Genomic DNA, 41,478 nt, shown 5'->3' with positions numbered 1-41,478 from the left:
TGCCTACACCGACGCCGACGCCCGCGCGAGATGATATTCGCACCTGCCATGACCCAGAGACATAATCAAGACCAGTACTCAGAGGCTCAAAGACAAGGGTCGCGGACAGCTTCATAAAACTTGGACATTCATGGACAGAACCCCCTTTGTACGGTCTACTAGTCTGATCATGGACCTGTGTCACACATCTTGACATAGACTTGCATGAGCTCCGTTCGCCTCTTCCTCCTTATCGATCCACGCACAGCAGTCGCCTCTCCTGTCTGTCTGCCGGCCCTGCCCTGTCTTGTCCATACCTGTGGACTTTTCACTCAGAGCTCCTGATCATTCGCTCATGTTCTCCGTCTCACAGGCCGCACGGCGTCTTGGCGTCTGTCCCAAGACCATCCGACGCTGGCACGCTACTGGGGCTCTCCTCTGCTATCGCACTCCTGGAGGCCATCGCCGTATTCCGCTCTCCGAACTGGAACGCCTCTCTGCACGCAGTGGGGCATGTGCGCCTATTCCGTCAGCAGCAGCAGCATCCGCAGCATCATCATCATCTGCATCAGCAGCAGTAGCAGCTCCTGCGCGTCAGCCTCCCACTGTGGCGGTCTATGCGCGGGTCTCTTCCCATAGACAGGCCCGCGACGGGGATCTTGCCCGCCAGCAGGCCCTGCTCCTCCAGACTGCTCGTGACCGTTACCGGGGAACGCCCCTTGTCGTCACAGATGTGGGGTCAGGACTGAATATGCGTCGGCGGCGAGGCCTTCTGCGGCTCCTCCGTGCTGCTCGTGACGGGCGCATTCATACAGTCCTTATCACTCATCGGGACCGACTTGCACGCTTTGCAGTCTCGCTCCTCGAACGGCTCCTCTCTGACTACGGTGTGCAGCTGGTAGTGCTCTATGAGGCACAGGCGCGGTCACCACAGGAGGAACTCGTAGCGGACCTCATGGCCCTGCTGGCCTCCTTCTCCGGCCGCGTCTATGGCCTTCGTGCAGCCTCTCTCAGACGAGACCTTGCCCACTCAGCCCCCTCTTCCGCCTCATCTTCCTAGGTATGGTAGGTGTGAGTAGGAGCTCAGTCACTGAATATGCGGACCCCTTGCGCTCTGAGAAACACCTCAAAGGAAGTCCTCACTGTGTCGTATAACTCATCATCCAGCTCGATTCCCTGCATGTGCAGGAGCATGGACAGGAGCTCGTCAAGAGACTCTAGATGGATGCCGCTACGGTGCAGGTCGCTCAGTGAGAGATGCAGCTGGACCTCACGGGCGTGGCCCTCGGACGTGTCCCATAACCGTAGGACCGGCCCGTCAGGCCTTCGCACCCATTCGATGACCTCATAGCGTGTCCTGTCGAGCTGCTCGCTTGGTCGTGACTCCTTCTCCCCCTCCTCCTCTTCTGCTGCTGCTGACGCTTCCGCAGCCATCAGTTCCTCATCTGGCACCCAGTCATAGTCTGGACCTCCGGCCTCATCTGGCACCCAGTCATAGTCTGGACCTCCGGCCACGCCGTCCCCGGGATCATCGTACACACCATGATACCCCGCCTCTTCGAGGGCCTCGGCAAAGGCGCGATACTCCCACACCCACGCGGGAAGACGGGTGCCGCCATCAAGCCCCTCGATCACTACCCGGACAGCGTACGACCGCCCGCGCACGGTGTCATAGACCCCCCCACTCTGAGCGAGGAACACCACCTGCCGGAGGCTCAGGGGCGCAGTGGAGAGTTCACGCAGGCCGCCCATGTCCATTCGTTCCGGAGGCGCGACGTGCACCCGCCAAGACCAGGGCACGCGGCCGTCACTTGGCTCTAGGGGGCTGCACCGCAGCGTCAGCGTGAGGCCGGTCATCGACGCCAGCAGGGTGTCCACGTTGGCCGGCAGCCCGAGCGGGGGATCAAAGGGCTCCCGATGCGAGAGCACCCACGGCTCCACGAGCGACAGGTCGAGATCACCTATGGCTGTCGTGACGACACCATACCGGATGTCCTTGTCCGGACGCCAACTCACCCGCTGTCGCCGCTGCGGGTGGTGCTCGCTGTCCGTCACGAGGAGCGCCTCACCGGTCTCCACGGGGTACCGGAGGAACTCACGCAGCGCCGCGGTACGATAGAACCGGTACACGCCATAGTCCGCGTTCAGTCGTCATGCTAAAAAGGAGCGACTAGAGTAGAATACGAGCCCAGTAACAATAGTAACGGTACAGTCGAGAGGTCACAGAGATGGTGAGTAATTTTGTCGAGCAGTGTGGACGAGCGTTGCACCTGCAGGAGAGGACAATCCCCAAGGCCTTAGCAGGTGGGAGCGAGACTGAGACGGACATCATTCAAGACAAAAGATTGATCGTTTTGACAGGTTGTGGTGACTCGTATGCAGTCGCGGAGTATGGAGCGTGGGCCCTGCTACAGGAGGGATTCAATGCGCTGGCAATGCCGGCACCGGATGTACGGCGCATTCATCTTGATGAGCGGTGCCTGGTGATCGGGATCACAGCATCCGGGAGGAGCCTTGCGACAATTGATGCAGTAAAGGTTGCAGCGCACCAGGGGGCACACATACTGGCACTCACGGACAACGGGCAAGGAGAGATCAACAACGTTGTAGAGGACCGCTGGCTGACAGAGACAGGCGTGGAGACCTACGACATCATCCCGACTGCACCGACCACCGCCGCGATGGCATTCCTTCTAGGAGTTGCGGGACAGCTCAAGAGCGAACGGTATGAGAGAGACTTGCAGAGTGTGAAGAGAGAAATGGGAGTCATCTTTCATGCCGCAGAGGGGGAGGGGCGAGTGATCTCCGAACTGATCAGTACGGAGCAGAAGGCATATTTCATCTCTGAGGGGCCGAACTTTGTGGCTGCGCAGCTGGGAATGATGAAGATGAACGAGACCTCCCTCACACAGGGGATCGCAGTCCAGAGAGAGGAGTTTCAGCATTATGGGAGCCTTCCGACACAGGAGGGGGATCTGGCAGTCCTGATAGCCGACACGCCGACCACTGAGAGGGACATTGCCTTTGTGCGAGTCCTGTGGGAGAGACTGGGACTCAGGTCGTATCACCTCCACGCGCCCAGTACACCAACAATAGAGACCCCTCTTGCGCAGGCGCTCGTGAACACTATCACGCTTCAGTTTGCAGTCTATCATGCGCTCAGAAGATATGCTCCCGAGAAGGAGTGGTTCCGTCTACCTCATGCGAGGGCGTTCAAGATTTACTAGGCAGATAGGAAAGGCTAAACCGTCAGATGTGAAGACGTATGTGTGACCGAGTTGATAGAGAGCCTTGTTGATGCTATAGAACGTGGCGATCATGCTGGTGCAGCTGAGTATATCAGTGAACATGAGGCACAGTTCGTAGAGGAACTTGGCCGCCTGTTTGGGGCTGGCGATACGTACACCAAGACCAAACAGTTTATTCTAGACATAGTGGATCACCTCCCTGATAGAGCTGCCATCGAGATCATTCGGTTGGCGATCAGAGACCGCAACCCACGATTGCACCTAAAGGGGTTACAGGCACTCTACAGAAGCAGGCTCGACATTCTCAATGCGGAGGTCGCAGAGATTCTGGATCTGCAAGATGCAGAGTTTGAGAGCAAAAAGTGGGTTCTCCACATCTTGGCCAGTACGGACCCACAGGGACATGGGCAACGGATTCGAAGGATCGTCCGTGACAGAGAGGAGGAGGTCGGTCTTCGGCGGGAGGCAATCTTTGCACTCACGAACGTGGCCGATGACGAGAGTATTGGAACCCTGTGTGCAGTACTGGGAGACCCTGATGAAGAGGTGCGGCAGGCTGCTGCATGGTCCTTGGCAAAGATCTCAATACCAGAGGCCACCTGCTGCCTTCTTGCAGCCTTAGAGGACAGGGCAAGTCAAGTCCGTGACTGGGCGATCAGAGGACTCAGGGACATGGATGACACACGGGCACTCCAGGGCCTGGCGAATGCGATCAGGACCTTCGAACCAGAGGAACAGGTGCGACTCATCAGGCTGGTCGCGGAGAAACGGTCAGAGATCATACTCCGGGCAATAACGGAGGCCCTTGAGTCACCAAATATTGATGTCAGGCGTGAGGCGGTCTGGGCGCTTGGTGTGACACCGTATCCGCCAGCTGCGGCAAATCTGGAGCGCCTGATAGAGGATGAGGATGTACAGATACGCACATACGCTCAGAGAGCGCTAGAGCGTATCGCCCAGAGGGACCTGTGGAATCTCGGGCATGATGAGGAATGATTCCAATCACGCCTTTTGGCCAACGGTCTAAGACGTAATCACTAACTACCGTGCGCTCTGAGTAGTTTCTCGCGATGAGAGAGGGAATGATGAGATCACATCATACCGTGATAGAGCCCGCCATCGATGAGGAGGACCGCCCCATGCACATAGCTAGCTGCCGGACTGAGGAGGAACGCACAAAACGCGCCAAACTCCTCGGGAGTACCCATTCGGCCAAGGGGGATATCGCGGACGATCTCAGCCTCGCGCGAGGGACTCTTGGACAGGAGTTCCTTCACACGGTCCGTACGGACATATCCCGGACAGACGGCATTGACCCGGATCGGATCGGGGGCAAGCTCCCGTGCAAGCGTACGCATCATTCCGATGACGGCTGGACGGACGGCATTGGACAACAACAGGTTATCGATCGGTTCCTTTACTGAGATCGAGGTACTGTACAGAATGGATGGTGCATCCGAGTCCCGAAGCAGGGGAAGCGATTCTCGTGTGAGCCGCACGGCACTCATGAGATTGAGGTCAAAGGCCGACTGCCAATCGTGATCCGAGAGGGACTCAAAGGGGCCCGGGGGAGGACCACCAGCATTGACAAAGAGGCCATCAAGCCGTCCGGCGGTCTCGCGCACATTTGCGATCAACGAGACTATATCATCAGGGCGGGTCAGGTCGGCGACCACATAGCTTGCCCGATCGCCAAGTGAGGCAACAGCAGTCTGGAGCGACTTCTCATTCCGGCTACAGATGGTCACGGAGGCGCCTTCAGCAACGAGCGCTTGGGCAACACCAAACCCGAGACCTCGAGACGCCGCAGTGACAAGAAAGTATCGACCATCCAAGTGCAGATCCACTCTATTCACCGAGTATGTGTCGGAACAGGAGTATATCACTCCTACGAAAGTGATACGTGGGAATGTATGCACTCGAGTCATTCAGCACTGGTCCGAATGGTACGTTCAGTCCGAGCCCCAAACCGTACTTCAAGATGGAGAAAGGCTGCACTGAGCCTCTGAAACTTGTCTTGTGCCTTGAACTCACCAACGCCAAGAGAGTTGAGCGCACGCTCCACACGTGAGGGCGTCAGTCGCTGATTCTCCTTGGAACTGAAGGCAATGACGACTCGTGGTTCATCAAGATCGGGCATCTGAAACACAGTGTGGCAATTGATGCCCTGTTCCTTGAGTCCCGCTTTGATCTTGGTCTCTAACGGTCTCATCTTCATCATCAGTAAGAGGTTCGAACAAGCCTACAAAACACGTTGTAATTACAGCGTATTACTGATAGAACGACCAAAAATGAGATGGTCGGGACGGGGAGACTTGAACTCCCAACCGACGGATCTACAGTCCGTTGCTCTGCCAGGTTGAGCTACGTCCCGCTCATTGGTGACGAATGTATAATGCAATACCCATCGTTATCGAGAGAGATGGTATGATATTGCGAGAGGTGCTGAATTACCTAGTCATAAAAGGTTTACTCAGTTGGCGAAAACAGAAGAACCCGAAGATCTTCAGTAGGAAGAACATCGACGACGCAAGAACGGAGGAGATAGTGATTGTATGAGATAGTACTTGCGATAGTCATTGGAGTCATTCTTGTTTTTGCAATCTATTCTACTGCATTCATGCTCTTGATGAAGCTGACCAACCGAATCAGATATTTGCAAGAGATGGAGACTCGACCTTGGCGCTCAAATATCATAATTGGACCGGTTGTACTGCTGGCCGCAATCGTAGTGATTGTGATCAGCAGTGGTGGTGATCTTGCGGAGTGGGGCTGCCGTTTTCCGAGCTGGGAACACATCATCACATCTCTGATCGTAGGTGTGATAGCAGGGAGCATCGTCACAGGAATACAGACGAGGCTGAGCAAGGTAGCGCCTGAAGACAGGCCTCGTCCGGACCTCAGGACCTTTATCATTCTCATAGTCGTTATTGCCAGTATCGCAGAGGAGTTTGTCTTTAGAGGAGCCCTCCAACAGTATATTGATCATTTTGCTCCATACGTGATGTGGTTGGGGACAGTTCCAGTATCGATTGGCTGCATTGTGGCGGCAATTGTCTTTGGACTGGTGCACATAACGCCAGCCAGACAGATGGGCGAGTCGGCAAGCTTGATGGCAGGAGGCGCCGGAGTCCTGGGGGCCATTGCGGGAATCATGTTCGTGATGACCGCAAGTATTGTGATTCCGATAGTGATCCATATGACATTCAATCTTGTGGGATGGGGGATGGAACAGGTGGCAATGAAGAGAACCGCATACAAGGGACAGGTGCAATGAGGTGTGACCAATCAGGCTTTATGTGCCGAGGTATGGGATGAGGTGATGATCATGACCAGTCGAGTATGCAACGTTGAGAGAAATTTGAGCCGCTGCACGTGTACATACCCGGGATGCTCGCGAAAAGGCTACTGCTGCGACTGCATAGCATATCATAGGCGACATAATGAACTTCCGGGATGCCTATTCCCTGAAGATGCAGAGAGGACCTACGACAGGTCGCGTGAGTACTTTATAGAGGTCTGGAGCAAGAAACTCGGCAAGAAATGAGAGGATGGCGGGCGCGCCAGGACTCTCGCACGACCCAGAAGATGGGTGGAGATTCGAACCTGGGACATCCAACTTCGAAGGCTGGCGCCCTATCCAGACTAGACTACGCGCCCTTGCAGTGAGGATGGAGGGCGAATTCCCTTTAAGGTCTTCTATTGGGAAGACGACCAGATCAAGATGCCTGAGACATTGTTGGCTGCAAAATTCACTGGCCGAACAACTCACGCATCTTTTCCTCGGTCGGGTGCATCACAACGCCACGGTCCGTGATGATCGCGGTGATCAGTTCAGGAGGGGTGATGTCGAAGGCGGGGTTATAGACCTTGGCCGTTGGGACTGTGATATATTCGCCATTGATGACTCGGATCTCATCGGCGGACCGCTCTTCAATGACAACACTCTCGACATCGGTCTCCATATCCACTGTAGAAGTGGGTGCCGCAACATAGAAGGGGATCCCGTGATATTTTGCGGTGATCGCCATTGTGTAGGTACCGATCTTGTTGGTGACGTGCCCTGTCCGAAGAATACGGTCAGCACCCACCACGCAACAGTCAACACGCCCCTCTCGAAAGACAGTACCGATCATCCCATCTGTAATGAGGGTGGTATCGATATTGTCCTCCATCATCTCGAACACCGTTAGTCGAGCGCCCTGTTGTCGCGGGCGGGTCTCCGCTGCATACACTCGAATGTTCCCATACTTCTCATGGGCGACACGGATCACTGCACCAACAGTACCAAGATGAACAGTGGCGAGAGAACCGGCATTACAGATGGTCTGAATAGTGGAGCCCGATTTGATCAACGAGAGCGCGTTCTCACCGATCTGACGGCACATCCTGATGTCTTCCTCGGCAATCTCCTTTGCCTCCTCAATGAGCCTCTGGGTGATGGTCGCCACATCACCATCAGTAGCCCTCGCGACCTGAAGCATCCTAGAAGTTGCCCATGTGAGGTTGACAGCAGTGGGCCGTGTATTCAGGGTCTGGGCAGCGGTCTCGAGAGCGGCAAGAAGTGCATCTTTGGAGGTGGCGTCGCTCTCAAGAGCTGCAAGCGCCATGCCCATTCCTGCTGCTGCTCCAATTGCCGGAGCCCCACGTATCTCCATGATCTTGATTGCCTGAGCGATCCGCTCATGACTTGAGGTCTCGATAAACTCGACCTTGAGTGGTAGCTTTGTCTGATCGACCAGCCGAACCGTATTAGAGTCGAGCCATTCAATTGTCCGAAACATTGTCAATTCCTCGAATATACTCTGCCAGTACACGGTCAAGAAGACTAATAATGTTACGAGCAACCCGATCCACTTCGGGGGTAAGGCCCTCACCAAAGTCAATGTTCTGAGGCTGGACGCCCAGCAGCACAGTCTTTGCGCCGGTCTCTTGCTCGAGGTACAGCATCAAGAAGGAGAGAGGCATGTGATGCGTGCTGATTGCAATTCCACCAATCCGATCTTTCGTGATCAACTCAGTATGACCAACGGGCTTTCGCATATCGGCCGCATCAACTAAGATGACACGGTCAGCACCAAATTCTGCAATTGGGCGGGCAAAGGCCTCGGGCACCGAACCAACATTCTCGATCATAAGTGAGGGATGGGAGAGATGGAGAGAGGTGACAACAAAGGGTCCAAGCCCATCATCATGACGGAGGTCATTCCCAATACCCAATATTGCAATTCGACGGCCGCCTGAGAGAAAGTCAAGGAGGGCTGCTGCAAGGGAATCGGTGTCGTTCACACCTTCTGAGGAGCAGGACTAGGTTTTAGGTCTTTTCGAGCCACCTTCGAAGAGTTATTAACTCCATGATTGACGAAATCACCGAGGCGAGTGATTCAGTTGGAACCGGATAACGAACCGCCAGCGGACCCCGATCACGTCAAGGAACCCGAGACCCCAGTGGACTCTGAGAAGCCCATACCAGAGGAGGAGGTCGAAGAGGAACCCGCAGAGGCCATGTTTCGTGATGGCAAGGCATACATATCCGGTCCGGATGCGGATAGAATATCACAGCAGGGCATATATGGCACGCGCCTCAAGGAAGGCGAACTTGAGCTCCTTCCTGTTGAGATTCTGCATCTCTTAGAGAGAAAGCGAATCGTGGTCAGAACCCCGGATGGAGTGAAGCTGAGCGCTCGCGAGATTGTCAACAGTCTGTTCCCAACAAACCCAGACCTCTGGACGCAATATCTTGTCTTTCGAGACCTTAGAAGTAGAGGATATGCTGTGCGTCAAGGTTTTGGGGGTGGAATTGGCTATCGAGTATATGCGCGAGGCGACAGACCGGGAACTGCCTCGGCAAATCAATTGATCTACATGCTGAAGGACGGGGAACCGATATCACTCCATGACCTCGACATGGTCACACAGACGGCTGCGTCAGCCCGAAAAAAACTGGCCTTCGCACTAGTTGACCAGAATGGAGAGGTGAACTTTTACCGGGTGGCTCAAGTCATTTTGGATAATAGGAGTACGAATGAGAATGAGTGACTGGTACGATGATGAGGGGGACATCTCTGTCTTAGAGTCCTACTTCGACCAACATACAATGAGCGTTCATCTTATTGAGAACAATCCTCCACGGGCTAAGCGAGGTGCTCCCGGAGACTGGTCACTCGTTGACCTGTCAGATGAGATATTGACACATGAGGAACTAGACCTCCTTGCAAATGCGATCATGGAGAGCGCCAGAAATGACAGAAACTCGTTTATTGAGATCGAGGAGGAGGGCGCAGCGGTCGTCCAACTGCGCAACCTGCGAATTGCCATAGCCATGCCGCCGTTTGCAGACAAATATGAGATATCTGCGATCCGGCCGATCATCAAGCTCTCGATCGAAGACTATCATTTGAGTCCCAAGTTGATGAAACGGCTTGAGACCCGAGCCGAGGGGATTCTCGTTTCAGGGTCGCCGGGCTCCGGAAAGAGCACATTTGCTGCCGCACTGGCGGAGTTTTACAGTTCACAGGGGAATGTGGTCAAGACACTGGAGCAACCGCGTGACCTTCAGGTCAGTGAGGCGATTGTGCAATATTCACCACTGGATGGTAGTATGGAGAAGGCCGCAGATATCTTGCTTCTTGTCAGACCAGACTATGTAGTCTACGACGAACTACGCAAGAACTCCGACTTTCAAGCGTATTCGGACCTTCGTTCGGCAGGAGTGGGCATGGTCGGAGTTGTTCATGCAGGATCCGCAATCGATGCGATCCAGAGATTGACACATGGGGGGCGGGTCGAACTGGGACAGGTCCCAAGCACGGTAGACACGGTCATTCACATCGAGGCGGGGCGTGTCGCCAAGGTCTCATCCTTATCGCTCAAGGTCAAGCTCCCCACAGGAATGAGCAGTTCCCAACGAGACCTTGCAAGACCAGTTGTAGAGGTCCGTGACTTTGAAGAGGGAGTTCTCGAATACGAGATGTTCACCTTTGGTGGAGAGAGAGTGGTGACTCCTGTCAGAGGGGAGAGAGGAGTCAGAAGACCAGCCGCACAGCGAGAATATAGAAGAGGACAGACAGGAGAGACCGTCCCGGTTTCGGTGAGTTATACAAAGAAGAAGATCACGCTCAGTGCAGGCAAAAAATATGCCAAGCAACGTGTGGAGGTCTATGCAGACAACGAGTACCTCTTTACTACAGTGATAGGGCGAAATGGTGAGAGTTCCATAAGAATCCGCACCAAACAGGGAAAGGCATTGATTGATGCGGTTGAGGCGGATGCGGTGATCACGGCAAAGGTTGCGTGAATACCTTCTGGGGCCGGACGGTCTTGAGACTATCCATCCAACGATCAATCAATCAATCAATCAATCAATCCGCCCATGTGTCAAAAACTTTAACAATCCACTCAATGGGAAGATTGCTTGAGGGCCCGTGGCCTAGCATGGATAGGGCACCAGCCTCCTATTGACTGCTGAGTGCAGTCAGGTGATAGTTGGTAATCGCCGGTTCGAATCCGGCCGGGCCCGCCATATCTTGTTCATGACTGACGTGTGAGCACGTATACATCATCATCAGTACCGACATGTACCTCATGTGCCATGTGTGGAAAGATTCCGGTCTCAACGACACCAGGGATCATTTTCAGGTCAATTGCAATCTTGAGAGGGTCCTCAATCGGAGAGGGAAACTTGAGGTCAAGTATGAAGTTTCCATTGTCGGTCACAACAGGGCCCATTTTTCGTTGTGCCTCTCGAAGTATTGGAGAGATGCCCATGTCACGAATCTTACGCATAACGACTCCAAGAGAGAACGGAAGCACTTCGACAGGTATCAAAAAACGTGATGCCAGACGGTCTACAAGCTTGGACTCATCAATGATTATTACGAGCTGCTTAGAAGCAGAGGCCACTATCTTCTCTTGAAATAGCGCACCGCCACCACCCTTTGTGAGATTGAGATCCCGATCCACCTCATCCGCACCGTCTACGGTCAGGTCAAGTTCTGGAGAGAGATCAAGGTTGGTCAAGGGAATATTATGGGTTATCGCTAACTGATACGCCTGAAATGAACTGGGCACAACAGCAACATGGGAGCGACCTTCAGAGATATGTTGCCCCAAAAGTTCTGCAAATACTGCAACCGTTGAACCACTACCCAGTCCGATGACCCCCTCAGAAGGCACTAATTTGAGGGCGCTCTCGGCAGCATGTTTCTTTGCATGAGACACGTATTGAAACTCCTGAATCATTAGTAAGAGATTCGGCACGAATTCACAAATCCGTACCGTTCCATAATTTACTGTAAACTGGCGACAATCATTCGCCACTCATTAAGGCCTTGAGACGTTCCATCTCTGCAAGCATCTCAGACTGCAAGGAACTCTTTGGCCCACCGCCAGATGATCGCGCAGGAGCACCACCGCCTGGAGACCCACCACCCGGTGTTTTAGCCCCTGGTAATCCGCTACTCGGGGCACCGCCACCCGGAGGTCCACCACCTGGAGGCCCACCACTGGGAACACCACCACCCGGAGGTCCACCACCTGGAGGCCCACCACCTGGAGGTCCACCACTTGGGGGTCCACCGCCCGGAGGCCCACCACCTGGAGGTCCACCGCCCGGAGGCCCACCACCTGGAGGTCCACCACTGGGAGCACCACTACTAGAAGAAGCAGGTCCAGAGGAGGCCGTAGCAACAGAGCCAGGGGGCCCAACGCTTGGGGGTCCAGCTGATTCTCCCTCGGTTTCGACAGCCGTGCCCGACATTGCTGCGAGTTTTCGCAGATAATCAGAACGAGCCCGATCAACAGCGGTCGATGTGTCAAGAATCTCTTTCAATTCCTCATTCTTAGCAATAGCAGAGCGTACTGCTTCAAGACGCGATTTGTATGTAGCGGCAAGTTTGTCATGCATCGATTCATCGATTTCGCCCTTGGATGCATAGAAGTCTATAGCAGAGAGAGCCTGCTGTATAGCATTTTCTTCGACTTTTAAGAAGACCAGAGCATCACCTGGGGTGTGTACAAAAGTGATTTTTTTCGCACCAGAGATCCCGGCTGATACATCGCCAGTTGAGGCGATGATCTGTCTGACCCCACGGGGGATCACACTACCACTAGAGCTTCGTCGCACCAGTGCAACTATAATCACTATGAATACGGCGGTATAGATAAGAAAGAACCAATCGCCAGGTCCAAAGGGAATACCTAATGGTTGAAGGGCATCAGAGAGGGCATTAAAGAATCCGTACACGTATTGGAAATACGTATCTAGCTGCAAATGATATCACCTACTACTGGTACGACTTACATTTTTGAGTACCATGTGCAGTATTTTAGCTTTCTTGTGAGTCTTGTTACTTTGTAATACTGCCACATTACTCGTACGAGTCGACTAAGAATACGGTGCACAAATACCACATAAAGAATTGCATGATGAGGTCAAGATTCAGCTGTGGTCTTGCAGGCAGGCTTTTTATAGCTCTACTTGAACGCCTCGTCAGTACCTAGGGACATGCCCAGAGTACTACCTTGAAAGAACATCACAGTATTGCCTTTGAACAGACCGATGGTGAAAGAGCGATGAACCTGCCGTTCAAGACATTAGACGACGTTGAGCTTGAGGGAAAGAGGATTCTCATTCGTGTTGACATGAACTGTTCCCTTGACCCAGAGACCAAGAAAATAATTAACGACTCACGTATACGAGCCATGACTCCTACACTCCACGAGCTGGAGCGATCCAGAGTGGTCCTGATGGCACATCAGGGGAGGCCGGGGAGTGATGATTTTATCTCATTGGAACAACACACTGAGATCCTACGTCAACTGGGATTTAATGCTCATTTCGTCGATGACATCTTTGGAGAGAAGGCCAAAAAGGCCATTGAAACAGTCAAGGTTGGAGAGATACTTGTTCTTCAAAATGTGAGAATGTTCGATGGCGAGATGAGAAAAGGGCCGATCGAAGAAGTAGCAAGGGAGCCAATTGTCCAAGAGCTTTATCCCTTCTTTGATCTGTTCGTCAATGACGCATTTGGTGCCGCCCATCGGTCTCAACCATCAATTGTGGGATTCACCACAGTTCTTCCATCCGTGGCCGGGCGAGTCATGGAGAAGGAAGTGCGCACCCTGACCGAGATACTCTCAACAGACAAACACCCATGGATTCTTGTCTTGGGAGGCAGTAAGGTACCGGATAAGGTCATGATGATCAAGAAGCTACTTGAGATTGGCCGAGCCGACAATGTGCTTCTGGGAGGGCTGATTGGTACACTGTTTTTGATTGCAAGTGAGAAGATCTCAGAAAAATACGGATCTGCAATCAAGGGATTCGAGGAGATCCTGCCTGTTGCAAAAGAGCTCGTAGACAAATACCCTGATGTCATTATACTTCCAACTGATGCCGCTGTCGAGCGTGATGGCGCCCGAGTCGAGTGTTCATTCGAAGAGATGAACGGGGATCCATTTTACGACATAGGCTCGCGCACCGCGGAGATTTTTGGGTCGGCCATCAGAGGGGCGAAAGTTGCCTTTGCCAATGGTCCAATGGGATTCTTTGAGAAGGATCAGTTCAAGTTTGGGACTATCAAGGTGCTGGAGGCCATCGCCGAGTGTGACTGTATCACTGTTGTCGGTGGGGGGCATGTCAGTGCAATGGCTGAACGGATGGATCTCGTCGATAGAATCACGCATATCAGTACTGGTGGCGGGGCAACGATGTCCTTCCTCACAGGCAAGAAACTGCCATTGATTGAGGCATTGGAGAATGCGGCCCGGAGAATGGATCAGACCGCCTGAATCATCGGTCCGCTCATGTATTACATGTAATAACACGACTGACCAACGCCCGGGACGGACCGGATGCAGCGGGAATCTTTAGAACACGTGTTCCAAATAAATAACGGAATGCGAATAGCGCCAAAATAGAAAGATGGAGCCCCAGGCGAGATTTGAACTCGCGATCTCCTGATTACAAGTCAGGCGCAGTAGACCGCTTTGCTACTGGGGCATTATTGCCAGTGGCACAAGCCACGAGGCTTCTCAGATTGAGAGAGATGGTGCCGCAGGAGGGATTCGAGCCCTCGACTTCGAGATATCTCATCTCGGGCCTTGAGACTATATTGACCCCATAGTTCCACCGAGTGATTCTCGGTACGATTATGAGTCTCGCGCCCTAACCAGGCTAGGCCACTGCGGCTGCGAGGGGCCACGTAGTACGCGGCTGAAACGCGAGTCACGAGTATGCCTATTAAGCTTACTGTCACATGCAGTTAGAGGCAAGCAAGGGGCACTACAAGAGACCTACTTACACAGGGGAGATTATTAGGACTCGAGTATTCGTTGTACCTCTTCAGTAACAATCTGCTTGACGAGTTGGCCATCTGCCTTACCACGGAGATCTTTCATGGCAATACCCATAATGCCTCCGACAGCGCGTTCCCCCTGCTGGCGAATGAAATCAGCACGTGCCTCAACGATCTTGCGAATAAGATCTCTGACGGTGTCAGAGTCAAGAACACCAAGGCCAAGAGAGCCAAGGGCGGACTCTACAGACACATCGGGATGCTGAGCAAGATAGGATAGGACATCAGGAATGGCCTGAGCGGTAGCAACTCCCTCAGCAATGCTCTGAAAGAGAGAGAGTAAATGATCTTCAGTAATATTCTCGACAGGGACTCCATCACGATGAAGGCTGGTGATCGTGTTCGCAAGGGTGACAGCTACAAGAGTAGGGGACACATCAATCTGGCGAACAATGGTCTCGAAGAGGTCAAGATGCAATGACCGGACAATCTGAACGGACAGATCTTGGCTCAGACCCAATTCGCGGACAAAGCGAGCCTCTTTCTCCTCAAGGGTTTCAGGCATATTTCGTGCAATTCGTGCCAGATGAGCTGGAGTTATTTTAACTGGGCGAACATCGGTCTCAGGATACATTCGTTCTGCTCCGGGACGAGGGCGAGCATATTTTGACGCACCAGTTGGAAGAGGTATTCGTGTTTCTGAAGGAACACCATCAAGAGCCTCCTGCGCACGGCGGATCACGGCGTTCAAGGCATTTCGTCCCTTCGTAATAGGTGCAGCCACAAGTACCACTGCATCGAGATCTTCAGCGCCAGTGACCTGGCGAACCTGTTGGACATCATCAGCGGTAATGCCATACTTTGGCAGCTCATCCGAATGGAAAATGCCACCCACACCGCCCCAGAACTTTGCGTGGTCCGAGAGTTCTGTACCGAACCGCCTCTCAGGTTGTAGTTCGCGCCCAACTAGACCGTGAAAACCGATGAGCCGAATCGCAAGAACTGAACCACCAGACTTTAGCGCTTTTTGAATGACCTTCGATGAGGTTGTTCGGAACACCTCGGTCACATCAACAATATCAGGTTGGAGGAAATCTTTAGTGACACCTCGAGACACCAGAACGTCACGAATCTCAAGAAGACGTTCCTGTCTCAAAGCTTCAAGTTCTACCACACGCGCCAGCATATCGAGTTGTTGAAGGCCCTTGATCTCAATGATACCGCCACCTCGAATTGAGACATTGACATCTTGCCGGATAGTGCCCAGTCCACGTCGCACACGACCCGTTGAGCGGAGCAGAAGCCCCAGACTGAGAGCGACCTCTTGGGCCTGTTGAGGGGTTCGGATGTCAGGAGCAGTGGCAATCTCGATGAGAGGGATTCCCAAGCGGTCAAGACGATAGACACGCACATTATTCTTCTCATCATCACGAATCTTACGTGCTGCATCCTCTTCCAAGCAGATTGTCTGAATATGAATCGTCTCACCATCTATCTCGATTGCGCCACCCAGTGCAATGATTGCAGTACGTTGAAATCCAGTAGTGTTACTTCCATCAATGACGATCTTACGCATGGGATGAATCTCATCAACGGGTGTAGCATTAAGGAACCTGGCCATTATGAGACAGATATCTATGGAGCTTGGATCAATCTCATGGGGCGGCTCTTCATCCGCTTCGACAAGACAGGTGGTATCTGTATAGTACTCGTAATAGAATCGTTTTTGCTTCTTGAACTCAAAGAGGGCGGCCGGATCTATCTCGCCCATCTCGCTCTGAGTAGGGCGAAGCCTGCGGATGAACCCACCATCTGGATCATCGTCTCTGATCAGAGGGGGGCAATGACAAAAGAGCTTGCGAGGGGTATCTAACTGTTGATGGAGCTCTAGACCGACCATCAGACCAATATCATGATAATGAGTTGTATCAGTCATGTTCAAAGCCTCCGGATAGACTGTAGAGAGAGCTCTGTGCGCGACGTGATCTCTCCAGAGAGGGGATGCAGTAGTTCCGTTCGGATACGATCAGATGCTTTGACGTTTGCAAGGACCCACATCAATTTGACAAGGGCGGTCTCAGGAAGCATATTACCACACGGAATCACACCAATATCTAGGAGCTCAACACCAGTACGATAGACATTCATGTCAATACGGCCCCAGATACACTGAGAGGTCATAGCAACTACTACACCCTCATCAATTGCACCTTTGAGTGAAGAGAGGAGGGTCTCAGGCGCATGACCAAGACCAGTTCCCTCAAGGACGATCCCGCGATACCCATCTGAGACAAGATGGTCTATTAGACGAGAGGAAATACCCGGATGGACTCTGATGAGGGCAACCTTCTCTTCGAACCGGGCCCGGACTTTGAGGCGCCGGCCGGGGTCCCGTCGTTGAAGCGGAGGGGAGAGCTCTTTGATGCTATCCCCCTCAACTGAGAAGATAGGTGAAGCATCAATGGACTGAAAGGCATCGCGTCTGCTTGTATGGCATTTTCGTACGCGGGTTCCTCTATGTGCAAGAACAACCGTGTCGTCGGGGGTGCCATGCATGGCAAGCAATACTTCAGCAGCATCAGCGGCTGATGCAATTCGTGTAGCTGCAATCAGATTGAGCGCCGCATCAGAAGATGGTCGGTCTGATGATCGTTGAGACCCGACCATGACCACGGGGATGGGAAGATCTTGGAGCGCAAAAGACAGAGCAGCCGAAGTGAAGCCAAGAGTATCGGTTCCATGAGCAATGACGACCCCGTCAACACCCCGTCGGATCACAGAGGCCGCTTTCTTAGCGATAAGAACCCAATCAGAGGGAGTGACATCCTCTGAGAATTTGCTCATGATCACACTGGCCTGAATATTTGCAAAATCTCTCAGTTCCGGAACTGCATCATAGAGATCTTTAGCGGTCAATGCCGGATTGACAGCACCAGTACGATAGTCAACCTTGCTAGCGATAGTCCCTCCAGTGCTGAGAACAGCAACAGTAGGCAGATCATCAGATGGAGTAAATTCGTCACTACTTCGTGAGATACGACGCCTTCGTGCCTTGGATACGAGCGAGATTGTAGTCGCATCACTGACACGGACTCCCACGTTGTAACCATTGTCCATCTTAATCACAAGATGACCCGGGTCAGTCCCAATCTGGGCCCGAGGCATGAGAGTACCTTGGTACTCACTATCTTGATTAGTAATCAATATACGATCACCAATCTGAGCTCCAATCTTGGTAAGTGCATCCAATACAATACCACTATAGCCGGACTCTTCATAGACCACCGGTCACACCTCGCGGTATGAGTCACATCTTTGTCGCAGTCATAAACTTTCGCTAGTAATTGTTCATGTTGTGTCAGGGGAATTCATATGACTCCAAGCAGTGTGACAATACCAAAGAAGATGAAGACAAGACCTGTCACAATTTGCACACGACGCACGGGAAGCCGTTCTGCAAGCTGAAGCCCAATGATGGCCCCAATTGTATTGACTATCAGAAATCCGACAAGTGCACCAAGCACTACTAGCAGGGGGAACATGGTAGTTGATGAGAGAGCAAAAATGACAATCTGACTCTTATCTCCAAGCTCTGAAAAGAGAACAAGAGAGAACATATTGACAAAACGACTTGGTGAATTGTTCTCACAGACCAGACTGGACTCGTCAGCGCGAAGAGTGATGATGCCCATGATGATAAATAATGAGGCCGAGAGAGGGATGATAATTGAGAGGGGGAGGGAGGCTGCAAGGAGTACGCCCACAATTACAGCAAGGACCGTGGCCACGGTCAATGCCAACATCGATGCCAAGAGAACAGTCATGGGGCGGCGCTGCTGCGCACTAAGGCACAATGTTGTGAACATGGTCTTGTCACCGAGCTCTGAGAGAAGGATAAGACCCATTGCAGAGAGGAATGTATGAATTGGCATCATGCACACGCAATGTGCCCTCATTATCAGGCTTGCGATACGGTGATATCGCTACTGGTCAGGAGCCAGATATTGCATCTGAAGTTCAGAGGACACACCGTTATCTTGGATGATTTTTTGGAACATATATGCACTCTCTCGTGGTCGGCGCTCAAGAGTCTTGTAATCAACTTCGACAAGACCAAAATGACTACTATATCCGTGAGCCCATTCAAAGTTGTCAGTGAGCGACCACACCAGATAGCCACGCACATCTATTCCTTCATTGATCGCACGATGCACTTGCTGCAAGTGTCGTAGAATATATCGGCATCGTAACGAGTCATCGGAGGTGCCAATCCCGTTCTCTGTGAGAAAGATAGGAGTCTTGTATCGAGTCCACATGTCTTTCATCACATGATAATATCCCTCCGGATAGACCTCCCAATCGAGACCCTCACACCGTTCTAGATGAGGATCTTTGGGGGGTTCTTCACCAGCCAGAAAATCGATCTTGGAAGACACGAGAACTCTACTGTAATAGTTGAGACCGATAAAGTCTGTTGATCGTTCAAGTGGTGCGTATCGTGAACCGTCACCTAATGGCTCAGGCAAGACGCCCCTCACTGCACCATTGATCCACACATGATTATACAGTTCATTGTAATACTGGGCAAGTTCAACATCCTCCTCATTAGAGGAATCAGCTGGCATGAAATAAGAGGCACTGATCACAGGGGCAATCTGAGGCTGTTCAAGCCCTCGCTCCTCATACACCTCACGGATCTGAGTGGCAGCCTGCCCATGGGCCATAAGCAGGTGTTTTGCAACGGTGAGAGTCTTACCATAATCTTGGAGGCCGGGGGGAAATTCCCCAAAGAGATATCCAACAACGGACACGACCATCGGCTCATTGATAGTGTTCCAGATGATGTCATAATCACAGAGAGCCTCGGCGACCTTCCGGCAATAGGGGGCGAAGAGTTCTGGGCTCTCCGGATTGAGCCATGCATCGAGGTCTCGAAACCAGAGAGGATTGGTGAAATGATGGAGCGTGACCATTGGCTGAATACCACGCGCAATAAGCGCCTCTACGACTTTTCTATAGTGGTCAAGTTGATGGTCTTCCCAGTGCCCTCTAGCTGGTTCAATACGACTCCATTCCACGGAGAACCTGTGAACCTGATGACCAAGGGATTGAGCAAGGTCAAAGTCCTCTTCATAGCGGTTGTAGTGATCACAGGCAATAGAGGAAGTAGTTCCATCTTTGATCTTTCCAGGGATACGCTCCCATTCGGACCAGTCGTTATGATTACCTCCCTCGGTCTGATGCGCGGACGCTGCACTGCCCCACAGGAAACCAGGAGGAAAAGGTAGATTCGGAAATGCCATTGTGATCACTCTCACGATATGAGTAAGATGGTGCGGGAGGCGGGAATTCCACGCCCTCTAAATCCGAGAGGCGTCTTGAACCCGCGAACCCCTACGGGAGCAGATCTTAAGTCTGCCGCCTTTGACCTGGCTCGGCAACTCCCGCAGAGTTGTTGTGCAAGACAGGCCATTGTGACCCCTAGGTTTTTCCCGTAGAGCTCTCCGCTTTTTAGTAGGTAATGGGGAGGACGGATCTGGTGGGGCGGACGAGATTTGAACTCGTGATCTACTCGGTGTAAGCGAGTCGTCATAGGCCGGGCTAGACTACCGCCCCTAAGATAGGGAATGATGTGACCAATAAAAGAATTGCTCAGTGGTCTCAAGATGATGTTCCAACAATATGAACTTCTTGACGTTCTGATGACAACACAATTAGCCTTGCCGAAGGAGCAAGAGACCTGACCTCTTGAACAATCATAGGTACTACAGGATCGTTGGGGCGAATCTTAATCGCAAGGACGAACCGACCACCAAGTCTGAGAAGAGGGAAAAACCGTTGCAATAGATGAAGTGAGCCGGTCCAATCAGTCAAAACATCAATGAGGAGAGTGTCAAGAGTCCCAAGTTTTGCAAGACTTGTTGGATCTATTGTAAAAGCATTTGCCATGATAATAGATGCGTTTGGCAAAGTTCTGACAAGAAACCGCAGTTTTTCCACAAACTCAAACGAGATCTCTATACCTATGACAGTCGCACCTTGATCATGAGCATACCACAGAAAACCGCCAGCCGAGCTACCGATGTCGAGAACATGTGAACCTCGTGGAATAAGGTCGTATGCGACACGAGAGTCAATATCCCTCAGCTTGTAGTATCCAAATGGCCGTGTAAGATAGTGTTCTGATACGTGGACCTCATCACCGGATCGAACCTTTGTCGCAGGCTTGGGGATCATACCATTGAGCAATACATTCCCCGAATCTATGGCGCGCTTAGCAGACTGTCGTGAGGGGAAGTATCCATGATCGACCAGCCAACGGTCAAGTCGAGGCATCTCGCATCGCCTTAATCTCACGCGGAATGAAGAGATGCATTGGAACTCCACGAAGTCTCGGCCCGATCGCAGCGATAATTCCAGAGGCACGTGTGCTGCGCTTACAGACGAGAATGTGCTCATGAAGCCCCAATGACTCGACTTCGTAGATATCTTCTAGATGATGAGTCTTCCTCAATGTGGATTCGATCATTGAATAATTGGCGCCAAATACAAAAAGACGCTCATGTTCGTCATTTATCCAGAACGTAAGCCGGTCTAGAAAAGTTTCAGACAGTGATCCTTCAACAGTCGAGTTATATCGATCCACATTGGAAATTGCAATCTCGACTGGGAGATTATCTACAAGTGCAAATGTCTTTGCAATAAGTCTGAGGGACTTTCGTGGCATGTCTAGTTGTTCCCGTAATCGATGAAGGGGGACAAGTACATCAACAACAGCATGATCAGTATTACCTGTAATACCGATATCGACGTAGAGGCCGTACCCGACTGTGCCGACATCAACGAGCCAACCAGTTGTGACGAGTGAAGAAGTCACATCATCAAGGGAGAGAGGTGTACCATACTCCTTGCGAAGAAGATTGGCGGCAAAGACTTCATCATCACCAGTGAGAGAGATCATGATGTATCCGCGTTTATTTGTTCGAATCTTCGATAATGAGACATCAAGTTCTGTAAACTTGTTCTGTATCGACTGTTCAATACCCCGCAGAAGGCGATTTGTATACGGGCCGTACGCTCTAACCTTCAAAATAATCTTCTGCATAGAGATTCCTCAAAAGTGAAGAGTTCGTCTAGAGTGAACATGATAAAGGCTCACATGGAGGATGTGGCTTCTAGATCCGCACGAAGCTCTTCAACTTGCTTTCTCAGAAAAGAGATCGTGCGTTCATTATCCACATACTGAAGTAACCCGTTACACACGGGGCAACGGAAAGACAGATTCATGGCCTCCTCGAAGGGGACAGGGGGAGAGTCGCGATTCACACACGCATAGAGCTCATTATTAGCCTCGTGTTCCAATCGCTGTTCGAGAAGACTGAGAACCATTCGTTTCTTTCGGTTCACGAGGGCTTGCGCCTTACGCGGATCGATCTTCCAATAGTAGAGAAACCAGCCGGTGTCAGTATCGCGAATCCGTCGATAAGAGGCAAGATGATTATCATGCAATTTGTAAAGGATGCGTCTGACTATATTGAGTTTGAGATCGGTCTTGGTGGCAATCTCCTCATCTGTGGTCTCTTCAACATTGACGAGAACTGTAGCCACGTCAACTCCTTCTTTACCTGCGATCTCTTCAACCACGAGGCGGAACAGGTCTGTATTGAAGCTAGAATGTGCCATTTATGGTATCACCCGAAAGATGGAATGCTGGCTGGTCGCTGGATAACGTGTCTCCCAGAAATGCAATGTCGGGGAAGTATCCAAATCCACACTATATTATATGGGTATAGATACTATATAAGAGCTGTTCTCGGTTCGTGTTGCACAATACGCAAATAGTCTTCAAGACTTGTGTTTTTTGCGCTTGACCTTGACAACATCCCCAAGAGTTGGCCCATGTGCTCCAATGTCAGCAGAGGTCTTAATTGGGACAGGACCCACTGGCTCAAGCAATGAGATCTTGAGCTCGCGTTCGAGACCTCGTATGGTCTTTTTGGTCGGTTTTAAGCGACCAGTCTCTATCCCCTGCAGAGTCGAGAATTTCTCACCAATCCGTTGAGCGAGCTGTTCTTGAGTCAGCCCCGCTTTTTGACGGGCTCGTCGAATGACTACCGCATAGTCTTCGATGAGAATAAGTTCGTCTAGTGTAGCAGGACCGGATCTCCGTGGCGAGGAACGGGGACGTGATCGAGAGGAGATCGGACGCGCGAGGGGCTTTCGAGGAGGGGGACTTGGAGTAGAAACGGGTCTAGTCCATGAGGTTCGTGGCGCCTTAGGTCTCGAAGATTTTGTATGCGTAGAAACATCAGCACCTAGACGTGCAGCACAGGTCGAACAGACTTGCAGGGTGGCACCTTCAATGACCATGGTCCGGCCACGCCCTTTCATAGGTCGTCCACATAGCTCGCAGGTAGGCATAGAGATTTCCCTCAGTATCGCATTGTCAATGTCTTGATGACTCATAAAAGTTGGTGTTTGTAGGAGGAGACATTCATGAAACGGCTGCTATGATCTGTTCGCACCAACAAAGATATCCTTAAAACAGTACTAAACTAAGGGGATATGAGGTATGACGGATGCCTGGGACTGCCGATGCTAAAGATAGCGGTAATCTTGATGACGCAGCATATAGCACACAGAGCTATACACGACATCTTGAACGTCGTCTAAGAGCCCTTGAAACAGAACGCCAGATACTTCAAGCCGAACGTAGCAGACTTGAGAAGGAGACTCAGACTCTACGGACAGAACTTGAAAAGTTGAGACAGTCCCCATTAATCACTGCAACCGTCATAGAGATGTTAGAAGATGGCAGAGCAATAGTGAAGAGCTCAACGGGTCCTAATTTTGTCGTCCATGTTGCCTCATCAATTCCAAGAGACCGGCTGCAACCAGGAATGCGTGTAGCTCTCAATCAAAGATCGTTTGCGGTGACACAAGAGCTGCCTCCCTCGCGAGATCCTATGATCAGAGCCATGGAAATTGAGGAGGCACCTGATGTGACTTATACCGACATTGGAGGTCTCAGAGAACAGCTTCAAGAGATCCGTGAGACAGTCGAGCTGCCTCTTCTGAAGCCTGAAGTATTCGAAACTATTGGGATTGAGCCACCACGAGGAGTTCTACTGACGGGACCACCGGGAACCGGGAAGACCCTTAGTGCAAGAGCAGTAGCTCATGAGACCAATGCCACATTCATTCGGGTGATCGGTTCCGAGCTTGTACAGAAATTCATAGGGGAAGGTGCAAGACTCGTTAGAGAGATCTTCATGCTTGCTAAAGAAAAGGCGCCAGCAATTGTATTCATTGATGAACTAGATGCAGTTGGAGCTCAGAGATTAGATATAGCGACATCAGGAGACCGTGAGGTTCAACGCACATTAATGCAATTATTGAGCGAGCTCGATGGATTCGAGAGCCGTGGCCAAGTCGCAGTTCTTGGGGCCACAAACAGACCGGACATTCTTGACCCCGCACTCCTGAGGCCGGGACGGTTTGACAGGATCATCGAATTTCCGTTCCCCGACGAAGAGAGCAGAAAAGAGATCTTCAAGATACATCTTCGCGGAATGAATGTTGAAAAGAATCTTGTCCTCGAAGATGTTGTGACAGCGACTAAGGGCCGCACAGGCGCGGATATCAAGGCGATCTGCACAGAGGCGGGGATGTTCGCAATCCGAGATGGAAGAGAGATAATCAATCAGGATGATTTTCGAAGGGCCATTCGTAAAGTTACTGAACGACAGAAAGGTGAGAGTGCCCCTCTAGGTCTCTATAGCTAAATCACATACTGTCAGAGTATCAACCAATAGTTGATTGTGGTATATCTTGAGATATCGTGATTATCTTCGAAAAGAACTAGGACATGAAGACCGAGAGAGAATACATCTACCAAGCGGATATCACGTCATAGGTCATGTCATCCTATTACATCTAGATTCATCGGCGACACCATATGCAAAAGAAATTGCTGAGGCCACCTTAAGATATGAAAAGAGAGCAAGGACGGTACTCATCAGGAGTGGGCCCACACAGGGACAACAACGAGAGCCGAATTATCGATACATTGCTGGAGACCCCGTTACTGAAACGATTCATGTAGAAGCGGGAGTGAGATACCTCATTGATCCCATGCACCTCACTTTTTCTGGGGGGAACCGAGCAGAACGAATTAGATTACCAAGACTTGTCAACAAGAGCGAAACCGTTGTGGATATGTTTGCATGTGTTGGCCAGTTTTCGATTCCTGTTGCCAAACGTTCAGGAGCCAATGTGATTGCCATTGAAATCAATCCACGTGCTCACAAGTATCTTGTAGAAAATATACGAATTAATCAAGTGACTGACAGAGTCAAGCCACTCCTAGCTGATTGCCAGCTGGTTGAAATAAATAATATTGCGGATAGAGTAATCATGGGCTATCTGCATCACACTGATGAGTACCTTCCCTTTGCACTCAAGTTTCTCAAACAAAGAGGCGGAATAATTCATCTACATCAAGGTTGGCCAGATTCCCGGGACATCAAGGATCTTTTTGCGAGAGTCACAGAAGCTTGCAGAGAATTTGATTTTGAGTGTGACTGCACAACTCGACAGATAAAACGCTATGCACCGGGCGTCCATCACATAGTTGTAGATATTCATGTGAGATCGTGATGAGGACGGTTCTCTTTTTGGCTCAACACAACTTTTTTGACGACTACATCAGATAGAAAATTGCTCAATAATTCAAGGTGACTATTATGGGATTCCGAGGAGGTTCTCCAAAACAATTAGCACGAATGATGAAAAAGATGGGTATTGAACAAAAAGAGGTCCCGAATGTCAAAGAGGTCATCATTCGTTTTGCAGATAAAGAATGGGTCATCTCAAACCCACAGGTCTTGATGATTAAACAAGCGGGAAATGAATCGTTTCAAATTACAGGCAATCGGAGTGAACGTGCATTATCCGGACAAACCACAGCTGCAGAAGCCGAGCCTGAGCCTGTTTCTAAAATAGAGATCCCTGTTGAAGATGCGGCACTTGTTGCGGGTCAGGCAGGAGTGAGCATTGAGAAGGCAACTGAAGCCTTACAGGAAACCAGCGGAGACCTGGCAGCAGCGATCTTACGATTGAAACAGAGGTAAGGCGTGACTGCCTACGTTCCACCGTATCACAGCATCATATAGATTGTCAACGAGCGTATATTCTTGCACTGTACAATGTAATACTCGTATTACAAGTCCCCAGTCTGCTTGCTGATTTGCGCTTTGACAAGTTTAATCCGGTAAAAGTCTTCACGCTCACGTTCTTCCAGAGCAAGTTTAACAAAACGCAGCGTGGCATCAAGACGGGGAATTACAATGGTCTCAAGAGCGGACACTCGTCGTTTGGTTCGTTCAATCTCAATTGCCAGTCTATTCACAGTGGACTCGACCTCAGCAAGACGGACAATGGCCTGAAGTGCTTCAACAAATTTGGAACTCATTGTGTCGAGTTTCACACTTGAATCAGAGAGCGAGTATGGAAAATCTGGAACGTGTTGTTCGATCGATAACGCGGGTATTCTCACGCCCATCATCGATCGCGTTGCCATCTGAAGGCATGTTTCAACCTTACTGGCATAGGCAAACTCCACAACACGGGAAGGCCCCATAATCATTTTTGCCTGAGTCAGAGATGAAAAGGCCTCTTTAAGGGCAGCCTCAACTTGAGCACGGGCCTCCTTGATCTCAGCGATAGCATTGAAGAATTCCATAATAAGCGAGTCTGATTTTTCTTTGAGAAGATCATGCCCACGTTCGGCCAACTTTCTTCGGGCTTTTAATCTAAGTAGCTCCATGCGAGTTGCTTTAGTGCCGGGAAGTATCATGCTCATGGGACAAGCCTCTCGGTCTGATTGGACACATGTATCGATAAAGATCATGCAATGGTAAAGGTAAATGCTAAGGCGGCCAGCAGAACACCAAAGATGCAGAGGAATAGCCAAGACCTGAGATGGGATGCGACTTGTGACGGCTGGTCCTCAATACGCCCGGTGATGATGAGTGTGACGGCGGATATGAATAGAAAAGCAAAGGGCAAGGCAACAGTACGAGTAGTAAGTCCCACATCCGTGAGAATAATGATACCTGATAGTCCTATGAATATCAGAAATGAAATGATCATTAGCGACTTCAAGACATTCTGAACATGTTCGGTCTCCATTATGAGGAACTCCATCTGAGAATCGTGAATGAGTCAACCAAATGATTCACTCAAAAAGATTGTGACTCAGCTCAATTTGTACCATGCCACATGTCGTGCCATCTGTTTGCGACCACTTTTACCGTACAACTTATAACTTGAAACCGGTCTGAGAATTGTAATACAAAAACTACTCGTGATACAATACGATTGTAAAACTTGAGGCCTAACGATGACCATTGCAATTCACGAGAGTGCGTTAATTCGGCACTTCAATACACGTAAGGAAACTCTTCGCGCATGGGAGGAAAAAGTAGGATGCAAATTTTCACCCTTTAGGGGTTTCAAGATGCCTGACAGCAGATTATATGTAGAGCATCCCGAGTTCCTAGACAGCATTGTTGACCTGGTTCTCACAAATGAGCGCCATATTTTCATTAGAGGTCCAGTTGGCTCAGGAAAGAGTACATTGATGCTTCTGGCACTTCGCGACCTGCCGACCTTGGCTGACCGGAGAGGAAACAAATTCATCACAGGATATGTCGGCATGACAGGCCTCTACGAGAAGCAAATGGCTGCGGCAATAGCGGATTCTCTCAGAATTAAATATAGAAGATCGTGGGAGTCCAGTCAGATTATTGAGGCTGTCGCTCAGGAATGTCTGCGACGCTATATTGAAGAGAAGAGTAGAACCGCTCTGTTCATTGAAGATGTCGCCGACAACCAAGAGGCAGCTTTTCACAAATTACGATACCTTGCAGATTTGCCAAGTGAGGAGATGATAGACTCATATGAGGGCACATTGGATGAACCAATCATTACCCTAATTATGAGTGGTACAGCAGAGTATTGGAATGCAATGCTTAATTTTCTGCCGCAGATTGCAGACCGCACCGAGCCTCTTGATGTACCCCCACTTGATGATCACAAAGCACTGGAGTTTATCGGGAGACGACTGGCATATGCACGAGGGGAGATTGACAAGTTCGACCCTGACAACTTTGACATCTATCCCTTCACCCAAGATGCGATAATTATTCTAAATCAAGCAGCCCGTGGAAACCCAAGAGACATCCGTATGCTTGCAAGAGGATGTCAACAGGTAGCCGCTGAGAACTTCAAACGTTTTAGTGAACCAGTGATCAGTCCAGAGATTGCCCAACTTGTTGCGGAGGCATATGTCACAATACTCAAGGAGGTACGTTAAATGAGTCTACTAGGAAAGTACAGAAAAGAGGCTGAGAAAGAATCAGAAACCAAGGTCACAACCCGATCAAAAACCAGAAAAGCTTCAGCAACAAAAGAGACCACAAAAGTAACTAAAGTGGCACATACTGAGGCAATCCCAAATAAAGAGCGCCGCAGTCCCATTGTGTCTTTCTCCATTACCTCTGAACTTCGTGCGTGTCTGCAAGCAATACGACAGGCAAATGCAATCAATCTAAGTATGTGGGTCGAGAAGCGATTGAGAGAGGCCGTGATGACCGAGTTCCCAACGATCGCAAAGGAATATTTTGAGGAGTAGCGTCAGCCAGTCAACTATACTGTAATACAGGTATTATAGCTAATACTCTTAATGCATCAGGAACCGGGTCATCTGCGATGCCTGTGACGTTCGGCATACTCAGACATGCGGGCCATACATAATGCTGCAACATATGGATCATCATAGCAGGGAATTCGATTCATCTCCAACAAGTCCTTTCCAGGTTTACCAACATCGCCTGCCAACCAGACACCGACAACAGGCTTCTCGGTCTCAGTTGCTCGTACCGCTTCAAGAGTTCCTGCTGCATGTTCAGTCTGTGTCATTCCCGCAAATGTGGGTACCGCACATATGACCAAGAGCATATCGATGTTTGGATCTCTCAACAGGAGCTCTGAGGCCACACGATATTCACGACGGCCTCCACTTGCAACCACATCAATGGGATTTTCTACAGAGGCTAAAGGAGAGAGCACTTGCCTGAGTTCATTCTGTGTCTTCTCTTCAAGGCGAGGGATAGAGAGGCCCAACTCGGATGCAGCGTCAGCGGCAAGAACTCCTGCCCCACCTGTATTACTGATAATACCAATATTACGGCCCTTAGGAAGAGGTTGATAGTCAAAGAGTTTTGCAATTTCAAAAAGGGTATCAAAAGTCGGAGCGGTCACACACCCAGCCTGACGAACCATCCCCTCAAAGATCTTGATGGATCCAGCAAGTGACCCAGTATGCGACTGTGTAGCACGACCACCAGCTTCACTACGCCCTCCTTTTAGGACCACAACGGGTTTTTTCTCAGCAGCCTTCTGGAGACTATCAAAGAGCTGACGCCCTTTTTCAAGGCCTTCGATATAGGTGGTGATGACCGACGTTTTGGGATCTTCACGAAAATAATCCAAGACCTCTACGATGCCAACATCGGCCGAATTTCCGACACTGGCAAATTTACTCATTCCAATTCGCTTAGATTTCGTCGTGTAGATCAACATTCCCCCAAGAGCACCACTCTGGGAAACGAGCGCAATATTTCCTCGTTCAGGCATCATCGTAAAGGTCCCATTAAACAAACGGCTGTTAGACACGCCAACACAATTTGGTCCAATCAGCCTCACCCCAGCCTCCCGCGCGGCCTGAACAAGTTCTTCTTCCAGACGTTTTCCATCTTCCCCGGTTTCGCTAAAGCCTCCCGAGATTATAACGGCATGCTTTGCACCCGCATTCCGAATTGATGACATAAGGCTAGGGCAGTGCCTTGCCGCAATGACCACAATCACAAGGTCAACGGGTTCAGGTAATGCCTCAAGGCTAGGATAGGCTTTAACACCAAGTACCCGATCCCGACTACGAGTAATAGGATAGACTTCAATTTCAGAGGCAAGGAGATTCATCAAGATCGAGTTTCCAAGCTTACGATAATCTGCTGAAGCCCCTACCAATGCAATTTTAGTGGGGTTGAAGAACGGTGCAATGTCAGAATTTTGAGGGTCGTTAACAGGAGCCATAGGCCAGCCCGTAATTACTTGAGTTATATCTTTGTCGCGCAGCGCAGTGGCGTATTATCTGTATTTAGTGTAATACACCGACATCCAACATCTATTCGTGATAAAAAGAAACGGCACGAGCAGGTCGTGCCATAGAATCGCGTCCGGATGCTGATGGTCGTCTTGGAGGTTCTGTTTGAGGAGATAGAGACTCCAAAAGTCATCCTTAATGCGATAGGGCCTAAGCCCGATGTCGATCATCCTTTATGACACGACATGCTCAAAATATACTGTGCTCAAGAAATACATAGTTCTAATCTTAGAACGGGGTTGCATGGGCGGATTTGATCACCAATTTTGTACAATCCGGTACTGTGATTATTCGTCCCAAAGGGAATAGCCATGTATTTTCTCTCTCTAGTTAGTGGGAAGTCAAAATAAGCTATTATGTATGAGACCAATTGACCACGCAGATGATCAAGACATGAGTACGCACTCTTTGTTAGCCTAGTGGGACCAACTCCAAAATTTGTATTACTAGTAATAGTTGTACTATCAGTCATTAGTTGTGCCTTGCTTCCGTTTAGAAGAGGAAGACTTGAGCATCAGAGGACTTGCAAGTTCATCAAGAGCATCTAGTACAACACGTTCGGCCGTTCGATAGCTCTCAACATCTTCCGCGCTAAGTTTTGTCTTGCCGGCTAAGACCTCTCGCACTCTACGGTAGTCCGCAATCTTTGCAGAAATTTCTTCAAATGGCCTAAATATGCTGTAATCAAAGAGTCCAAGATATGCAAGTAAAACCATAGTATAGATGCTGCGCATTACGTTTCGTCTAGCCTGTTGTAAAGTACGATTAAACGCACCACGACTTACACCTTTTCTTTTTGCAGTCTTTCTACGAAGACCAGCTTTTTGCTCATACGGCAAATGTGTACCAGCTGCATCTTCTACGACCAGATCTATCAGAAGTGTTTCAAGCTGCGGTCGGGTGATATTCGAGCGATCCAAGAGCGTTGTTAAAATAGGCTCTTTCATAACCTCCTGGACAGACTTAGCCAACAGAGATACTGGACGTGTGTTTTTTGATTCTTCTGGACTCATTAGAGATCATCTCGTAAACAAATATACTCGAAAATCGTGGTATATAAAGAAGTATTAATAGCCACGATTTTTGATTCAACGAGGCTATATGCTCCGATTATAGGCAGCATCAACGGTCACTCTTGGTGGATACAAGTATGTATACGCCATCATAGGATCCAAAGAAAAACTTTCGGTATAGTTCATATAGACGGGGCAGATTGCATCGCTCGTAATAAGTGTAATACTATTAACACGCATATCACAAGTATGATTCTCTCAATTTCTTCTTCAGAAAAGGACTGTCAGAGGCAATACTAACAAAACCCAGAATGAGGTTACCACGTATTCGATCAAATTTGTAAACGCCCCAATAATGAAATTGGCGGCCATCACTCCATATAAATTGGCCCCGAGCAAGATAGTACTCAAAGAGAGTTCTACAATGCTGTCGCACCGACGAAAATAGATTCTTGTAACGTTTTCGTTGTGATGGACGAATACCCCAGCGTTCAAGAATAAACCGATTAGCAAGAGCATTACTAGAGAGTAATAATGACTGTTTTTCACTGCCTTTGCTTTTTTTCTGCGCAGTTGTTAATATCGTATGCAATACATCGGGAATCATTGCGAGAACAGAGGGTGTGGCTGCGGGTTCTTGCATTAAACAGTACCCCCTACCACGTTTTGAAGATCATTAAAGAGAACAATCTCACACAGCGACATCATAGACACACCACTTATCATGAACGATGATCGAAGACTATACACATTGCAAACACATAGTAAGTTAGACTGCCAATTTTGAGAGAGAGACACAAGTCACCACCAATTATTGCAAGTATGTACAGGTCGTTCTATCAGCCTCAGACTATAGTAATGCGAGATTGTATTTAATCTCCTATAGAAGATTGCATAGAAACTTCACAACTGCTGTACTGTTTACAGGAGAACTATGTTTATCATAGATTACAAAGTACTGTCACACAAGATGCAAGTGTTTAGACTCAACTATACAATGCTTTGGCAAAAAGGCAATGTGGATCCAAGACCTCTGGAGCATTGTTTCCAACGCAATATAATAATAGTATGATTTGTAATACCATTATTAGTATTCATACATGGTGCTACAGCAGTGAATTAATAGCCCTTTGAAGAATGATACAACAGAGGACAGGTAACTTGCTTATACAAGCGAACATTCATATCACAGGCATTGTTCAAGGAGTGGGATTTAGACCATTTGTATTTAGGATGGCTACTGATTTAGGCCTGATGGGGTATGTATTGAATCTAGGTGATGCAGGCGTCGAGATCATTGTAGAAGGGGAAGAGGAGAATATTAAAAAATTCATCCGCATCGTGGAGACCAAACCACCGTCTATTTCGAAAATAGAAAGAATCAAGGTGATATGGAAACCGTTCACAGGAACATTCACTACATTTTCAATAAAACGATCAGACACACACAGAGAGCCATCAGCAGCACCTGAGATCCCTCCGGACATCTCAATATGTGATGATTGTATAAGAGACATATATTCGCCAGAGTCGCGATGGTATAGATACCCGTTTACATCCTGCGCAGCCTGTGGACCTAGATACACAACAATTACAGACCTCCCATATGACAGACCCAATACCACAATGGTAGATTTTCCCCTATGTGATAGTTGTAATACAGGTTATACAAACCCGTTAGACAGACGATATCATGCTCAAACAACAGCATGCCCATTATGTGGACCGACATATAGAATACTCAACAACAAAGGAGAAGCAATCCACACTTATGATGCAATATACGAAGCAGCACAGATCATTAGAAACGGGTATATTTTAGCGATTCATGGAATTGGTGGGACCCACCTTGTCACAAAGACCAGTGATCTGGGGCCAATACAGAAACTTAGGCAACGCAAAAAAAGATCAACAAGACCTTTCGCGATTATGGTCAAAACACTTGATGATGCTCGTAAACTAGCAATAATCAATGAGAGTGAGGCCAAACTACTCAGTTCATGGAGAAGACCGATAGTACTTGTGAAAAAGCGTCATATATTACCAGTAATACAAGCAATACAATCTGAGGCCCTATACGAGCTCGCCCCAAATATCGATACAGTTGGAATCATGTTACCGTATTCTGCAATTCATTATCTCCTGCTCGAGTATACAAAAGAGATCGCTCTTGTAATGACTAGCGGAAATCCATCAGGTATACCCATGTACACAGAAATAGACACGATCACAAACAGGCTAGGGAATATCGCAGACTATCTTCTTGTACACAATCGACGCATTGCACAGCGCGTTGACGATTCAGTGATCAAACCACTGGGCAACGAAATGGTGTTCATTAGAAGAAGTCGAGGATATGTCCCCGATCCTATTAAGATACAAGGAGCAATAGCAGATGTTGGGTTGATAGCGGTCGGCCCTGAAGAAAAAACAACAGGTGCAATATACAAATCTGGAACTGTCTACCTAACACAACACATAGGGGACACGAATAACATAGAGAGCCTAGATTTTCTAAAGAGCGCCATCAATCACATGGTCCGGCTCGTTGGGCTTCAAAAGATAGATGCTATTGGCTGCGATCTTCATCCCGAATTTTTGAGCACCGAGTTTGCAAAAACATTGGCCAGTCAGAACAACATTCCAGTTATCAAAACACAACATCATCACGCCCACCTCCTTTCGCTGATGGCTGATAACAACATTAGTTACAATACGAATATTGTGTGTATTACAGCAGATGGATACGGTTATGGTGAAGATGGAACAGCATGGGGTGGAGAGATCCTCATAGGAAACGGACAAAATTATGAAAATTATGGCGGACTGACCAAACGAGATATGCCAGGAGGCGATTTGGCAGCACAATATCCGGTCAGGGCATTCCTTGGAATTATCGGCGATCAAGACATAACCTCTCGGATGGTGGATCTGTGCATAGATGCGCCTCTTGGTCCACGAACATTCATGGATAGAGAAAATTTTGATGTGATATTATCTGCAATGAGTAAAAGAGTAAATTCGGTCGCATCTTCAAGTGCAGGACGTTTCCTTGATGCGGTAGCCTTTGCCCTGGGTATATCCAAGGTCAATAGTTACAACGGCGAAAGCCCGATGAAACTAGAGTCAATAGCCAAAGAGTCGATAGTACCATTAGCAGTAGAATATATTGAAAAAGAAAAAAGAATACAATTAGACACAACTGCACTATTAGAAAGTATCCTAGTTCATAAAAGAAATGGAGTACCCGTTCCAACCCTGGCGTATTCTGCTCAGTGGTACCTCGGTGAAGGACTTGCTGAAATTGCTATCAGAGCAGCAAAAGATAAACAAATCGAAATGATCGGTTTCAGTGGCGGGGTGGCTCTTAATAGAATTATTACAAAGGCCATAAAAAAGAGAGTAAAGGAGTCGGGTCTAACACTCCTTCTTCATAGACAGGTCCCACCAGGGGATGGTGGAATTTCTCTTGGGCAGATCATCCATGCAGTGTCAATGATGGAAGTTATTAGTAGTAATACAACCAATACATAGAGATTTACCACTTGAGAACGGATGTGGCGGCATAGCCAGATTCGAATGCCCGAGTATTGATTTCTTCGAAACGACCCGGAAATGAAGCAGCCACCGTTGCAAGAGCAGTCTCTTTCGAAATAGAAACTAGACCCGATCCGATTATCGCCCCAAACATCACCATATTCATCGACTGAGGATTCCCAGCGGATTCTGCTAAAGACATGGCATTGAAATCGAAAATATGGTTTGCAAATTTTCGAAGAGAGGAGATGATCTCATCAATAGGAGGATAATCAGCTTTACCCATTGATACAGCCACAGGATGTTGAATATGTTGGTTCATGATGATATAGCCATCAGGGCGTACTAATTCTACTTCCCGAAGCGTTTCAACAGGTTCGAATCCCACAATCAGATGTGCGGTTCCGGCATCAACTATTGGACCATATGCATCAGGTCCCATCCGAACAGTACATACAACATGACCGCCCCGTTGTGCCATTCCGTGGATCTCGCCTACCCGTACGTTATGGTTCTCAGACAGAGCAGCCCTAGAGAGAACCTCTGCAAGAGTGAGCACACCTTGCCCACCTACTCCAGAAATCACCAGATTAAATACGTCTGTATCATGTGTATTACAATCCATATCTATTCCTCCTTCTGCAAAATTGCTTTGTGTGGACAGACATAAACACAAGTTCCGCATGAAGTGCATAATGTTTCATCGATCACAGCCTTGCCGGTTTCAGAATCGAGATACATAGCCGGACAGGCTAAGCGATCAAGACAGCGCCTACAAGCAGTACAGAGATCGGGATCAACATAATATGGAGGAACAGTGATTCCCGAACGACGTCGTTCAGCCACTGTCAAGAGTGCACAAGGTGCTTTTGAGATCAACACACCGGGACGTTTGTTCTCTCGAACCCACTTGACCAACTCACGGACCTCAGCCACAAGTGAAGTCAAAGAGTCTAGGGGATCTATAGTCTTAACATATTCGACACCAAGCCCTCGACAGACTTTTTCTATATCAAGTGGTTCCACATGTTTCTGCATCCCTGTAATACCAGTTCCGGGATGTGGCTGATGACCGGTCATTGCAGTGGTCCGATTATCAAGAATAACTAAAGCAATAGGATGTTGATTATAGACAGCACTGGCAAGACCCGGAAGTCCTGATGCAAAGAACGTACTATCCCCAATAGTAGCAACCACATCCTGATTCGTAACGCGAGCTATACCACACGCGGTACTGATTGATGATCCCATGTCAAACAAGATATCAGCAGTCTCCAAGGGAGGAGCAATACTAAGAGTATAACAACCGATATCAGAGGGATAGATTGCTTTCCCCCTTGTTACAGCCCTAATTCCATAGTAACTTGCTCTGTGAGGACATCCAGGACATAATAATGGTGGACGAGGGGGAAGGTCAGGCAACGACTGTGCACGTTCATCGATATCGTCCCAGTTAATAGGTGTATTACAACCAATAATCTTCGAGATCGCAGTTGTAACAATTCGGGGGGAATATTCATAGACACGTGGAAAGAAGCCCTGTTGTTTTCCATAAATTTCAACATCGATAGAATGATGCTGAGCAAAGCTACGGATCTGAGTTTCCAAGAATGGCTCCAATTCTTCAACAATGATTGTCTTCTTATGACGACGGAGAAAATCACAGATCATCCGTTCGGGCAAAGGATTGGTCACTCCAATCTTGAAGACTTCTGCATCAACACCAAGAATCTTGAGCGATTCTAATACATAGTTGTAAGAAACACCACTGGTAATTATCCCAAGTTCACCAGAACCAATAGTAAAGTTAAGCTCGGTCGATTCAGAAATGCTTCGTGCTTTTTCCATCTGTTCAAGTAACCAAGGATGACGTTTTCGAGCAACAGAAGGAACAGGAACAAAGCGAAGAGGATCTTTCTCAAACTGAACATACTCCGGGCGATCACGGATTGGTCCATATTCAACACCAGACCGGGAATGATTGACACGTGTCGTTGTGCGAAAGAGAATAGGTAGTTCTAGCTGTTCAGAGAGATCATATGCAACCAAGAGCATAGATTTTGCCTCTGAAGGATCTGAAGGTTCCATCAAAGGTAAGTTCCCCATTAGCGCATAGTAACGAGAATCGTTTTCGTTTTGTGAGCTCCACATACTAGGATCGTCGGCAACAACGATGACCAAACCAGCACGAATACCAACATATGCCAGAGTTAAGAGAGGATCAGCAGCCACATTTAGTCCGGGTCCCTTACAGACCATCATTGAACGAGCTCCTGAAATTGCAGAAGCCCCGGCCACCTCAAGAGCCACTTTCTCATTTGCACTAAATTCAAAGTAAAAATTAGGTATATGCGGGGACATCTGATAGAGACTATTACCAATTTCGCTACTCGGGGTTCCAGGATAAAGTGCAACAAGTCGAACACCCGCTTCCAAAACACCCCGTGCTATCGCTTCATTGGCCAACAACAGAACCTTCTTGCCAACAGAGTCTTCCAGTAATACCTTGGCCTTTACCAACAGACAACCTCCAGTAGTATAGTGCTGAGTCGTTTGCCAGACCTTTGTATATTCAACCTTCCGGTCGCATCATTTGAACACGTGTTCCAAAACCTGTGACACCCCTTAATTTCCAGTAGAGAAAAGACGATTGCGAACTGTTCAATTATGAAAAAGTATAAATAGCTGTTTTGACAGCTTGCATTTATCTACATTTTCATTATATCTATGATCAACGCTTGCTATACTACACTTTCATTTATATTCCAGTGGAAATAAGGGGGTGTTATGTTTTATAGAACACGTGTTCTAACATGTCGGCGTCAGAGCTCTTCGACGCGAAATACATGTAATACAAGAATGTCACTATACTTTTCGAAGAGATCGTCGAATTCGGAACGATTTCTTTCTTGTACCAAAATCACAGATTCAGATACCGGTAAAGATCCTTCGCAACGGTCTATCAGCCCTGGCTTTTTTTTTTGCTTTATGCCTGACTTGGTCTTCCACTTGTAGACAAAACCATAAAGCTCCTTAGTGAATGCAATTCGACGAGCATTTCTATATCGTGATCTTTTGCAATCATAGACATAGAGTAATTGTGTCATGGCCTTCACCAATTGTGAACACGTGTTCTCAAATTTGAGTGCCTGTATTATCTCAATATTTTCTATACCTATGGAAAAGTTAAAGCGTAACGCTGGCCGGCACACCACAGCAACGGATTACATGATGTGGTGATCCGGAGGTCTAAGGTTGAATCGGCTTGGAATACGAAAAGAAGAGAAACCCTTTGAAACACGTGTACCACTTGTCCCGAACGATATAAAGCGTCTAGTTGGTGAGCATGGCATTGAAATAATCGTGGAGCCGAGTGCACAGAGGGCATTCGATGAAGACGAGTTTGTCACAGCTGGTGCAAAAGTCGGTCTGATCACAGGTGATACTACTGAGGTCATTCTTGGCGTAAAAGAGATGCCGCTGGACTTTTTTGAACCTGAAAAGGCATACTTGTTTTTCAGTCATACAATAAAAGGTCAACCAGCTAATATGCCCATGCTTCAAAAAATCCTTGATGTTGGTGCCACCCTCATCGACTATGAAAAGATCACCGATGAGAATGGACGACGCTTGGTCTTTTTTGGGAATTGGGCCGGTCTCGCAGGGATGTCTGATACGTTACGTATTCTGGGCGAGCGTCTAGACTACGAGGGGATTACTCCTAATCCGTTCAAAGGTATGAAACCCACATTGGAATGTAAGGATCTACATGAACTTCGTGAAGTCATTCATGATCTTGCCAAACGGATCGAGTCTGAAGGACTCCCTCCCGAACTGGATCCACTTGTCTTTGGTTTTGCAGGATATGGTCATGTGTCTCAGGGGGCTCAGGACATCTTTGATATTCTCCCTCATATTGAGGTCACACCTGATGAACTCTCCACTCTTACACCTACAGGAAATAAATTATATAAATGTGTCTTTAAAGAGGAAGATATGGTCGAGCCCAAAGATGAAGGCAAGTTATTTGATTTGCAGGATTATTATACTTATGGTGCCGAAAAATATCGTGGAATATTCCACAAACATGTACCATTTCTTACAGTCTTAGTAAACTGTATCTACTGGACAAATAAATATCCACGACTTATTACAAAGAGTTTTCTTCATGAACATTGGAACAGCAAGGATTGGCGATTAAAACTCATTGGAGATATCTCCTGTGATGTAAATGGGGCCATTGAATTTACAGAAATGTCTACAAAGCCTGATAATCCAGCTTTTACATACATTGTGGCTAATGGATCGGCTCGGCTTGGTGTGGCGGGTGATGGACCTGTCGTGATTGCTGTTGACAATCTTCCCTGTGAATTGCCCCGTGAATCTTCCACTTCATTTAGCAACTCTTTGACCCCCTATATCCCCTCTCTTGCTGTTGCTAATTTTGGAGCCAGTTTTGATGATCTCAATCTCCCTCGGGAGATAAAAGATGCAGTGGTCGTCTATCGTGGCGAACTGACTGCGCGCTACAGTTATTTAGATAAATATTTACACTAAGGAGTTGTCATAATGAAACGCGTACTCTGTCTTGGAGCGGGGCTCGTTGCAAGGCCCTATGTGCAATATCTTTCGGATCATGGTTACAAAGTTGTTGTGGCCAGTAGAACTAAAGAAAAAGCCGAGCATCTTATTGAAGGATGTGAGAATGCCGAGGCTGTCAAGTTTGACATCCAGAAGGACGATGCACTTTTAGAAGAGCTTGTAAAAGATGCGGATCTGGTCTGTTCCCTCTTACCATATACCTTCCACGTGACCGCCGCCAAGGTCGCCATCCGTGAGGGGAAACACTTCTGTACCACCTCTTATATCTCGAAAGAGATGGAATCACTTGATTCTGATGCGCGGGATGCAGGTGTACTTCTTCTAAATGAATGTGGTGTTGATCCCGGTATTGATCACATGAGTGCGATGAAAATTATCCATGATATCCATAATCATGGTGGCAAGGTTGTCAGTTTCACGTCATTTACCGGAGGGCTTCCAGCTCCAGAGGCAAACAATAACCCCTTCGGGTATAAACTATCTTGGAGTCCCCGTGGTGTGCTTCTTGCTGGACGAAATGATGCTCATTTTCTCAAAGATGGAACTGAGGTCAAAATCCCTGGGAATGTGCTATTTGACAATTATGAGATAATGGATGTTCCCGGTGTAGGAAAATTTGAAGGATATCCTAACCGTGATAGTATGTCCTACATCGATATCTATGGCATTCCTGAAACTCGGACCATGCTTCGAGGTACATTTCGCAATCTTGGTTGGTGTTCTACGCTAAAGAAGATCGCGGATATTGGGTTGCTTGACTTAGAAGAGCGTGACTTGGAAGGTATGACCTATCGATCGCTCATGATGGAACTTTCTGGTCATGACTCCGGTGATGTACGAGAGATGGTTGGGACTCGCCTTGGTCTTTCTGTTGATGATCCTATACTAGATCGGTTTGAGTGGCTGGGTCTTTTCGAAGACCAACCTATACCTTCTGGGACCAAGACCTGTCTTGATGCCCTTTGCCATCTGTTTGAAGAGCGGATGCAATACGCCCCTGGTGAACGTGACATGATAGTAATGCATCATGAGTTCATTGCCGACTTTGGTTCTCGCAAGGAGAAGATCACATCCACTCTTGTGGATTATGGCATTCCTAATGGTGATAGTTCTATGTCACGTACAGTTGCTCTTCCGGTGGCCATTGCCAGTAGAATGATTCTCGAGGGCACCATTAACCTGACTGGTGTACATAGACCAATAATTCCAGAGATCTATGAGCCTGTTCTTCAGGAACTTACAGCCTTAGGAATCTCGTTTAAAGATACTCGAACTACACTTTGAACTTTTTTGGGGGGCAACTGCTCCCCACTTTTCTAAGGCTGTCATCTGTTGTTTAACAATTATCTGAGTCTTATCTGAACGGCGGCCAAAAATTGCTCAGCTCGTTCAATTGCCTTCTGTACATTTGGGAGTTCTGTTCTTAATCTATACATATATCCCGAACGATTCCCGTATCGTTCTAGGTGGCCTTGTCCTTTGTCCCACATTCTTGCCAAGTACGTGGATGTGGTACTCTTCGCAAGTTCTTCACCAAATGTAGACTCGTAAATCTCCATTACATCAAGAGATGAAAATTTGCCATGTTTGAACGATGCATAAATGACCATCTGCATTTTCTCATAGTTGCTCATGGCATCAATGTTAATGTCCTCAATTGACTGATCAACAGACTCTTCAGTTGAGGCGAGGATAGCTTCTCCTGTCGTTGTTTCAAGGAACACTCTAAACTTTTCTAGCATCTCATCCACATCGCCCATCACTTCATAACTAGATTCTTCCTTAGTGGACTCGTTCCTTATGACGATCTTGAAGTCAAAAGGAGATTTGGTGAGCGCGAGAATTGTTCGGAATCGCTTTAGTGCCTCATCTGGACTGACATATTTGCATCTAAAGACCTCTTGACGACCTGGACCTGAACTGTATTCGAATTCGTATACATAATTGGTCTTTTCAGAGGTCACTACAAGCACCTTGTCAAATTCTCATGTACATTCACATTCACAAGTATCTTTGCACATAAGTGTGAGTATGTGAATTACTGATATCAAGATAATCCCCCGATAATGTCTAGAGCCTATTTTACTGCTTGTTGGTGGTATTCTTGACGTGAATAGGCTACCAGGTATATGTATGTGGTAAAATCAATGCTATTATCATCACAAATGCTAAAAATAGCAATATCTCCACATTTTATTGTCTTCACAAACATTAAATCTCTGTGAATGAGATTCGCAAGTATAATATCCCTAATTGCTTAGTTCCACCGGAAACAAAGGGGTGTGCTTATTCACATGGGCAACTCGAATATGGGGCTTGACAACGTATAGTCGGGTATTATGAAGTCAGATTTGTAATTTGTATTCACAATATTGGCGCCATTCACTTGTGCTGACTGCGAATGATGTGTATTCAGTGAATCATACAAGGTGGAATTCAATCAATGCGGTATAATTTTATTTTCCGCCTCGTAATGAATTTGGTTTGCCTGCATTTCAGAAAGCATTGAAACTGTTTTTAGACAAGAATTTTAATGGCAGCAAGAGATCCCGAGAGTCCTCCCCCATGATTAT

41 protein-coding genes and 7 tRNA genes (1 of these 48 running past the window's edge) are annotated in these 41,478 nt (G+C 48.4%); 17 read left to right on the top strand and 31 right to left on the bottom strand.

Annotation, left to right across the window (positions count from 1 at the left end; genetic code table 11):
• A partial coding sequence (locus tag K9W43_08845; protein MCF2137326.1) for a hypothetical protein occupies window positions 1-196 on the bottom strand: 196 nt, incomplete at its 3' end.
• Window positions 197-298: 102 nt separating this feature from the next.
• Between K9W43_08845 and K9W43_08840 the strand changes: the two genes are divergently transcribed.
• Complete coding sequence (locus K9W43_08840) at window positions 299-1,039, top strand: IS607 family transposase (protein MCF2137325.1); 741 nt, start codon at window positions 299-301, stop codon at window positions 1,037-1,039.
• Window positions 1,040-1,062: 23 nt separating this feature from the next.
• Here K9W43_08840 and K9W43_08835 read toward each other — a convergent pair whose 3' ends face one another.
• A complete protein-coding gene (locus tag K9W43_08835; GenBank protein ID MCF2137324.1) occupies window positions 1,063-1,779 on the bottom strand; it encodes a hypothetical protein in 717 nt (238 codons plus the stop codon).
• A 428-nt stretch (window positions 1,780-2,207) separates the two neighbouring features.
• Between K9W43_08835 and K9W43_08830 the strand changes: the two genes are divergently transcribed.
• Both K9W43_08830 and K9W43_08825 read left to right on the top strand, forming a co-directional pair.
• Complete coding sequence (locus K9W43_08830) at window positions 2,208-3,206, top strand: SIS domain-containing protein (protein MCF2137323.1); 999 nt, start codon at window positions 2,208-2,210, stop codon at window positions 3,204-3,206.
• A gap of 42 nt (window positions 3,207-3,248) precedes the next feature.
• Window positions 3,249-4,223, top strand: a complete 975-nt coding sequence (locus tag K9W43_08825) for a HEAT repeat domain-containing protein (protein MCF2137322.1) — start codon at window positions 3,249-3,251, stop codon at window positions 4,221-4,223.
• Between the two features lie 95 nt (window positions 4,224-4,318).
• Here K9W43_08825 and K9W43_08820 read toward each other — a convergent pair whose 3' ends face one another.
• The 3 genes from K9W43_08820 to K9W43_08810 all read right to left on the bottom strand — a co-directional run bounded on the left by K9W43_08820 (window position 4,319) and on the right by K9W43_08810 (window position 5,601).
• Window positions 4,319-5,074, bottom strand: coding sequence for an SDR family oxidoreductase (locus tag K9W43_08820; GenBank protein MCF2137321.1), 756 nt, complete (start codon window positions 5,072-5,074; stop codon window positions 4,319-4,321).
• Between the two features lie 77 nt (window positions 5,075-5,151).
• Window positions 5,152-5,439: a hypothetical protein gene (locus tag K9W43_08815; GenBank protein MCF2137320.1), complete on the bottom strand. Its 288-nt coding sequence runs from the start codon at window positions 5,437-5,439 to the stop codon at window positions 5,152-5,154.
• Window positions 5,440-5,524: 85 nt separating this feature from the next.
• A tRNA-Tyr gene (locus tag K9W43_08810) sits at window positions 5,525-5,601 on the bottom strand.
• 177 nt (window positions 5,602-5,778) lie between these two features.
• On the opposite strand from K9W43_08810, the gene K9W43_08805 reads away from it, so the two are divergent.
• Together K9W43_08805 and K9W43_08800 are read left to right on the top strand one after the other, a co-directional pair.
• Window positions 5,779-6,504 carry a CPBP family intramembrane metalloprotease gene (locus tag K9W43_08805; protein ID MCF2137319.1) on the top strand — a complete coding sequence of 242 codons (726 nt, stop codon included), beginning with the start codon at window positions 5,779-5,781 and terminating at the stop codon, window positions 6,502-6,504.
• Between the two features lie 51 nt (window positions 6,505-6,555).
• A complete protein-coding gene (locus K9W43_08800) occupies window positions 6,556-6,774 on the top strand; it encodes a DUF6485 family protein (protein ID MCF2137318.1) in 219 nt (72 codons plus the stop codon).
• A gap of 5 nt (window positions 6,775-6,779) precedes the next feature.
• Here K9W43_08800 and K9W43_08795 read toward each other — a convergent pair.
• The 3 genes from K9W43_08795 to hycI form a co-directional block, all read right to left on the bottom strand.
• Window positions 6,780-6,887: transfer RNA gene (locus K9W43_08795), tRNA-Arg, on the bottom strand.
• Between the two features lie 92 nt (window positions 6,888-6,979).
• A complete protein-coding gene (gene mtnA, locus K9W43_08790; protein ID MCF2137317.1) occupies window positions 6,980-8,011 on the bottom strand; it encodes an S-methyl-5-thioribose-1-phosphate isomerase in 1,032 nt (343 codons plus the stop codon).
• Window positions 7,995-8,516: a hydrogenase maturation peptidase HycI gene (gene hycI / locus K9W43_08785; protein ID MCF2137316.1), complete on the bottom strand. Its 522-nt coding sequence runs from the start codon at window positions 8,514-8,516 to the stop codon at window positions 7,995-7,997. Before hycI ends, mtnA begins: the two co-directional genes overlap by 17 nt.
• Window positions 8,517-8,606: 90 nt before the next feature.
• Here hycI and endA point away from each other — a divergent pair, with 90 nt between their 5' ends.
• The 3 genes from endA to K9W43_08770 all read left to right on the top strand — a co-directional run bounded on the left by endA (window position 8,607) and on the right by K9W43_08770 (window position 10,749).
• A complete protein-coding gene (gene endA / locus K9W43_08780; protein MCF2137315.1) occupies window positions 8,607-9,266 on the top strand; it encodes a tRNA-intron lyase in 660 nt (219 codons plus the stop codon).
• Window positions 9,259-10,524: a Flp pilus assembly complex ATPase component TadA gene (gene tadA, locus K9W43_08775; protein ID MCF2137314.1), complete on the top strand. Its 1,266-nt coding sequence runs from the start codon at window positions 9,259-9,261 to the stop codon at window positions 10,522-10,524. Before endA ends, tadA begins: the two co-directional genes overlap by 8 nt.
• A 121-nt stretch (window positions 10,525-10,645) precedes the next feature.
• Window positions 10,646-10,749, top strand: a tRNA-Arg gene (locus K9W43_08770).
• Between the two features lie 8 nt (window positions 10,750-10,757).
• Here K9W43_08770 and rpiA read toward each other — a convergent pair.
• Window positions 10,758-11,447 (bottom strand): ribose 5-phosphate isomerase A, encoded by a 690-nt coding sequence (gene rpiA / locus K9W43_08765; protein ID MCF2137313.1) that lies wholly within the window; start codon window positions 11,445-11,447, stop codon window positions 10,758-10,760.
• 88 nt (window positions 11,448-11,535) lie between these two features.
• The gene (locus K9W43_08760; protein ID MCF2137312.1) at window positions 11,536-12,498 is read right to left on the bottom strand and encodes a hypothetical protein; all 963 of its coding nucleotides are present in this window, start codon (window positions 12,496-12,498) and stop codon (window positions 11,536-11,538) included.
• Between the two features lie 251 nt (window positions 12,499-12,749).
• Between K9W43_08760 and pgk the strand changes: the two genes are divergently transcribed.
• Window positions 12,750-14,018, top strand: coding sequence for a phosphoglycerate kinase (pgk, locus tag K9W43_08755; GenBank protein MCF2137311.1), 1,269 nt, complete (start codon window positions 12,750-12,752; stop codon window positions 14,016-14,018).
• Between the two features lie 134 nt (window positions 14,019-14,152).
• Here the strand turns inward: pgk and K9W43_08750 are convergent.
• The 12 genes from K9W43_08750 to K9W43_08695 form a co-directional block, all read right to left on the bottom strand.
• Window positions 14,153-14,229: transfer RNA gene (locus K9W43_08750), tRNA-Thr, on the bottom strand.
• 47 nt (window positions 14,230-14,276) lie between these two features.
• Window positions 14,277-14,418: transfer RNA gene (locus K9W43_08745), tRNA-Met, on the bottom strand.
• 125 nt (window positions 14,419-14,543) lie between these two features.
• Window positions 14,544-16,460, bottom strand: a complete 1,917-nt coding sequence (gatE, locus tag K9W43_08740) for a Glu-tRNA(Gln) amidotransferase subunit GatE (GenBank protein MCF2137310.1) — start codon at window positions 16,458-16,460, stop codon at window positions 14,544-14,546.
• Window positions 16,461-16,462: 2 nt separating this feature from the next.
• Window positions 16,463-17,809 (bottom strand): Glu-tRNA(Gln) amidotransferase subunit GatD, encoded by a 1,347-nt coding sequence (gene gatD, locus K9W43_08735; GenBank protein MCF2137309.1) that lies wholly within the window; start codon window positions 17,807-17,809, stop codon window positions 16,463-16,465.
• A gap of 83 nt (window positions 17,810-17,892) precedes the next feature.
• Window positions 17,893-18,459 (bottom strand): TMEM165/GDT1 family protein, encoded by a 567-nt coding sequence (locus K9W43_08730; GenBank protein ID MCF2137308.1) that lies wholly within the window; start codon window positions 18,457-18,459, stop codon window positions 17,893-17,895.
• 48 nt (window positions 18,460-18,507) lie between these two features.
• Window positions 18,508-19,827, bottom strand: a complete 1,320-nt coding sequence (locus K9W43_08725; GenBank protein MCF2137307.1) for a glycoside hydrolase family 1 protein — start codon at window positions 19,825-19,827, stop codon at window positions 18,508-18,510.
• Window positions 19,828-19,855: 28 nt separating this feature from the next.
• Window positions 19,856-19,972 (bottom strand) — tRNA-Leu (locus K9W43_08720).
• 89 nt (window positions 19,973-20,061) lie between these two features.
• Window positions 20,062-20,140: transfer RNA gene (locus K9W43_08715), tRNA-Val, on the bottom strand.
• 45 nt (window positions 20,141-20,185) lie between these two features.
• Complete coding sequence (locus tag K9W43_08710; GenBank protein MCF2137306.1) at window positions 20,186-20,860, bottom strand: hypothetical protein; 675 nt, start codon at window positions 20,858-20,860, stop codon at window positions 20,186-20,188.
• Entirely contained in the window at window positions 20,847-21,629 is a 783-nt protein-coding gene (locus tag K9W43_08705) for a DUF2110 family protein (GenBank protein MCF2137305.1), read from the bottom strand. Before K9W43_08705 ends, K9W43_08710 begins: the two co-directional genes overlap by 14 nt.
• Window positions 21,630-21,679: 50 nt before the next feature.
• Window positions 21,680-22,207 (bottom strand): hypothetical protein, encoded by a 528-nt coding sequence (locus tag K9W43_08700; GenBank protein MCF2137304.1) that lies wholly within the window; start codon window positions 22,205-22,207, stop codon window positions 21,680-21,682.
• A gap of 162 nt (window positions 22,208-22,369) precedes the next feature.
• Complete coding sequence (locus tag K9W43_08695; protein MCF2137303.1) at window positions 22,370-22,945, bottom strand: multiprotein bridging factor aMBF1; 576 nt, start codon at window positions 22,943-22,945, stop codon at window positions 22,370-22,372.
• Window positions 22,946-23,103: 158 nt separating this feature from the next.
• Between K9W43_08695 and K9W43_08690 the strand changes: the two genes are divergently transcribed.
• From K9W43_08690 to K9W43_08680, 3 genes are all read left to right on the top strand, one after another.
• On the top strand, window positions 23,104-24,309 hold the full coding sequence (locus tag K9W43_08690; GenBank protein ID MCF2137302.1) for a proteasome-activating nucleotidase: 1,206 nt from the start codon (window positions 23,104-23,106) through the stop codon (window positions 24,307-24,309).
• A 46-nt stretch (window positions 24,310-24,355) separates the two neighbouring features.
• Entirely contained in the window at window positions 24,356-25,183 is an 828-nt protein-coding gene (locus K9W43_08685) for a class I SAM-dependent methyltransferase family protein (GenBank protein MCF2137301.1), read from the top strand.
• Window positions 25,184-25,269: 86 nt separating this feature from the next.
• Window positions 25,270-25,656, top strand: coding sequence for a nascent polypeptide-associated complex protein (locus K9W43_08680; GenBank protein ID MCF2137300.1), 387 nt, complete (start codon window positions 25,270-25,272; stop codon window positions 25,654-25,656).
• An 89-nt stretch (window positions 25,657-25,745) separates the two neighbouring features.
• Here K9W43_08680 and K9W43_08675 read toward each other — a convergent pair whose 3' ends face one another.
• Complete coding sequence (locus K9W43_08675; GenBank protein MCF2137299.1) at window positions 25,746-26,387, bottom strand: V-type ATP synthase subunit D; 642 nt, start codon at window positions 26,385-26,387, stop codon at window positions 25,746-25,748.
• A gap of 44 nt (window positions 26,388-26,431) precedes the next feature.
• Window positions 26,432-26,716 (bottom strand): hypothetical protein, encoded by a 285-nt coding sequence (locus tag K9W43_08670; GenBank protein ID MCF2137298.1) that lies wholly within the window; start codon window positions 26,714-26,716, stop codon window positions 26,432-26,434.
• Between the two features lie 211 nt (window positions 26,717-26,927).
• Between K9W43_08670 and K9W43_08665 the strand changes: the two genes are divergently transcribed.
• Both K9W43_08665 and K9W43_08660 read left to right on the top strand, forming a co-directional pair.
• Entirely contained in the window at window positions 26,928-27,902 is a 975-nt protein-coding gene (locus K9W43_08665; protein MCF2137297.1) for an ATP-binding protein, read from the top strand.
• The gene (locus tag K9W43_08660; GenBank protein MCF2137296.1) at window positions 27,903-28,220 is read left to right on the top strand and encodes a hypothetical protein; all 318 of its coding nucleotides are present in this window, start codon (window positions 27,903-27,905) and stop codon (window positions 28,218-28,220) included.
• Window positions 28,221-28,288: 68 nt separating this feature from the next.
• Here the strand turns inward: K9W43_08660 and K9W43_08655 are convergent, their stop codons facing one another.
• From K9W43_08655 to K9W43_08645, 3 genes are all read right to left on the bottom strand, one after another.
• A complete protein-coding gene (locus K9W43_08655; GenBank protein MCF2137295.1) occupies window positions 28,289-29,683 on the bottom strand; it encodes an acetate--CoA ligase family protein in 1,395 nt (464 codons plus the stop codon).
• A 534-nt stretch (window positions 29,684-30,217) separates the two neighbouring features.
• A complete protein-coding gene (locus K9W43_08650; GenBank protein MCF2137294.1) occupies window positions 30,218-30,700 on the bottom strand; it encodes a hypothetical protein in 483 nt (160 codons plus the stop codon).
• Between the two features lie 307 nt (window positions 30,701-31,007).
• Window positions 31,008-31,409: a hypothetical protein gene (locus K9W43_08645; protein ID MCF2137293.1), complete on the bottom strand. Its 402-nt coding sequence runs from the start codon at window positions 31,407-31,409 to the stop codon at window positions 31,008-31,010.
• Window positions 31,410-31,927: 518 nt separating this feature from the next.
• Between K9W43_08645 and hypF the strand changes: the two genes are divergently transcribed.
• Complete coding sequence (gene hypF / locus K9W43_08640) at window positions 31,928-34,300, top strand: carbamoyltransferase HypF (GenBank protein MCF2137292.1); 2,373 nt, start codon at window positions 31,928-31,930, stop codon at window positions 34,298-34,300.
• A 4-nt stretch (window positions 34,301-34,304) separates the two neighbouring features.
• Here the strand turns inward: hypF and K9W43_08635 are convergent, their stop codons facing one another.
• A complete protein-coding gene (locus tag K9W43_08635; GenBank protein ID MCF2137291.1) occupies window positions 34,305-34,928 on the bottom strand; it encodes an indolepyruvate oxidoreductase subunit beta in 624 nt (207 codons plus the stop codon).
• A gap of 2 nt (window positions 34,929-34,930) precedes the next feature.
• Window positions 34,931-36,823: an indolepyruvate ferredoxin oxidoreductase subunit alpha gene (iorA, locus tag K9W43_08630; protein MCF2137290.1), complete on the bottom strand. Its 1,893-nt coding sequence runs from the start codon at window positions 36,821-36,823 to the stop codon at window positions 34,931-34,933.
• 735 nt (window positions 36,824-37,558) lie between these two features.
• On the opposite strand from iorA, the gene K9W43_08625 reads away from it, so the two are divergent.
• Entirely contained in the window at window positions 37,559-38,860 is a 1,302-nt protein-coding gene (locus K9W43_08625) for a hypothetical protein (protein MCF2137289.1), read from the top strand.
• 12 nt (window positions 38,861-38,872) lie between these two features.
• Window positions 38,873-40,189 (top strand): saccharopine dehydrogenase NADP-binding domain-containing protein, encoded by a 1,317-nt coding sequence (locus K9W43_08620; protein MCF2137288.1) that lies wholly within the window; start codon window positions 38,873-38,875, stop codon window positions 40,187-40,189.
• A 59-nt stretch (window positions 40,190-40,248) separates the two neighbouring features.
• On the opposite strand, the gene K9W43_08615 is transcribed toward K9W43_08620, so the two are convergent.
• Window positions 40,249-40,869 carry a hypothetical protein gene (locus tag K9W43_08615; GenBank protein ID MCF2137287.1) on the bottom strand — a complete coding sequence of 207 codons (621 nt, stop codon included), beginning with the start codon at window positions 40,867-40,869 and terminating at the stop codon, window positions 40,249-40,251.
• 531 nt (window positions 40,870-41,400) lie between these two features.
• Window positions 41,401-41,478, bottom strand: partial view of a hypothetical protein gene (locus K9W43_08610; GenBank protein ID MCF2137286.1) — the 3' portion only. 954 nt of this gene lie beyond the right edge of the window; 78 of the gene's 1,032 nt are visible here — the last part of the coding sequence; its start codon lies beyond the right edge, outside the window — the gene reads right to left on this strand; it ends in the stop codon at window positions 41,401-41,403.

The organism is Candidatus Thorarchaeota archaeon (genome assembly GCA_021498125.1).
Classification (GTDB): Archaea; Asgardarchaeota; Thorarchaeia; order Thorarchaeales; family Thorarchaeaceae; genus B65-G9.
Note: the sequence above shows the minus strand (reverse complement) of the source record. Positions and strands in the feature narration are given on the sequence as shown.

Bases quoted from the DNA above. Each gene is read 5' to 3' on its own strand.
- K9W43_08830 (MCF2137323.1), top strand. From the start codon at position 2,208: ATGGTGAGTAATTTTGTCGAGCAGTGTGGACGAGCGTTGCACCTGCAG.
- K9W43_08815 (MCF2137320.1), bottom strand. From the start codon at position 5,439: ATGAGACCGTTAGAGACCAAGATCAAAGCGGGACTCAAGGAACAGGGC.
- K9W43_08800 (MCF2137318.1), top strand. From the start codon at position 6,556: ATGACCAGTCGAGTATGCAACGTTGAGAGAAATTTGAGCCGCTGCACG.
- mtnA (MCF2137317.1), bottom strand. From the start codon at position 8,011: ATGTTTCGGACAATTGAATGGCTCGACTCTAATACGGTTCGGCTGGTC.
- tadA (MCF2137314.1), top strand. From the start codon at position 9,259: ATGAGTGACTGGTACGATGATGAGGGGGACATCTCTGTCTTAGAGTCC.
- gatE (MCF2137310.1), bottom strand. From the start codon at position 16,460: ATGACTGATACAACTCATTATCATGATATTGGTCTGATGGTCGGTCTA.
- K9W43_08730 (MCF2137308.1), bottom strand. From the start codon at position 18,459: ATGATGCCAATTCATACATTCCTCTCTGCAATGGGTCTTATCCTTCTC.
- K9W43_08725 (MCF2137307.1), bottom strand. From the start codon at position 19,827: ATGGCATTTCCGAATCTACCTTTTCCTCCTGGTTTCCTGTGGGGCAGT.
- K9W43_08710 (MCF2137306.1), bottom strand. From the start codon at position 20,860: ATGCCTCGACTTGACCGTTGGCTGGTCGATCATGGATACTTCCCCTCA.
- K9W43_08705 (MCF2137305.1), bottom strand. From the start codon at position 21,629: ATGCAGAAGATTATTTTGAAGGTTAGAGCGTACGGCCCGTATACAAAT.
- K9W43_08700 (MCF2137304.1), bottom strand. From the start codon at position 22,207: ATGGCACATTCTAGCTTCAATACAGACCTGTTCCGCCTCGTGGTTGAA.
- K9W43_08695 (MCF2137303.1), bottom strand. From the start codon at position 22,945: ATGCCTACCTGCGAGCTATGTGGACGACCTATGAAAGGGCGTGGCCGG.
- K9W43_08690 (MCF2137302.1), top strand. From the start codon at position 23,104: ATGCCTGGGACTGCCGATGCTAAAGATAGCGGTAATCTTGATGACGCA.
- K9W43_08680 (MCF2137300.1), top strand. From the start codon at position 25,270: ATGGGATTCCGAGGAGGTTCTCCAAAACAATTAGCACGAATGATGAAA.
- K9W43_08675 (MCF2137299.1), bottom strand. From the start codon at position 26,387: ATGAGCATGATACTTCCCGGCACTAAAGCAACTCGCATGGAGCTACTT.
- K9W43_08670 (MCF2137298.1), bottom strand. From the start codon at position 26,716: ATGGAGACCGAACATGTTCAGAATGTCTTGAAGTCGCTAATGATCATT.
- K9W43_08665 (MCF2137297.1), top strand. From the start codon at position 26,928: ATGACCATTGCAATTCACGAGAGTGCGTTAATTCGGCACTTCAATACA.
- K9W43_08660 (MCF2137296.1), top strand. From the start codon at position 27,903: ATGAGTCTACTAGGAAAGTACAGAAAAGAGGCTGAGAAAGAATCAGAA.
- K9W43_08655 (MCF2137295.1), bottom strand. From the start codon at position 29,683: ATGGCTCCTGTTAACGACCCTCAAAATTCTGACATTGCACCGTTCTTC.
- K9W43_08650 (MCF2137294.1), bottom strand. From the start codon at position 30,700: ATGAAAGAGCCTATTTTAACAACGCTCTTGGATCGCTCGAATATCACC.
- K9W43_08645 (MCF2137293.1), bottom strand. From the start codon at position 31,409: ATGCAAGAACCCGCAGCCACACCCTCTGTTCTCGCAATGATTCCCGAT.
- K9W43_08635 (MCF2137291.1), bottom strand. From the start codon at position 34,928: ATGGATTGTAATACACATGATACAGACGTATTTAATCTGGTGATTTCT.
- K9W43_08620 (MCF2137288.1), top strand. From the start codon at position 38,873: ATGAAACGCGTACTCTGTCTTGGAGCGGGGCTCGTTGCAAGGCCCTAT.